58 protein-coding genes (2 of these 58 only partly in view) are annotated in these 55,641 nt (G+C 61.6%); 29 read left to right on the forward strand and 29 right to left on the reverse strand.

Features of this window, described 5'->3' with window-relative positions; genetic code table 11:
- Together ttcA and A462_RS15960 are read left to right on the forward strand one after the other, a co-directional pair.
- Positions 1–406: the final stretch of a tRNA 2-thiocytidine(32) synthetase TtcA gene (ttcA, locus tag A462_RS15965; protein WP_008435321.1), read on the forward strand. 419 nt of this gene lie to the left of the window's left edge; 406 of the gene's 825 nt are visible here — the last part of the coding sequence; its start codon lies off the left edge, out of view; its stop codon occupies positions 404–406.
- A gap of 67 nt (positions 407–473) precedes the next feature.
- Complete coding sequence (locus A462_RS15960) at positions 474–1,145, forward strand: DNA-3-methyladenine glycosylase I (protein WP_004371396.1); 672 nt, start codon at positions 474–476, stop codon at positions 1,143–1,145.
- Between the two features lie 107 nt (positions 1,146–1,252).
- Here A462_RS15960 and A462_RS15955 read toward each other — a convergent pair whose 3' ends face one another.
- From A462_RS15955 to arsC, 3 genes are read right to left on the reverse strand one after another with little or no spacing between them, the layout of a single operon-like run.
- Positions 1,253–1,672 (reverse strand): DUF2069 domain-containing protein, encoded by a 420-nt coding sequence (locus A462_RS15955; RefSeq protein ID WP_004371393.1) that lies wholly within the window; start codon positions 1,670–1,672, stop codon positions 1,253–1,255.
- Entirely contained in the window at positions 1,656–2,270 is a 615-nt protein-coding gene (wrbA, locus tag A462_RS15950; RefSeq protein ID WP_004371390.1) for an NAD(P)H:quinone oxidoreductase, read from the reverse strand. Before wrbA ends, A462_RS15955 begins: the two co-directional genes overlap by 17 nt.
- Positions 2,267–2,620, reverse strand: coding sequence for an arsenate reductase (glutaredoxin) (gene arsC / locus A462_RS15945; protein ID WP_008435325.1), 354 nt, complete (start codon positions 2,618–2,620; stop codon positions 2,267–2,269). The genes wrbA and arsC overlap by 4 nt, the downstream gene beginning before the upstream one ends.
- Before the next feature lie 115 nt (positions 2,621–2,735).
- Between arsC and A462_RS15940 the strand changes: the two genes are divergently transcribed.
- The 3 genes from A462_RS15940 (at position 2,736) to A462_RS15930 (ending at position 6,351) form a co-directional block, all read left to right on the forward strand.
- The gene (locus tag A462_RS15940) at positions 2,736–3,197 is read left to right on the forward strand and encodes a TlpA disulfide reductase family protein (protein ID WP_008435326.1); all 462 of its coding nucleotides are present in this window, start codon (positions 2,736–2,738) and stop codon (positions 3,195–3,197) included.
- Positions 3,198–3,472: 275 nt separating this feature from the next.
- Positions 3,473–4,720, forward strand: a complete 1,248-nt coding sequence (locus A462_RS15935) for an OprD family porin (RefSeq protein WP_008435327.1) — start codon at positions 3,473–3,475, stop codon at positions 4,718–4,720.
- A 20-nt stretch (positions 4,721–4,740) separates the two neighbouring features.
- A complete protein-coding gene (locus A462_RS15930; protein ID WP_003207353.1) occupies positions 4,741–6,351 on the forward strand; it encodes an argininosuccinate lyase in 1,611 nt (536 codons plus the stop codon).
- A 138-nt stretch (positions 6,352–6,489) separates the two neighbouring features.
- On the opposite strand, the gene A462_RS15925 is transcribed toward A462_RS15930, so the two are convergent.
- Positions 6,490–7,722 (reverse strand): cation:dicarboxylate symporter family transporter, encoded by a 1,233-nt coding sequence (locus tag A462_RS15925; RefSeq protein ID WP_008435328.1) that lies wholly within the window; start codon positions 7,720–7,722, stop codon positions 6,490–6,492.
- Positions 7,723–7,840: 118 nt separating this feature from the next.
- Between A462_RS15925 and A462_RS15920 the strand changes: the two genes are divergently transcribed.
- Positions 7,841–8,755 carry a LysR family transcriptional regulator gene (locus A462_RS15920; RefSeq protein WP_008435330.1) on the forward strand — a complete coding sequence of 305 codons (915 nt, stop codon included), beginning with the start codon at positions 7,841–7,843 and terminating at the stop codon, positions 8,753–8,755.
- Here the strand turns inward: A462_RS15920 and A462_RS0132480 are convergent.
- A complete protein-coding gene (locus A462_RS0132480; protein WP_032899387.1) occupies positions 8,740–9,615 on the reverse strand; it encodes a LysR family transcriptional regulator in 876 nt (291 codons plus the stop codon). The genes A462_RS15920 and A462_RS0132480 overlap by 16 nt on opposite strands.
- A gap of 93 nt (positions 9,616–9,708) precedes the next feature.
- Here A462_RS0132480 and A462_RS15915 point away from each other — a divergent pair, with 93 nt between their 5' ends.
- Positions 9,709–10,734, forward strand: coding sequence for an NADP-dependent oxidoreductase (locus A462_RS15915; protein ID WP_008435332.1), 1,026 nt, complete (start codon positions 9,709–9,711; stop codon positions 10,732–10,734).
- Between the two features lie 4 nt (positions 10,735–10,738).
- Here A462_RS15915 and A462_RS15910 read toward each other — a convergent pair whose 3' ends face one another.
- A complete protein-coding gene (locus A462_RS15910) occupies positions 10,739–11,068 on the reverse strand; it encodes a DHCW motif cupin fold protein (protein WP_003207343.1) in 330 nt (109 codons plus the stop codon).
- Between the two features lie 141 nt (positions 11,069–11,209).
- Between A462_RS15910 and A462_RS15905 the strand changes: the two genes are divergently transcribed.
- Entirely contained in the window at positions 11,210–11,698 is a 489-nt protein-coding gene (locus A462_RS15905; protein WP_008435333.1) for an HIT family protein, read from the forward strand.
- A gap of 165 nt (positions 11,699–11,863) precedes the next feature.
- Here A462_RS15905 and A462_RS15900 read toward each other — a convergent pair whose 3' ends face one another.
- The 6 genes from A462_RS15900 to A462_RS15875 form a co-directional block, all read right to left on the reverse strand.
- Positions 11,864–12,340, reverse strand: a complete 477-nt coding sequence (locus A462_RS15900) for a GNAT family N-acetyltransferase (RefSeq protein ID WP_008435334.1) — start codon at positions 12,338–12,340, stop codon at positions 11,864–11,866.
- A 17-nt stretch (positions 12,341–12,357) separates the two neighbouring features.
- Positions 12,358–12,855 carry a GNAT family N-acetyltransferase gene (locus tag A462_RS15895; protein WP_274517800.1) on the reverse strand — a complete coding sequence of 166 codons (498 nt, stop codon included), beginning with the start codon at positions 12,853–12,855 and terminating at the stop codon, positions 12,358–12,360.
- Between the two features lie 27 nt (positions 12,856–12,882).
- A complete protein-coding gene (locus A462_RS15890; RefSeq protein ID WP_008435338.1) occupies positions 12,883–14,373 on the reverse strand; it encodes an aldehyde dehydrogenase in 1,491 nt (496 codons plus the stop codon).
- 39 nt (positions 14,374–14,412) lie between these two features.
- Positions 14,413–15,792 carry an APC family permease gene (locus A462_RS15885; RefSeq protein WP_023658770.1) on the reverse strand — a complete coding sequence of 460 codons (1,380 nt, stop codon included), beginning with the start codon at positions 15,790–15,792 and terminating at the stop codon, positions 14,413–14,415.
- 119 nt (positions 15,793–15,911) lie between these two features.
- Positions 15,912–17,294 (reverse strand): aspartate aminotransferase family protein, encoded by a 1,383-nt coding sequence (locus A462_RS15880; protein ID WP_008435341.1) that lies wholly within the window; start codon positions 17,292–17,294, stop codon positions 15,912–15,914.
- Between the two features lie 46 nt (positions 17,295–17,340).
- Complete coding sequence (locus A462_RS15875) at positions 17,341–18,138, reverse strand: helix-turn-helix domain-containing protein (protein WP_050550310.1); 798 nt, start codon at positions 18,136–18,138, stop codon at positions 17,341–17,343.
- Positions 18,139–18,333: 195 nt separating this feature from the next.
- Between A462_RS15875 and A462_RS15870 the strand changes: the two genes are divergently transcribed.
- Genes A462_RS15870 through argE form a run of 4 tightly spaced genes read left to right on the forward strand, consistent with a single transcriptional unit; the run spans position 18,334 to position 21,936 of the window.
- Positions 18,334–19,665 carry a flavin-containing monooxygenase gene (locus A462_RS15870; protein ID WP_371857018.1) on the forward strand — a complete coding sequence of 444 codons (1,332 nt, stop codon included), beginning with the start codon at positions 18,334–18,336 and terminating at the stop codon, positions 19,663–19,665.
- A 24-nt stretch (positions 19,666–19,689) separates the two neighbouring features.
- The gene (locus tag A462_RS15865) at positions 19,690–20,100 is read left to right on the forward strand and encodes a RidA family protein (RefSeq protein ID WP_003207327.1); all 411 of its coding nucleotides are present in this window, start codon (positions 19,690–19,692) and stop codon (positions 20,098–20,100) included.
- Between the two features lie 16 nt (positions 20,101–20,116).
- Complete coding sequence (locus A462_RS15860; RefSeq protein ID WP_003207324.1) at positions 20,117–20,794, forward strand: DUF1028 domain-containing protein; 678 nt, start codon at positions 20,117–20,119, stop codon at positions 20,792–20,794.
- Positions 20,791–21,936, forward strand: coding sequence for an acetylornithine deacetylase (gene argE, locus A462_RS15855; RefSeq protein WP_008435357.1), 1,146 nt, complete (start codon positions 20,791–20,793; stop codon positions 21,934–21,936). Before A462_RS15860 ends, argE begins: the two co-directional genes overlap by 4 nt.
- Before the next feature lie 117 nt (positions 21,937–22,053).
- Here the strand turns inward: argE and A462_RS15850 are convergent, their stop codons facing one another.
- Positions 22,054–22,965 carry a LysR substrate-binding domain-containing protein gene (locus A462_RS15850; protein WP_003210159.1) on the reverse strand — a complete coding sequence of 304 codons (912 nt, stop codon included), beginning with the start codon at positions 22,963–22,965 and terminating at the stop codon, positions 22,054–22,056.
- Positions 22,966–23,216: 251 nt separating this feature from the next.
- On the opposite strand from A462_RS15850, the gene A462_RS15845 reads away from it, so the two are divergent.
- Positions 23,217–24,632 (forward strand): purine-cytosine permease family protein, encoded by a 1,416-nt coding sequence (locus A462_RS15845; RefSeq protein WP_008435358.1) that lies wholly within the window; start codon positions 23,217–23,219, stop codon positions 24,630–24,632.
- Between the two features lie 221 nt (positions 24,633–24,853).
- A complete protein-coding gene (locus tag A462_RS15840) occupies positions 24,854–25,345 on the forward strand; it encodes a GNAT family N-acetyltransferase (protein WP_008435359.1) in 492 nt (163 codons plus the stop codon).
- A 165-nt stretch (positions 25,346–25,510) separates the two neighbouring features.
- Here the strand turns inward: A462_RS15840 and A462_RS15835 are convergent, their stop codons facing one another.
- The gene (locus A462_RS15835) at positions 25,511–26,950 is read right to left on the reverse strand and encodes an amidase (RefSeq protein WP_008435360.1); all 1,440 of its coding nucleotides are present in this window, start codon (positions 26,948–26,950) and stop codon (positions 25,511–25,513) included.
- Between the two features lie 101 nt (positions 26,951–27,051).
- Between A462_RS15835 and A462_RS15830 the strand changes: the two genes are divergently transcribed.
- Together A462_RS15830 and A462_RS15825 are read left to right on the forward strand one after the other, a co-directional pair.
- The gene (locus A462_RS15830) at positions 27,052–27,618 is read left to right on the forward strand and encodes a TetR/AcrR family transcriptional regulator (RefSeq protein ID WP_032899391.1); all 567 of its coding nucleotides are present in this window, start codon (positions 27,052–27,054) and stop codon (positions 27,616–27,618) included.
- A gap of 16 nt (positions 27,619–27,634) precedes the next feature.
- Positions 27,635–28,060, forward strand: coding sequence for a GNAT family N-acetyltransferase (locus A462_RS15825; protein WP_008435362.1), 426 nt, complete (start codon positions 27,635–27,637; stop codon positions 28,058–28,060).
- A 3-nt stretch (positions 28,061–28,063) separates the two neighbouring features.
- Here A462_RS15825 and A462_RS15820 read toward each other — a convergent pair whose 3' ends face one another.
- Positions 28,064–28,579 carry a GNAT family N-acetyltransferase gene (locus A462_RS15820; RefSeq protein ID WP_080673229.1) on the reverse strand — a complete coding sequence of 172 codons (516 nt, stop codon included), beginning with the start codon at positions 28,577–28,579 and terminating at the stop codon, positions 28,064–28,066.
- Positions 28,580–28,711: 132 nt separating this feature from the next.
- Here A462_RS15820 and A462_RS15815 point away from each other — a divergent pair, with 132 nt between their 5' ends.
- Positions 28,712–29,392, forward strand: coding sequence for a class I SAM-dependent methyltransferase (locus A462_RS15815; RefSeq protein ID WP_008435364.1), 681 nt, complete (start codon positions 28,712–28,714; stop codon positions 29,390–29,392).
- A gap of 14 nt (positions 29,393–29,406) precedes the next feature.
- Here A462_RS15815 and A462_RS15810 read toward each other — a convergent pair whose 3' ends face one another.
- Positions 29,407–30,612 (reverse strand): TPM domain-containing protein, encoded by a 1,206-nt coding sequence (locus A462_RS15810; RefSeq protein WP_008435368.1) that lies wholly within the window; start codon positions 30,610–30,612, stop codon positions 29,407–29,409.
- Between the two features lie 127 nt (positions 30,613–30,739).
- Here A462_RS15810 and A462_RS15805 point away from each other — a divergent pair, with 127 nt between their 5' ends.
- On the forward strand, positions 30,740–31,558 hold the full coding sequence (locus tag A462_RS15805; RefSeq protein WP_008435369.1) for an alpha/beta fold hydrolase: 819 nt from the start codon (positions 30,740–30,742) through the stop codon (positions 31,556–31,558).
- Entirely contained in the window at positions 31,545–32,720 is a 1,176-nt protein-coding gene (locus A462_RS15800; protein WP_008435370.1) for a PAS domain-containing sensor histidine kinase, read from the forward strand. Before A462_RS15805 ends, A462_RS15800 begins: the two co-directional genes overlap by 14 nt.
- On the opposite strand, the gene dapF is transcribed toward A462_RS15800, so the two are convergent.
- A complete protein-coding gene (gene dapF / locus A462_RS15795) occupies positions 32,689–33,522 on the reverse strand; it encodes a diaminopimelate epimerase (protein ID WP_008435375.1) in 834 nt (277 codons plus the stop codon). The two genes, A462_RS15800 and dapF, sit on opposite strands and share 32 nt — an antisense overlap.
- A gap of 130 nt (positions 33,523–33,652) precedes the next feature.
- Between dapF and A462_RS15790 the strand changes: the two genes are divergently transcribed.
- Complete coding sequence (locus A462_RS15790; RefSeq protein WP_008435376.1) at positions 33,653–34,711, forward strand: alginate lyase family protein; 1,059 nt, start codon at positions 33,653–33,655, stop codon at positions 34,709–34,711.
- A 45-nt stretch (positions 34,712–34,756) separates the two neighbouring features.
- On the forward strand, positions 34,757–35,257 hold the full coding sequence (locus A462_RS15785) for an AAA family ATPase (protein ID WP_008435378.1): 501 nt from the start codon (positions 34,757–34,759) through the stop codon (positions 35,255–35,257).
- Here the strand turns inward: A462_RS15785 and A462_RS15780 are convergent.
- Entirely contained in the window at positions 35,254–36,816 is a 1,563-nt protein-coding gene (locus A462_RS15780) for a L,D-transpeptidase family protein (protein ID WP_008435380.1), read from the reverse strand. The two genes, A462_RS15785 and A462_RS15780, sit on opposite strands and share 4 nt — an antisense overlap.
- 37 nt (positions 36,817–36,853) lie before the next feature.
- On the opposite strand from A462_RS15780, the gene A462_RS0132485 reads away from it, so the two are divergent.
- On the forward strand, positions 36,854–37,567 hold the full coding sequence (locus A462_RS0132485) for a murein L,D-transpeptidase catalytic domain family protein (protein WP_023658766.1): 714 nt from the start codon (positions 36,854–36,856) through the stop codon (positions 37,565–37,567).
- A gap of 86 nt (positions 37,568–37,653) precedes the next feature.
- Positions 37,654–38,403 (forward strand): creatininase family protein, encoded by a 750-nt coding sequence (locus tag A462_RS15775; RefSeq protein WP_008435386.1) that lies wholly within the window; start codon positions 37,654–37,656, stop codon positions 38,401–38,403.
- 152 nt (positions 38,404–38,555) lie between these two features.
- On the opposite strand, the gene A462_RS15770 is transcribed toward A462_RS15775, so the two are convergent.
- Positions 38,556–38,897: a hypothetical protein gene (locus A462_RS15770; protein ID WP_003210199.1), complete on the reverse strand. Its 342-nt coding sequence runs from the start codon at positions 38,895–38,897 to the stop codon at positions 38,556–38,558.
- A 29-nt stretch (positions 38,898–38,926) separates the two neighbouring features.
- Positions 38,927–39,565: a hypothetical protein gene (locus A462_RS15765; protein WP_032899392.1), complete on the reverse strand. Its 639-nt coding sequence runs from the start codon at positions 39,563–39,565 to the stop codon at positions 38,927–38,929.
- A 143-nt stretch (positions 39,566–39,708) separates the two neighbouring features.
- Here A462_RS15765 and A462_RS15760 point away from each other — a divergent pair, with 143 nt between their 5' ends.
- Positions 39,709–39,972, forward strand: coding sequence for a hypothetical protein (locus A462_RS15760; RefSeq protein WP_008435390.1), 264 nt, complete (start codon positions 39,709–39,711; stop codon positions 39,970–39,972).
- Positions 39,973–39,987: 15 nt separating this feature from the next.
- Here A462_RS15760 and A462_RS15755 read toward each other — a convergent pair whose 3' ends face one another.
- Positions 39,988–40,719, reverse strand: a complete 732-nt coding sequence (locus A462_RS15755; RefSeq protein ID WP_003210205.1) for a GntR family transcriptional regulator — start codon at positions 40,717–40,719, stop codon at positions 39,988–39,990.
- 34 nt (positions 40,720–40,753) lie between these two features.
- A complete protein-coding gene (gene yfcF / locus A462_RS15750) occupies positions 40,754–41,386 on the reverse strand; it encodes a glutathione transferase (RefSeq protein ID WP_008435393.1) in 633 nt (210 codons plus the stop codon).
- Between the two features lie 171 nt (positions 41,387–41,557).
- Between yfcF and A462_RS15745 the strand changes: the two genes are divergently transcribed.
- Positions 41,558–42,988 (forward strand): hypothetical protein, encoded by a 1,431-nt coding sequence (locus tag A462_RS15745; protein WP_008435395.1) that lies wholly within the window; start codon positions 41,558–41,560, stop codon positions 42,986–42,988.
- Here the strand turns inward: A462_RS15745 and A462_RS15740 are convergent.
- Positions 42,985–43,509: a DUF924 family protein gene (locus A462_RS15740; RefSeq protein WP_008435398.1), complete on the reverse strand. Its 525-nt coding sequence runs from the start codon at positions 43,507–43,509 to the stop codon at positions 42,985–42,987. The two genes, A462_RS15745 and A462_RS15740, sit on opposite strands and share 4 nt — an antisense overlap.
- 127 nt (positions 43,510–43,636) lie before the next feature.
- Here A462_RS15740 and A462_RS15735 point away from each other — a divergent pair, with 127 nt between their 5' ends.
- Positions 43,637–44,695, forward strand: a complete 1,059-nt coding sequence (locus A462_RS15735; RefSeq protein WP_003210212.1) for a HoxN/HupN/NixA family nickel/cobalt transporter — start codon at positions 43,637–43,639, stop codon at positions 44,693–44,695.
- Between the two features lie 187 nt (positions 44,696–44,882).
- Here A462_RS15735 and A462_RS15730 read toward each other — a convergent pair whose 3' ends face one another.
- The 5 genes from A462_RS15730 to A462_RS15710 form a co-directional block, all read right to left on the reverse strand.
- On the reverse strand, positions 44,883–47,324 hold the full coding sequence (locus A462_RS15730) for a TonB-dependent receptor (protein ID WP_008435399.1): 2,442 nt from the start codon (positions 47,322–47,324) through the stop codon (positions 44,883–44,885).
- An 88-nt stretch (positions 47,325–47,412) separates the two neighbouring features.
- Positions 47,413–48,360, reverse strand: coding sequence for a FecR domain-containing protein (locus A462_RS15725; protein ID WP_008435401.1), 948 nt, complete (start codon positions 48,358–48,360; stop codon positions 47,413–47,415).
- The gene (locus A462_RS15720) at positions 48,357–48,854 is read right to left on the reverse strand and encodes a sigma-70 family RNA polymerase sigma factor (RefSeq protein ID WP_032899414.1); all 498 of its coding nucleotides are present in this window, start codon (positions 48,852–48,854) and stop codon (positions 48,357–48,359) included. The genes A462_RS15725 and A462_RS15720 overlap by 4 nt, the downstream gene beginning before the upstream one ends.
- 246 nt (positions 48,855–49,100) lie before the next feature.
- On the reverse strand, positions 49,101–51,389 hold the full coding sequence (metE, locus tag A462_RS15715) for a 5-methyltetrahydropteroyltriglutamate--homocysteine S-methyltransferase (protein WP_008435405.1): 2,289 nt from the start codon (positions 51,387–51,389) through the stop codon (positions 49,101–49,103).
- Between the two features lie 388 nt (positions 51,390–51,777).
- Entirely contained in the window at positions 51,778–52,623 is an 846-nt protein-coding gene (locus tag A462_RS15710; protein WP_003210222.1) for a LysR family transcriptional regulator, read from the reverse strand.
- A 207-nt stretch (positions 52,624–52,830) separates the two neighbouring features.
- Between A462_RS15710 and A462_RS15705 the strand changes: the two genes are divergently transcribed.
- A complete protein-coding gene (locus A462_RS15705) occupies positions 52,831–53,304 on the forward strand; it encodes a GNAT family N-acetyltransferase (RefSeq protein WP_008435409.1) in 474 nt (157 codons plus the stop codon).
- 220 nt (positions 53,305–53,524) lie between these two features.
- On the opposite strand, the gene A462_RS15700 is transcribed toward A462_RS15705, so the two are convergent.
- Positions 53,525–54,187, reverse strand: a complete 663-nt coding sequence (locus A462_RS15700; protein ID WP_008435410.1) for a DUF2268 domain-containing putative Zn-dependent protease — start codon at positions 54,185–54,187, stop codon at positions 53,525–53,527.
- A gap of 184 nt (positions 54,188–54,371) precedes the next feature.
- Between A462_RS15700 and A462_RS15695 the strand changes: the two genes are divergently transcribed.
- Both A462_RS15695 and A462_RS15690 read left to right on the forward strand, forming a co-directional pair.
- Complete coding sequence (locus A462_RS15695; RefSeq protein ID WP_003211413.1) at positions 54,372–55,469, forward strand: carboxynorspermidine decarboxylase; 1,098 nt, start codon at positions 54,372–54,374, stop codon at positions 55,467–55,469.
- Between the two features lie 29 nt (positions 55,470–55,498).
- Positions 55,499–55,641, forward strand: the start of a protein-coding gene (locus tag A462_RS15690) for a saccharopine dehydrogenase family protein (protein ID WP_003211412.1). The gene runs 1,102 nt beyond the window's last position; 143 of the gene's 1,245 nt are visible here — the first part of the coding sequence; its start codon is at positions 55,499–55,501; its stop codon lies off the right edge, out of view.

The raw sequence follows: 55,641 nt of genomic DNA on the forward strand, positions 1-55,641 counted from the left end.
GGGTCATCACCGCGATGACATCGTCGAAACCTTCTTCCTCAACATGTTCTTCAACGGCAGCCTCAAGGCCATGCCGCCCAAGCTGCGGGCCGATGACGGGCGCAACGTGGTGATCCGCCCACTGGCGTACTGCCATGAGAAGGACATCCAGGCCTACTCCGACCTCAAGCAATTCCCGATCATCCCGTGCAACCTCTGCGGCTCCCAGGAAAACCTGCAGCGCCAGGTGGTCAAGGACATGCTCCAGGATTGGGACCGCAAGACCCCGGGCCGCGTCGACAGCATCTTCCGCAGCTTGCAGAACGTGCAGCCGTCGCAGTTGGCTGACCGTAACCTGTTCGACTTCACCAGCCTGCGTATCGACGAAAGTGCGGCGTCGCGCTTCGTCAACGTAGTGAACCTCTGAGTGTTTTCACCGCTCTGACAGACGGCGCTCCTGGGCGCCGTTTTCATTTCAATCCTTAGGAGAGGGCATGCGCGATTACAAGTGGCTGCACGAATATTGTCTGAACCGGTTTGGTTCGGCGGCCGAGCTGGAAGCCCACCTGCCTGTGCCCCTGACCCCGGCGAAACTGCGCAAGATCAGCGATGACCGCTACCTGTCGACCCTGTCGCTGCGGGTGTTTCGTGCCGGCCTGAAGCACAGCGTGGTGGACGCCAAGTGGCCGGCCTTCGAGCAGGTGTTCTTTGGGTTTGACCCGGAAAAAGTCGTGCTCATGGGCGCCGAGCACCTGGAGCGGCTGATGCAGGATACGCGCATCATCCGTCACCTGGGCAAGCTCAAGAGCGTGCCGCGCAATGCGCAGATGATTCTGGATATCGAGAAGGAAAAAGGCAGCTTTGGCGGGTTTATTGCCGACTGGCCGGTGACCGATATCGTCGGCCTGTGGAAGTACCTGAGCAAGCACGGCCACCAGTTGGGCGGGCTGTCGGCGCCACGCTTTTTGCGGATGGTGGGCAAGGACACGTTCGTGCCGAGCTATGACGTGGTGGCGGCGCTGAATGCGCAGAAGATCGTCGACAAGGTGCCCACCAGCCTGCGGGACCTGGCCACGGTGCAGGGCGCATTCAACCAGTGGCATGCCGAGAGCGGGCGGCCGATGTGCCAGTTGTCGATGATGCTGGCTTACACCGTGAATCATTGATACCGGGTTGATGCCATCGCAGGCAAGCCAGCTCCCACACTTGGAATGCATTCCTCTGTGGGAGCTGGCTTGCCTGCGATAGCGGCAGGTCAGGCACTACAAAAGCATCAGGCAGGCAATCCTTCCCCCGCCAACCGCCGATTCAGCTGATGCCGGTACCGCACATACATCAACGCCGTGCAGAACACCGCCAGGCTCGCCAGCATTTCCAGCACACCAAACCACTGCCGGTTCGGGTCATACGCCGCCAGCGCACCCTTGATGAAGTACAAGTTCACCACAAAGCACATCCATGAATGCCCGCGCGCGCTGCCCAGGATCATCCCCGGCGCCAGCAACAGCAGCGGCACCAATTCGATCAGCAGAATCACCCACGGCCGCGCGCCATGCAGATCGGCGAACACCAGGTAGTAGGCACACAGCAGCCCCACCAATCCCAGGAACGCCAGCAGGCTCAACGCCCGCATCGCCTTGACCCGTGGCTCCAGCCAGGCCTGGGGCGGCAGTACCTTAGGCTTCCTGGCCACGGCCGTTCTCCAGTAGCGCAGCGGTCTTCGCCAGGCGCAGGCCGAGAGCGCGGCACAGGGCGATCTCGTGTTGATCCAGCGCACGCTTGCCGTCGGCCCCGGAATGGTGGCTGGCGCCATAAGGCGTACCGCCGCCCTTGGTGTCGAGCAGCGCCTGTTCACTGTAGGGCAGTCCGGTGATCAGCATGCCGTGGTGCAGCAGCGGCAGCAGCATCGACATCAGCGTGGTCTCCTGGCCGCCGTGCAGGCTGGCGGTGGAGGTGAACACACCTGCCGGCTTGCCGACCAGGGCGCCGGTCAGCCACAGGTTGCTGGTGCCGTCGAGAAAGTACTTGAGCGGCGCGGCCATGTTGCCGAAACGGGTCGGGCTGCCCAGCGCCAGGCCTGCGCAGTTCTTCAGGTCGTCGAGGCTGCAGTACAGCGGGCCGTCGACCGGAATGTCCGGCGCCACGGCCTCGCATTCACTGGAGATGGCCGGCACGGTGCGCAGCCGCGCCTCAAGCCCGGCTTGCTCGATGCCCCGGGCAATCTGCCGGGCCATTTCGCTGACTGAACCGTTGCGGCTGTAATACAACACCAGCACATACGGCGCACTCACGAAACCAGCTCCAGGATGTTCTCCGGTGGGCGGCCGATCACGGCCTTGTCGGCGGTGGCGAGGATCGGGCGCTCCATCAGTTTCGGATGAGCGGCGATGGCAGCGATCAACTGTGCTTCGCTGAGGCTGGTGTCACCCAGGTTGAGGGTTTTATATTCGTCCTCGCCGGTACGCAGCAGTTGCCGCGCGCTGATGTTCAGCTTGCCCAGCAGGGCCTGCAATTGCGCGGCGTCGAGCGGGGTTTCCAGGTAGCGCACCACCGTCGGTGTGAGGCCACGGGCTTCCAGCAGTTCGAGCGCACCGCGGGATTTCGAGCAGCGCGGGTTGTGATAAAGCGTCAGATCGGTCATGTGCGGGTCGCATCTTGCGTAAGGTGGCGGGTATTCTACCCGCGCTGCGCCGCGTCCTTAAACCATGAGAGGCGATAGGCCGCAGCCAACGTTCATTTTTACGAAGGATTACCCCATGACGAGGCGACTGTTAGGCGCATTGGCAATCATCGGCACACTGCTGCTCAGCGGCTGTGGCAATGATTATGGCGTTGACCAATATGGTCAGAAAGTGGCCGCCGAGCGCCTGGACAAGCAATGGCTGGTGGTTAACTACTGGGCCGAATGGTGTGGCCCGTGCCGTACCGAAATCCCGGAACTCAACGCCTTGGCCGAACAGCTCAAGGGCCAGTCGGTGGGGGTGTTCGGGGTGAATTTCGACAACGTCCAGGGTGAAGAGCTCAAGAGCGCCAGCGAGAAGCTGGGCATCAAGTTCACCGTACTGGCGCAGAACCCGGACGGGATCTTCGACATTCCCCGCAGTGAAGCCCTGCCGGTGACCTACATCATTGATGACAAGGGCAAGGTGCGCGAGCAACTGATGGGTGAGCAGACGGCGGAAGGGGTGTTGGCCAAGCTCAGGGCGTTGCGCGGATAAAAAATGTGGGAGCGGGCTTGCTCGCGAATGCGGTGTGACAGTCACCGGATRYATCGACTGATCCACCGCTTTCGCGAGCAAGCCCGCTCCCACATTGGCCCTTCAGTGTCTGAAAAATCGGGCGTCCGCTTCATACTTTTTTCGTCTCGCATCAACACTTTCTATATATTTTCAATCTGCAATACAACTCGTTAGCCTGCGCAAGCCGGACGCGTCTCCCTGTCGCCGTCCGGCCAGATAATTCTAAAAATAAGCAGCAGACAACGGGAATAACAATGAACAAATCCCCCATTACCCTGGGCTTGACTTCGGCCACCCTCGGTTTGACCCTCGCCTTCCCAACCTTTGCCGAAGCTGACTTTTTCAAAGACAGCAAGGCCGACCTCGAATTTCGCAACTTCTACTTCAACAGCGATTACCGCCAGCCCAACGCGAGCCAGTCCAAACGCGATGAGTGGGCCCAAGGGCTGATCCTCAATTACCAGTCGGGTTACACCGAAGGCCTGGTGGGCTTTGGCCTCGATGCCATTGGCCTGCAGGGTTTGAAACTGGACTCAAGCCCCGACCGCCAAAACACCGGCCTGCTTCCCGTGGGCGAGGATGGCGCACCGGACAGCTACAGTCGAATGGGCGCCACCGCCAAGGCGCGGATCTCCAAAAGCGTGCTCAAATTCGGCACGCTGATCCCCAAGCTGCCGACCGTACTGCCCAACGATGGCCGGCTGCTGCCCCAGACCTTTCGCGGCACTCAATTGACCAGCCAGGACATCGCCGGCCTGACCTTCGATGCCGGGCGCCTGACCAGCAACACCCTGCGTAACGACAGCGGCCATGCAGACATCGAAGTCGACGGCAAAGGCATCAAGGGTGCCGTGCCCAGCGATAAATTCGACTTCGCCAGTGCCAGCTACAGCTGGACCAAAACCCTGGTCACCGGCTACCACTACGCCAACCTCGAGAACAACTACAAGCAACACATCTTCAACCTGGTCCATACCCTGCCACTGGGTGACGCGCAGTCGTTCAAGACCGACCTGCGTTACGCCGACTCCAGCAAGGAAGGCAACAGCAACATCGACAACCAGGCCTTCGGTGCCAAGTTCACCTACAGCCTCCACGGCCACTCGTTCGGCGCCGCCTACCAGCGCATGAAAGGCACCACCGGCTTCCCCCACCTGGACGGTACCGACTCCTACCTCGTCAACTACGTGATGATCTCGCCGGACTTCGCCAACCCCGAGGAAAAGTCCTGGCAGGCCCGCTACGACTATGACTTCGCCGCCCTCGGCATCCCCGGCCTGACCTTCATGACCCGCTACCTCAAGGGTGACAACTTCGTGCGTACCCGAACCCTGGAAGGTACCGAGTGGGAGCGCAACACCGATATCGGCTACGTGTTCCAGAGCGGTGCCCTGAAGAACCTTGAAGTGAAATGGCGCAATGGCACGTATCGCAGCAATGGCAGCGGCAGCGATATCGACCAGAACCGCTTTATCGTCAGCTACACCCTGCCCTTGCTGTGATTTTTCCCGGAGCGTTGCACATGAATAGCAGAAAAAGCCTGATCCACCTGGCCGTCGCCTTTGCCCTGTTCAGCAGTTACGGCGCCTACGCCGCCGACACCGGCGCGTTGCCCTGCAAAACCACCGAAGAATGCGCCGCCCAGGCGGCCAAAGTCGGCGCCACGCCGGGCTCCTCGCAAAGCGCCCACAAGGCCAAGGGCGACCCGACCCAAACCCAGTTCGCCTGGTTGAACCGCATCAACAAAGCCTCGATCGTGATGCTCACCGAAGAAGGCATCGTCAAGCCGGACATGGGCCACAAGATCGCCGGCGGCGTGCGCTTTGCCATCGACCAGGCCGACCAGCCCGATGGCAAGCGCCCGGAAGACGTGTTGCAACTGGAAAAAATCATGACCGACAAGATCGGTCCGGAAGCGTCGCTGATCCACTCCGGCCGCAGCCGCCAGGACATGCTCGCCACCTACCGCCTGGCCAAACTGCGCTCCCAGGTGCTGGCCTACAGCGAGGCACTGAACGCCACCCGCCAACGTATCCTGAACATCGCCGACAAGAACATCGACACCCTGGTGCCCGCCTACACCAACGGCGTGCAGGCCATGCCCATCAGCTATGCGCACTACCTGCTGGCGTTCGAAGCCGCATTTGATCGCGACGGCCAACGCATCCGTGAACTCTACACTCGCCTCAACCTGAGCCCGATGGGCACCGCGGTACTGGCGAACTCCGCTTACCCGCTGAACCGCGAACGCCTGGCCGAGTTGCTGGGGTTTGACGGCGTGCGGGAAAACTCCCTGGATTCGAGCCAGGTGTCGACCTACGACATCCCGATCGAGGCGGCCAACCTCGCGGCGTCTTCGGCGATCCGCATCGGCGCGATGATTGGCGATATCCATACCCAGTACCATCAGATCCGCCCCTGGTTGCTGCTGGACGAAGAGTCCACCTACACCAGCAGTGCGATGCCGCAAAAACGCAACCCGGGGTTGTTGATGCGCACTCGGGAATCGGCCTCCGACGTGGTGGGCCTGGCGCAAACCGTGACCTTGCGCGCGCATAACGTCACCACCGGCATGACCGACTACAAGTTTGCGTTCGATTCATTGGGGCTGTTCCAGTCCACCGATGACATGTTCAAAAGCATGGATGCCGTGCTGGATGCGCTGCAGATCAACCCGCAGCGAGCGCTGGATGAGCTGGAGTCGGAATGGACCACGTCCATGGAGTTGGCCGACACCCTGGAGCGTCAGTTCAAGGTGCCGTTCCGCATTGGCCACAGCTTCGCCTCGTTGATCGTCACCGAGGCGCGCAGCAATGGCACCACGCCGAAGACCTTCGCGTATGCGGACGCGCAGAAGCTGTACACCCAGGCCGCGGACAAATACAAATGGACGCCGAATACGTTGCCGCTGGATGAGGCCGGTTTCCGTGCTGCACTGTCGCCGACCACGATGGTCAAGACTCGCAAGGGTACGGGTGGGCCGCAGCCGGAAGAGGTCAAGCGGATGCTGGTGGAAGCGCGCAAGAATCTCGACGCGGACCAAAGTTGGTTGAAGGAGCGTCGTGAGAAGCTGAAAGGTGCTGAAGGCAACCTGGACAAGGCCTTCGACAAGTTGCTCAACGCCAAGGGCTGAAATGCGATCTGAATGTGGGAGCGGGCTTGCTCGCGAAGGCGGTGTATCAGTTAGCAGATTTATTGGCTGACCCACCGCATTCGCGAGCAAGCCCGCTCCCACATTTGACCGCGTTTGGGTCTGGAAAGCATGTTCGGCTCAGTGACTCAGTTCCCGCTTCAACACCTCATGGTCAATCGACTTCTGCCACCCGCATATCGCCAGGCACGCCACGCAATTGCCCAGCACATTGGTCAACGACCGACACTTCATCAGCCGCTCCACTCCCAACAACAAACCCACCCCTTCCAGTGGCACCAGTTGCAGGATGTTCAAGGTAGCAATCAGGGTAAACAGCGCCGAGCCCGCCACACTGGTAGACCCCAGCGAGGTAAACAGGCAGATCACCAGCACCGCCAGCAACTCGGGTACGGCAATCTCCACTCCGGCGAGGTGCGCCAGGAACATAATGGCAGTAGTCAGATAAAGATTGGTACCGGCCAAGTTGAACGTATACCCGGTGGTCAACACCAGGCGCACTAATTGGCGATCACAGCCCAGCGCCTCAAGTTTGCTGACGCAACCTGGAAGTGCGGCCACTGAAGAGCCGGTGAACGTCACCAACAACAACTCTTCTTTCAAGTAAACAATTAGCCGGCTCAATTTAACGCCGAGCAGGCGGGTAATCGTGGCGAACACTAGAATGACGAACACCGCGCAAACCAGGTAAATAACAACAATGAACTTCAAGAGCGGTAGCACCGAACTTAAACCGTACTTTCCCACCACAAATGCCATCGCCCCAAACGCCGCCAGCGGTGCGAACTTCAGGATAAACCGCAGCAACCAGAACAACCCGGCGACCGCCGCTTCCAGCCAACCGAGGCAGCGGTTTGCGACCTGGCCGCCACGCCCCAGCAGCAGGCCGCACAGCACCGCCACCAGCATCACCTGGAGCACCAGGCTTTGGGTGAAAACCTTGTAAAGGCTGGACGAAATCGAGGTCATCGACAGCTCGTGCAACAGCGTTTCGGGCGCAGCAGGCGGTGTCAGATGATCAAAATCCAGGTTAGCCACTGCCGTATGATCCAGGCTGAACAACCACCCCGTCGACATTCCCAACACCAATGCAGCAAGGGACATCAGCTGGAAATACACCACGATCCGCCCCACTACATGCCGATGGTGGGGCTCGCGCTTGATACCTGCGACACCGGTCGACACCAGCACAAACAACAGAAATGGCATCAGTAACCCGACCACTTTTATAAAGGCGTCACTGAGCAGCTTCATCTCGATTGCCACGCCCGGATAAAACAGCCCTACAACCATGCCGAGTGCAATGGCAATCAAAATAGGCAAGGTGGCGTTATTCGAAAATCGGGTCGACATCAATGCTCCATGGTCTTTTTATTTATTGTTATTGTCGGATCAGGCCAGTTTCGGCATATTGGTCGCCAAGGCGCACTCAGGCCACAAATAATAAAGTCTTGTCACGGGATATACCACCATGGAACTTCGCCATTTACGTTATTTCATCATGGTGGCCGAAGAGCGACATTTCACCCGCGCCGCCGCTCGCCTGAACATGCAGCAGCCGCCCCTCAGCCAACAGATACGTGCCCTCGAACACGAGCTGGGATTCGACCTGTTCAAGCGCCACCCCAAGGGCGTCGACCTGACTGTCGGCGGGCTGGTGTTTCTCGATGAAGCCCGAGTGATCCTCGCCCGCGTCGAGCAAGGTTCCCTCAAGGCGGCTCGCGCTGCCCAGGGTATCGAAGGCACGTTGGTCATTGCCTTCACCAGTTCCGCCGCCGCCCACCCGCTGATCCCGCGAATCATCCGCGCCTACCGCGAGCAATACCCGGGCGTGGAGCTCTCGATCAACGAAGGTAGCGCCCGGGAAGTCACCGAAGACACCATCGAAAAACGCATCGACATCGGCATCCTCCGCGCACCGGTGGGCGACCACCAGAGCCTCACGTTCCACCGATTGCTCAACGAAGAAATGCTGCTGACCCTGCCCGTCGGGCATGCGCTGCTCAAGGGCGCCGAGCCAAAAATCACCATGGCCGACCTCAAGGACGAACGCTTCATCCTGGTCCGCCGCCCCGGCGCGCCGGGGATGTACGCCAACCTGATCAAGGCCTGCCAGAACGCCGGTTTCGAGCCGAAGATTGCCTTTGAAGTGGAGCGCATGCTGACCAACGTCAGCCTGGTGGCCGCCGGCGAAGGCATCTCGGTGGTGCCGGCGTCGATGCGCGACGTGCATCGCGAAAGCGTGGTGTACTGCCGGATCAGCGATGCACGGCCAAGGTTGCTGGCACCGATCACCCTGGTGCGGCGCGCGTTCAATCCGTCGACGCCGTTGCAGAATTTCATTGGGCTGGCGCGGGAGTTGGCGGGGGTTTATCGCAAGGGTTGAGTCATCGCGTGAAAACTCTCGGTGAGCAGTTCCACTGCCGCGCGGATGCTGTCGCTTTGCCGTGGAACGGCGTACAGGCCGTAGTTGACACTCAAAATAGGCCCATCGCTTTCAGCCAAGGAAATGATGCGCATGGTCTCCGGCCGAATATTCTCCGCCGGCAGCAAGGCCACACCCAATCCGCCCTCCACCGCTGCGGTGATTACGCCAATGTTCGGGCTGGTCACCGTGACCCGAAAATCCCGCCCGGCGTTCAGCAAGGCATCAAACATCAAGCGCCGCCAGGCACAGGGTTCGGCATACACGATGACATCCAGCGGCAGCGCCGCATCGATTTCTTCATCAATCGCGCACACCCAGTACAGCTCGACGTTCCAGGCGTGCACAGGGTCGGCGTTGAACGATGAGCTGACGCCAATGGCCACGTCCAGCTCGCCGTCACTCCAACGTTCGGCGAGTGCGTCGCCGTGATCAACAACGACCTCCAGGTGTACATGCGGGCAGGCGCGCCGCAGCCGGCCGAGCGCTGCCGGCAACGCCGATACCGCCACGTCTTCCGAGAGCCCGACGCGCACATTGCCCATCACCGTGCGCTCTTTCAGGCGCGCTGCTACCGTCTCGCCCAAGGCCAGAATGCGCGTCGCGTAGGTGAGCAGCAGTTCGCCTTCGGTAGTGGGCACCACGCCCCGACCTGTTCTGCGCAACAGCCGCTGGCCTAGCAACTCCTCAAGCCGGCGGATTTGTGCGCTTAGGGCCGATTGCGCCCTGCCCGCCTGCTGGGCTGCGCCACTCAGGCTGCCGTGCTGGCATACCGAGATAAAGGTTCGTAGCAGATAGGGTTCAAACGCGTCAGATATCATGTTTGGGTTAACTCTGAATCAACAGCTATCACCCTACCTCGATAGCTTGAGCATGACTACCCTGCTGGAACGTTATCAACCAGGAAGAGCCTCATGACCCAGCTCCAGAACCAACGCATCGTACTGGCCGCCCGCCCCGACGGGCGCCCGCAACCCAGCGATTTTCGCGTGGAGTACAGCGCGATTCCCGAGCCTGCCGAAGGCGAAGTGTTGCTGGAAAACCTCTATCTGTCCCTCGACCCCTACATGCGCTGGCGCATGAGTGCGGCCAAATCCTATGCCGAGCCAGTGGGCATCGGCGAGGTGATGGTGGGCGGCACGGTCGCGCGGATCAAACATTCACGAAACCCGTTGTGGCAAGAGGGCGACATCGTGCTTGCCTATGCCGGCTGGCAGCGATTTGCGCTCTCGGACGGCCTCGACCTGCGGCTTCTGGATCCGGGCATCGCCCACCCCAGCACAGCGCTGGGAGTTCTTGGAATGCCGGGGTTCACCGCGTACTCGGGGTTGCTCACTATCGGCCAACCCAAGCCCGGTGACACCGTGGTAGTGGCGGCGGCGAGTGGCGCAGTGGGCTCGGTGGTCGGCCAGATCGCCCGCATCAAGGGCGCACGCGCGGTGGGTATCGCGGGTGGGCCGGAGAAATGCGCATTCGTGAAAAATGAACTCGGGTTTGATGCCGTCATCGACCATCGCGCAGCGGATTTTGCCCAGCAGTTGGCCGAAGCCTGCCCCAATGGAATTGACGTTTACTTCGAAAATGTCTCGGGGGCGGTTTGGGATGCCGTGAGGCCGCTGCTCAATGACTTTGCGCGGATACCCGTATGTGGGCTGATCGCCCATTACAACGACCGCTCGGTGCCCGGGCAACAGGTCGACCGACTGCCGGCGACTATGCACGACATCCTCGCCAAGAGCCTCACAGTGCGCGGCTTTATCCAGACCGAGTTTGTTGACGAGCAGCAGGACGACTTCTTGCAGGAAGCCGCGCAGTGGATTGATCAGGGCAAGCTGAAGTGGCGCGAAGACATTGTCGAGGGCCTGGAGCAAGCGCAGGAGGCGTTTATCGGGCTGCTGGAGGGGCGCAACTTCGGCAAGTTGATTGTGCGACTGGCTTGACGCCTCAATCCACCACGAACAACTTCGCCCCGACGGTAGTCGATGACCGATGCCCCTCCATGTCATTGCCCACCTGATAACTCATCCCGGCAGTCAGCGTGAACTGCCGGCCATCCTCCAGCTCGGTGTGCAGCTCACCTTCCAGGCACAGCAGGATATGCCCGCGCCAACACCAGTGATCCGCCAGGTAACCGGCGCTGTATTCGACCATGCGCACGCGGGTTGAACCGAACTGGCAAGTGCGCCAATACGCACTGCCGGTTTCGCCGGGATGCATCACCGGCTCGAGGGTCGACCAGTCGGTGGTGCCAAAGGGGATTGCGGTCAGGTCCATGGTTTTCTCGGCATTGAATAGGTATGGATGAACCGTATCTATAAGGTGAATGCCGCGATAGAGACAGATCCGCTGCATTTGCGGGATACAGGGCGATGACCCTTGGTATCCTGCCAAGCCTCTTCGCATGGAAGCCCGTCGATGAAGATCGATCCATCCTTTGTTGTGCATGAGACCGAGCACTGGCTGCTCAATCATCACCTGTCATCCGCACTGCCGGGCTACCTGATGCTGGGTGCCAAGGCGCCGGTTGACTCACTGGCCGAGATGCCCGATGCGGCGCTCGCGGAGCTGGGTGGGTTGCTGGCCAAAACCCAGCGGGTCATGGAGGCTCAGTTGAAGCCCAAGTGGCTTTACATCAGCCGGTTCGGGCATATGCCGGGCTTCCCGCTGCACTTTCATTTCATACCGGTGTATGGATGGGTTAAAGCGCTGTTCTGGCAGGATGAGCGCTATCGGGTGCTGCAGGATTTCGGGACGCAGCAGAAGGCTACCGACGGTGCGGAGCTGACGCTTTTTATCTGGCGGGAGTTTGGTGAGAGCCCTACGCCGCCGGTGGTTCAAGGAGCTTCGGTGAGCGAGGTGATCAGGTGTTTGCGTACGGAGTTCAATACCCAAGACGACACATGACCTGTGGCGAGGGAGCTTGCTCCCGCTGGGCTGCGCAGCAGCCCCAAGAAGGTCAGCGAGTTCTTTCAGTCAGATTGCGATAGCTTTATTGGGGCCGCCTCGCGACCCAGCGGGAGCAAGCTCCCTCGCCACAGCAAGCCCCCTCGCCACAAGGTTTTGGGTGGGTCAGCGAACATTGTGGAGGTGTTTACGCATAGGAATACAGGCCAACTGCAACCCCGATGGCGAGTGGTAGATCGCCTGCTCATCGCCCACATACCCACACCGTCGATAAAAATCCGCCGCGTTCAACGTCGCGTCCAGGATCACTTCCTCGATCCCCAATTCCTGCGCCAACGCTTCCAGATACGCCAGTATCTGCTTGCCAATCCCGCGTCCGGTAAACCCGGGCAGCACAAACAGCGCACCGATTTCGTTGTTCGCCAGATCCAGCATGCCGGTAGCGACCGGCTCACCGTCGACACATCCCAGGTAAAAATGCTTGTCCATCAGCGCTGCATAACCATTTTCAGCCGAGCCTTGCGTCCACAACATCATCTGCTCGGACGTATAGGCGCCGATGCATTGGCTGCGTATGGCCAACAGGCGAATGTCGAAGGCTGCCTGTGCATCTTCCAGCGTGGCGCGTCGTATCTCGAGCATCTGTCCCTCCATGGACGTCAGGCGTTCTCGTCACCCGGTCGGGTAAACGAATAGCGATCAATATCGGTCCTCAGCTGCCAGCCCTGGCCCTGCCAATAACGGGCAGCGCTGTCGTTGGTCTTGAACACATCCAGGTGACATTTGCGGATGCCCAATTGCGCCAGGCTGGTGAGGCAGCGCCCAACCAACGCGTTCGCAATACCCTGGCGCCGATACGCGGGCAGCACCAGCAGGTGCTGCAAATACCCGCGCCGGCCATCGTGCCCGCACATCACGCACCCAACCAGCCCCCCGTCGACCTCGGCGACGAAACTCATGCCTGGATTGCGCTCCAGGTAACGCTCAGTGGCCTCGCGGGAGTCGGCATCGCGCAGGGAGATGCCAGGCGTTTTCTGCATCAGTTCGAGCACGGCGTCGTAGTCGGCAGTGCTCATTACGCGAATAGTGACCATGGTGTTCAAAGCCCTCTGAGTTCGCACTGATTTTGCCTGTAGTTGTGCCGGTCGCGCACGCATAAATACACGACCGGATAACCGCTTGAGTCAACGCAGCTGAAACCAGGTGGTTTTCAGCTGCGTGTACTTGTCAAAAGCGTGCAGCGACAAATCACGCCCGAACCCGGATTGCTTGCCACCACCGAACGGCACCGCCACATCCAGGGCGTCGATGGTGTTGACCGACACCGTCCCGGCATTCAGGGCACGGGCCACACGGTGCGCACGGTTGAGGTCATCACTCCATACCGAGGCCGCCAGGCCGTAGAGGCTGTCGTTGGCCTGCTGTATCGCCTGCTCTTCCGTGTCGAAAGCGCTGACGGCAAGCACCGGGCCGAACACTTCATCACGGGACAGGGCCATGTCGCGGCTCACGTCGGCAAAAATGGTTGGCTGGATGAAGTTGGAGGAGCCATTGATGGCCAACTGTTCGCCACCGCACAACAGCCTGGCGCCCTCCCCCTGGGCCTGGCTGATGGCGTGCATGATGCGTGCGGTTTGCTGACTGTCGACGATGGCCCCGGCCGCACTGCCGGGGTCCAGCGGATCACCCGGCATCCAGGCGCGCGACTTGGCGATCAGGCGCTCGACGAATTCGTCATGGATGGAGCGTTGCACGTAGAGACGGGAGTTGGCCGAACACACTTCGCCCTGGTTGAAAAAGATGCCGAAGGCGGCCTTCTGCGCCGCAAGGTTTAGGTCCTGGCAGTCCTCAAACACCAGGTTCGGGCTCTTGCCGCCACACTCCAGCCACACCTGTTTCAGGTTGGACTGGGCGGAATACTGCATGAAGTACTTGCCCACCTGAGTGGAGCCGGTGAACACCAGGCAATCCACGTCGGGGTGCAGCCCCAGGGCCTTGCCGGCACTGTCGCCGAGGCCGGGCACTACATTCAACACACCTTCCGGGACACCGGCTTCCAGGGCAAGCTGGGCCAGGCGCAGGGCAGAAAACGGCGACTGCTCGGCAGGTTTCAAGACCACGCTGTTACCGGCCGCCAACGCCGGCGCGAGTTTCCAGGCGGCCATGTCGAGCGGGAAGTTCCACGGCACCACCGCCGCGATCACCCCCAGTGCTTCACGCGTGATGGTTGCCAACGCGTTGTGAGCGGTGGGCGCGACTTGATCGTAGAGTTTGTCGAGGGCTTCGCCGTACCAGGCAAACACATTGGCGGCGCCAGGCACGTCAACGTTGTAGGCGTCCATCACCGGCTTGCCCATGTTCAGCGAATCGAGCAGCGCCAGTTCCTCGCGGTGGGTCATCAGTAATTCGGAGAGCCTGATCAAAATTTTCTTGCGCTCCACCGGCGGCATCCGTCGCCAGGGGCCGGTCTCGAAGGCCTGGCGAGCGCTGCGCACGGCCAGGTCGACTTCTGCGTCACCGCAGGCTGCAACCCGCGACAGCAACTGCTGGGTCGCAGGGTTAATGGCATCGAAGGTCGCCCCGGATGCCGCATTCACTGAGCGGCCACCGATCAGGGCGGTGTTGATGAACGTCTGGCGGGCAACACGCTGTTGCCAGTAGTTAAGGTCGAACACGTTGTACTCCCAATGAATGGCGATGGATAAAAGAGGGGTTCACTCGGCGATCTGCAGTTCCGGCATCTTCACGCGCAGCCCCCGCGTGATGCCCAGCAGGCACAGGAGCCCAAGCCCCATCCAGCACAGGCCGATGGTGAACGACAGGCTGGAAAGGCTGCTCCATAGCCAGATCGTGCTGAGGAACCCAAGCGCCGGCACAACGGCGTACAGCAAGTAGTTCCTGGTGCCGCGCAACTTCTGATCGACCAGGTAGTGCTTGATCACCGCCAGGTTCACCGCCGAGAACGCAAACAGCGCACCGAAGCTGATCATGTTGGCGACGGTATCCAGCGTGATGAACAAGGCAATCAGCGAGAACAGGCTGACCAGCACGATGGCCGTGGCGGGCACGCGCTTTTTCGTCACCAGCTTGCCGAGCACGCGGGGCAGCGCGCCGTCACGGCCCATGGCGAACAGCACCCGCGACACACTGGCCTGGGAGACCATCGCCGAGGCGAAGCAACCGGCGACATAGGTTGCGGTAAAGGCGGTCACCAGCAGTTCGCCGCCCACCCGGCGCATCACATCCACCGAGGCGGCATCCGGGTCGACGAAGCTGTTCCATTGCGGGAACACCATTTGCGCGAAATACGAAACCAGCAGGAACAGCAGGCCGCCGAACAGCGACACCACCATGATCGCCAACGGGATGGTGCGGCGTGGGTTGGGGGTTTCCTCGGCCATGGTCGACACCGCATCGAAGCCAAGAAACGACAGGCACAGCACCGCGGCGCCCGCCATGATCAGCGGCGCGCTGAAGCCTTCATGGTGGAATGGCGCCAGCAGCGACACGGGTGCGGACTGCTCGCTCAGGGTGTGTACCGACAACGCCACGAACACCACGATGAACACCAACTGAGCGACGATGAGTATCCAGTTGACCCGGGTGATGGACTCGATGCCCACCAGGTTCAGCGTGGTCACCAGGGCAATCGAGCCGAGCACCCACACGGCGGTCGGCACCCCGGGAAAATACTCGGACATGTAGATGCCGATCAGCAAATAGCTGAGCAACGGCAGGAAGATGTAGTCCAGCAACAGGGTCCACCCGGCGATGAAGCCGAAGTAGGCGCCAAACGCCTTGCGGGTGTAGGAGTAGACCGAGCCCGAATAGGGATGCGCCTGGACCATGCGCCCATAGCTGTAGGCCGTCAGCAGCATGGCGGCGAGAGTCAGCATGTAGGCGGTCGGCAAGTGGCCCTTGGTCATTTGGGTCACCAGCCCGTAGGTGGTAAACACCGCCAGCGGCACCATGTACGCCAGGCCGAACAACACCAGCCCGATAAGACCCAGCGGCTGACGGAAGCGGCGGGACGAGGCGGCTTTGGGTGAGGATTGATGAGCGGGTGTATCGGTCACGTTTGTTATTGTATTCATGGGTGACTCCTGGAAATGGGGGTGCAGGGCGTCGCGGCATTCGATGGCATCGATGCCGTTCAGCGTTGCCTGATGGAGGTTGCGCACCACCCCTCGCCTGGGGTGGCGCGCTGGTCACTTCAGAGTTTTCCCGCGATCCGTGCGGTGCGATCCACGGCGATGCGGGTCTTTTCAACCAGCTCGTCCAGCTCAGTGCGCGTGGCCACCAGTGCCGGTGCCATGATCATGCGGCCCAGCGTCGAGCGAATGATTACGCCCTCTTCGAAACCAAACGTGCGGCACTGCCAGGCCAGGTCGTTTTCGTTCTCGAAGCGCTTGCGGGTGCTCTTGTCTTCAGCGAACTGCAAGGCCGCGAGCAAGCCCGTGCCCTGGATCTCGCCGATCATCGGGTGATTGCCAAACACTTCATGGAGGATTTTTTGCAGGTACGGTCCGGTGTCGTTCTTCACCTGGCGCACGATGCCTTCGTCCCGCAGCGCCTTGAGGTTGGCCAGCGCCACCGCCGCCGCGACCGGGTGCCCGGAATAGGTCAGCCCGTGGGCAAACACGCCGCCGCGCTCCACCAGCGCATCGGCCACGCGCTTGCTCAGCACCAGGCCACCCATCGGCAGGTAACCGGAGGTCAGGCCCTTGGCGATGGACAGGGTGTCGGGCTCGAAACCGAAGTGTTGATGGGCGAACCATTCGCCGGTACGGCCAAAGCCACCAATCACCTCATCGGCACACAGCAGCACATCGTATTGCCGGCAAATGCGCTGGATCTCGGGCCAGTAGCTTTCCGGCGGGAAGATCATGCCGCCCGCGCCCTGGAACGGCTCGGCGATAAACCCGGCGACGTTTTCAGCGCCCAGCTCGAGGATTTTCTCTTCCAGCTGCAAGGCGCAGCGGCGGCCGAACTCGGCAGGCGTCAGCTCGCCGCCATGGGCGTACCAGTAGGGTTCGTCAATGTGTGCCACGTCGGGAATCAGGCCGCCCATCTCGTGCATGAACTTCATGCCGCCCAGGGCAGACGCCGCCAGCGTGGAGCCGTGATAACCATTCCAGCGCCCGATCATGATTTTTTTCTGCGGCTGGCCGACCACTTGCCAGTAACGGCGCACGGTACGGATCAGTACTTCGTTGGCCTCGGAGCCGGAGTTGGTGTAGATCACGTGGCTGTAGTGGCCCGGCAACAGGCTGAAGAGCAACTCCGACAGCTCGATCACCGCCGGGTGGGTGGTGTGGAAGAACATGTTGTAGTACGCCAACTGGTCCATCTGGGCGGCAGCGGCAGCGGTCAAGTCCCTGCGACCGTAACCCAGCTGGGTGCACCACAGGCCCGACATGCCGTCCAGGTAACGCTTGCCTTCGCTGTCCCACAGGTAAAGGCCCTCACCGCGCACCATCACCCGCGGGCCTTCGGCATTCAGCGCTTTTTGATCGACAAATGCATGGATGTGGTGGGCCGCATCCGACTTCTGGTAGTCCTCGGTCAGGCGGTTCAGTTGGGCGGGTACGTTCATGGTATTTCTCTCTTATTAGTAATGACGCAAGGGCGAGCAACGCCGCTCAGCGGTGCTTGCTCATGTAGCTTTCGAGGGGATCTTTGCTCAGCACTCCCTGGGCTTCGGCCAGCGAATCGATAAACAGGGCAAACAGTTCCGATTGCGCGCCGATATCGAGCTTGGTGTAGATGTGCTTGCGGTGGGACTTGATGGTGTCTTCCGAGACGTCGAGGCGTTCGGCCAGCGAACGGGTGGAATGCCCCCGCAGGATCAGTTGGGCGATCCGGCATTCCCGCTCGGTCAATATCGACGAGCCGAAGTTGTTCAGCGCCGAGTGAATGCGCTGCTCCAGCAGGTTTTCAAAACGCGCCCCCTGGGCATCCAGGCCAACGAAATGCTTGCCCAGCACCGCCAGCACCCACGCCGCGATGCGTTTGAATTGCCCGGTGGTGGTGGCGTCGAGCTTTTGCGTAAAGGCCAGCGACACCGCCAGGCTCGAGCCGTTGCTCGACTGCAGGATGTAGTTCAGCTCATCCTCCAGATGGGAGTGCCGGTAAAACGACTGGAAGTATTCGCTGAGCTCGAAGTGATCGGGGGCGACCTCGGCCAGCTCGTAACACCCGGAGCTGACGCCCTCCACACAGGCCCCGTAAAACGGGTCGAGCAGATAAAACCCCGACAGGTACTGGCGCACATTGCCTTGTGGCAACCATGGCCCGTCCAGCTCGAACAGCGCACTGGGCATGCCGCCGCGCGGGTAGAAATACAGCGTGGTGGCCTGGATCGGCTGGAGATAACCGAGAGCCTCGAACAAGGTCGCGGCGAACCCCGGCTGCCCGATGCTGTCGGTCACCCGGGCCATCTGTTCGAACCATTGCGCAGAAGAAAGCCGGTCGTTTTCCACTTCAAACACTCGCTGAAAGAACTGCAAGGATGGTTGCACACCCGCTCCATCCTCGAAATCACCCGATAGGGTGAGCCTGCATCCGATATTTATGCTCACTTCCCAGCTTAATAATATTTTATTAAAAACCGCCCTCCCCCTAGCCTTGAAGCCATGCCCAAGCTGAATCCAACTGCATTACGCAAGGACAGACACATGACTCAAGCAATAACAAAAACAGACACGCTGGTGGTGGGAGCCGGTCAGGCTGGCGTCGCCATGAGCGAGCACCTGAGCAAGCAAGGCGTGCCGCACCTGGTGCTGGAGCGCAGCCGTATCGCCGAGCGCTGGCGCACCGGCCGCTGGGACTCGCTGGTCGCCAACGGCCCGGCCTGGCATGACCGTTTTCCGGGCCTGGCCTTCGATAACGTCGCCCCCGATGGCTTTGCGCCGAAAGAGCGCGTGGCGGACTACTTCGAAGCCTATGCACGCAAGTTCAATGCACCGATTCGCACCGGCGTCGACGTGACCTCGGTGGTGCGCAATGTCGGTCGTCCTGGCTTTACCATCCACACCAGCGAAGGCGTGATCGAAGCCAACCGCGTGGTGGCGGCCACCGGGCCGTTCCAGAAGCCGGTGATTCCGGCGATTGCCCCTCAAGACAGCGCGCTGCACCAGATCCACTCCGCCGACTACCGCAACCCCGCGCAACTGCCGGCCGGCGCGGTGCTGGTGGTGGGGGCGGGTTCCTCCGGGGTGCAGATCGCCGACGAACTGCAACGCTCCGGGCGCCAGGTGTACCTGTCGGTGGGTGCTCACGACCGCCCACCGCGTGCCTATCGCAACCGCGATTTCTGCTGGTGGCTGGGCGTGTTGGGTGAGTGGGACCAGGCCGCGATGAAACCCGGCCGCGAGCACGTGACCATTGCGGTGAGCGGCGCCCACGGCGGCAAGACCATTGACTTCCGCGAGTTGGCCCAGCAAGGCATGACCCTGGTCGGCCTGACCCAATCCTTCAACGGCAGCGTTGCGAGCTTCCAGCCCAACCTGGTGGAAAACCTGGCCCGCGGCGATGAGAACTACCTGGCCCTGCTGGATGCGGCGGATGCCTATATCGAGCGCAACGGCCTCGACCTGCCGCCAGAGCCCGAAGCGCGTCGTGCGTTTCCCGATGCCGAGTGCATCAAGCACCCGATCCTGGAACTGGACCTGGCCAAGGCCGGTATCACTTCAATCATCTGGGCCACCGGCTTTGCCGTGGATTACAGCTGGCTGAAGGTCGATGCATTTGACGCCGCCGGCAAGCCGCAGCACCAGCGCGGCGTGGCCAGCGAGTCGGGCATCTACTTCCTCGGTTTGCCATGGCAGTCGCGCCGGGGCTCGTCGTTTATCTGGGGGGTGTGGCATGACGCCAAGTACGTGGCCGACCATATCGCCATCCAGCGCCAATACCTTGAGTACCGCGAACCGGCACCGGTTGTTCACACCTCACCTGTCAGCGCCTGATCACTTTTTTCTGGAGTTTTTTTGATGCCTACTCACACTCGCATCCGCATGTTCAACACCAAGGAAACCTACCCTAACCAGAGCCTGGACAATGACCTGTGCCAGGCCGTACGCGCCGGCAACACGGTGTATGTACGGGGCCAGGTGGGCACCGATTTCGACGGCAACCTGATCGGCCTTGGCGACCCGCGCGCGCAAGCCGAACAGGCAATGAAAAACGTCAAGCAACTGCTGGAAGAGGCCGGCAGCGACCTGAGCCACATCGTCAAGACCACCACCTACCTGATCGACCCGCGCTACCGCGAGCCGGTGTACCAGGAAGTCGGCAAGTGGCTCAAGGGCGTGTTCCCGATCTCCACCGGGTTGGTGGTTTCGGCCCTGGGCCAGCCACAGTGGCTGATGGAAATCGACGTGATTGCAGTTATCCCCGAGTAACCCAAGGAGGCACGACATGACCTTTTCAATCGTCGCCCGCTGCGCGGAAACCGGCCAGATGGGCATTGCCATCAGCTCATCGAGCATCGCCGTAGGCGCCCGCTGCCCATGGCTGCGGCCCGGCGTGGGTGCGGTCTCGACCCAGAACATCACCCTGCCCGCCCTCGGCCCGGACGTACTCGATCTATTGGAGCAAGGCCTTGCCCCTGCCGATGCCGTAGACAAGGCCCTGACCCGCAACGGCTACAGCCAATACCGGCAACTGACGGCGATTGATCACCTCGGGCGCACGGTGCATTTCAGCGGCAACGAAACCCTTGGCACCCACAATGCGGTGTCGGGCGAACAGTGCGTGGCCGCCGGCAATATGCTCGCCGACCGCGCGGTGATCGAGGCGATGGTCAAGGCCTTCGAGCAAGGCGAAGGCCAACTGGCAGACCGCCTGCTGGCCGCGATGCATGCGGCCATTGCCGCCGGGGGCGAAGCCGGGCCGGTGCATTCCGCCGCGCTGGTGGTGGTGGGCGAGCTGACCTGGCCGATCATCAACCTGCGGGTGGATTGGGCCGACGAGCAGCCGATCGCCGAGCTGCAAAAGCTCTGGGACGCCTACCGTCCACAGGTGCAGGACTACATCGACCGCGCCCTCGCCCCGGACCGCTCCCCTGGCTACGGCGTGGCCGGAGACGACCGATGAGCACCAGCCGGGAACTGCTGCAGGCGCTGGTGGGGTTTGATACCACCAGCCGCGAATCCAACCTGAAGCTGATCGAGTTCGTGCGCGATTACCTGGCAGGGTTCGGCGTGCCTTGCGAGTTGATCTACAACGATGAGCGCAGCAAGGCCAATCTGTTCGCCACCCTCGGCCCGGCGAATGTGCCCGGGATTGTGCTGTCGGGGCACACCGATGTGGTGCCGGTGGATGGCCAGCCGTGGACGTTGCCGCCGTTTGAGTTGACCGAACGCGACGGCAAGCTGTTTGGCCGGGGCACGGCGGACATGAAGGGCTACATCGCCTGTGTACTGGCGCTGGTGCCGGCCTTGGCAAGCGCAGACTTGCGCATGCCGGTGCACATCGCCCTGTCCTACGACGAGGAAGTCGGCTGCCTTGGGGTGCGTTCGTTGCTCAAGGTGCTGGAACAATGGCCGGTGAAACCGCTGCTGTGCATTATCGGCGAGCCCACCGAGTTGAAGCCGGTGCTGGGCCATAAAGGCAAGCTCGCCATGCGCTGTGAAGTGCATGGCGAGGCCTGCCATTCGGCGTATGCGCCCCAGGGCGTGAATGCGATCGAGTATGCGGCGGAGTTGATTGGTGAGCTGGGGCGAATCGGCCAGCGCCTCAAGGTGCATCAGGACGAGCGCTTTGACCCGCCGTTCAGCACCGTGCAAACCGGGGTGATCTCCGGGGGCAAGGCGTTGAATATCGTGCCTGCCGATTGCCGTTTTGACTTTGAAGTGCGCGCCCTGCCCTCGATGGACCCGGGTGAAGTGGCCGAGGAGCTGCAAGCCTATGCGATGCAGCAGGTGTTGCCGCGGATGCAGGCGGTGAGCCGGCAGAGTGCGATTCGCTTCAGTGAGTTGTCGGCGTACCCGGGGCTGGCCACCGACCAGCGCAGCCAGGCGGCGGAGCTGATTGCGGCGTTTTGCGGCTCGCGGGAATTTGGCACCGTGGCGTTCGGGACCGAGGGTGGGTTGTTTGATGCGGCGGGCATTCCGACGGTGGTGTGCGGGCCTGGGAGCATGGACCAGGGGCATAAGCCGGATGAGTTTGTGAGTGTTGCGCAACTGAAAGGTTGCGATGCCATGTTGTTGCGCATGCTCGACTCGATTCGCGCCTGAAACGCGGGCCAAATGTGGGAGCGGGCTTGCTCGCGAATGCGGTGCGACAGTCACCCGATGTATTGACTGATCCACCGCATTCGCGAGCAAGCCCGCTCCCACATTTTAGTTCTGTGTCTAACCTAACAACCGCGCCAGCTCTTCCCGGCAATACTCCACAAACAACTGCACCGGCTTGGTCAACGGCGCCCGCCGCAACCACACCGCCGACAACCCCGACCCCGTCACCGTCTCCGCCAACGGCACGCACACCAGCTTCTGCCCGTCATAGGAATACGGCGAAAACGGCTTGGTCACCAGGATCGAAAACCCGAACCCGCGCCCCACCATCCCCCGCACCATCTCGATCGACGGCGAACTGAAGACAATATTCGGCGTCAGTCCACGCTCTTCAAAGATGCTCACGAAGTACGTCCGGCTCGGCAGCACATCCAGCAAAATCATCGGTTCCAGCACCAAGTCCGCCAACGACACCTTGGCCTGCTGCGCAAACCGGTGATCCGCCGGCAGCAACGCATAGGGTTGCTGCGGCGGCATCAGCGGCGTGGTCTCGATGGCGCTGCCCAGGTCATGCTCAAACAGCATCGCCACATCGATACTGCCGGCCGTCAGCGCCTGTACTAGTTCCTGTTGTTCGCCATCGCGCAGACGGATTTCCACCCCCGGCCAACGCTCCCGGAAACCGGCAATCAAGCGCGGCAAATACAGCGGTGCCACGGTTTCGAAGCAACCGATATCGATCTGCCCCGCCACCACGTCATTGTCTGCCAGGGCGTTCTGCTCAAATTCGTGGGCCACCCGCAGCAGCTCCAGGGCCTTGCGATAGAACCGCGCACCGCTTGGCGTCAGCGACACCCCTTGGGCGTGATGGCGGATAAACAGCTGCACACCGAAGCTGTCTTCCAGCTGTTTGATGGCCGTCGACACCGACGGTTGCGCGATATAGAGCTTGCGCGAGGCCTCTGCCACGCTGCCGCACTCGGCCGTGGTTACAAAATATCTGAGCTGGCGCAGGTTATAGGCAGCCATCGGGACCTCCATAAACGTGGGATTTCGCCCCAAACAAGTGCGTGAAAATCGGCTTTTTCACACTGATTCAAGTGCATGCAACATACCGGAGCAAAAAACCCCGCGAGATATTATTTTTAAGGTCTATAGCAACAAACTTACTAATTTACCTCCCTGTGACCATTGCACATGATCACTCCAACAACAAAAGCGACGCACACGCGCCGCCCAGCGAAGTACGTCAACGTACTCACCTTGCCTTGGAGCTCGTCATGGTTACCACTGCAACATCCTCCGCCCCGCTTATCGAAAAACACACGATTGGATACGTGCCCCCGGAAGATCGCCACGGAAAGGTAAGAGACCTGTTCACCCTGTGGTTCGGCGGCAACATCGCGCCGTTGCCCATCGTCACCGGCGCGCTGGCCGTGCAACTGTTCGGCCTGAACCTGGTGTGGGGCATCATCGCCATCCTCGTCGGCCACCTCGTCGGCGGCGTGCTGATGGCGCTGCACTCGGCCCAGGGCCCGCAGATGGGCATCCCGCAAATGATCCAGAGCCGCGCCCAGTTCGGCTCCCTCGGCGCACTGCTGGTGGTGGTGATCGCCGGCGTGATGTACATCGGCTTCTTCGCCTCCAACATCGTATTGGCGGGCAAATCCCTGCACGGCGTCGTCGACGTGATCCCGGTACCGGTAGGCATCGTCATCGGCGCCATCGGCTCGGGGATCATCGGCATCATCGGCTACCGCTTCATCCACGTCCTCAACCGCATCGGCACCTGGGTGCTGGGCGCGGGCATCGTGCTGGGGTTCGGCTACATCTTCACCCATGTGCAGACGGCCGACTTCCTGACACGCGGTAACTTCAACATCTCCGGCTGGCTGGCCACCGTGTCGCTGGCCGCGCTGTGGCAGATCGCGTTTGCGCCGTATGTGTCTGACTACTCCCGCTACCTGCCGGCGGATGTGCCGGTGGCGTCGACCTTCTGGACCACCTATCTGGGCACCGTGCTCGGTTCCAGCCTGTCGTTCATCTTTGGTGCGGTTGCGGTACTGGCTACGCCGGTGGGCATGGACACCATGGACGCGGTCAAACTGGCGACCGGCTCCATTGGACCGCTGATGCTGTTGCTGTTCCTGCTTAGTGTGATCAGCCACAACGCGCTTAACCTGTACGGTGCGGTGCTGTCATTGATCACCCTGGTACAGACCTTTGCCTACCGCTGGATCCCGACCGCCAAGGCGCGTGCCGTGATCTCGGTGCTGGTGCTGGCGGCGTGCTCGATTGCGGCGGTGTTTGCGTCAAAGGATTTTATCGGGCACTTCGTGGACATGGTGCTGGTGTTGTTGGTGGTACTGGTGCCGTGGACGGCGATCAACCTGATCGACTTCTATGCGATTCATAAGGGCAAGTACGACATTGGTTCGATCTTTCGGGTGGATGGCGGGATTTACGGGCGGTACAACCCTCAGGCGCTGGTGGCCTATGCGGTGGGGATTGTGGTGCAGATTCCGTTTATGAATACGCCGCTGTATGTCGGGCCGATTTCGGCGCATATCAACGGGGCGGATTTGTCCTGGTTGGTGGGGTTGGTGGTGACGTCGCCGTTGTATTTCTGGTTGGCGAGTCGGGACAGTGCGTATAAGCGTCGGTTGGAGGGGGGGAAGTTGGTGGGTGGGGTTTAATAGAGCCTGGCTCAGTTACGAGAAAACCCGCATTTGCGGGTTTTCCAGTTATCCGGCTTGGCGAATATTGATGGTGCCAGGAAGGCCGCCATCGCGGCCTCGCTAAAGCTCGACGGCTCCCATAGGGGGTCGGTGGTGTGAGTGGGTTTTGTGTTCGGCGGTGCTGTCGGGGTGTTCTTTCTTTATCATGGGGGCTGTCGTTCAATTTCTCTGGTAACCCAATGCACGCCCTCACCTTCCGTAACGCCAACCCCGCAGACGCCAACCGTTGCTACGAGATCGAAATCTCGGCCTACGAAGGCGATGAAGCCGCGACCCTGGAAAAGATCGCCACGCGCATTGCGCTGTACCCGCAAGGCTTTCTGATCCTGGAGGCGGATGGTGTTGTGGTCGGTTTCATCAACTGCGGTTGCGCCGATGAAGTGGTGATGTCGGATGAGGCCTTCAAGGAGTTGGTCGGGCATTCAGCCGATGCGCCGAATGTGGTGATCATGTCGGTGGTGGTGGATCCCGCCCAGCAAGGCAAGGGCTACTCCACGCGCTTGATGACGGAGTTCGTGCAGCGCATGCAGGCGATGGGCAAGAAGACCATTCACCTGATGTGCAAGGACCGCCATGTGGAGCTGTATAAGCGCATGGGCTATCGCTATGTGCAGCCGTCGGCGTCGGACCATGGCGGGATGGCGTGGCATGAGATGGTGATGGATATCTAGCCATCACACTTCCCCCTGTGGCGAGGGAGCTTGCTCCCGTTGGGGTGCGAAGCGCCCCTGATTCAGTGGATGCGGTTTTTCAGAGACCTGGTGACCGGTTTTGGGGCTGCTGCACAGCCCAACGGGAGCAAGCTCCCTCGCCACAGGGAAAGCATTTGCCTTGGGTTACAGGTTTCCCCCGGCCCACACGTGCGGGCGACGTGCAGCCCAAGGCGTTGCCCGTTCCAGTTGCGTCGCCAGGCCAAGCAACATGCCCTCCTGACCAAACGCGCCCATGAACTGCATGCCGATCGGCAGCCCGCTCCGGGAATCATGACCCAGCGGCACCGACATCGCCGGCGCGCCAATGACGTTGGCCAGCGCGGTAAACGGCGAATGCGCAAACACTCGATTCATCCACCCTCGCCCGTCCAGTTGCGCCTGCCCCTGGATGTAGTCGCCGATCATCGGCGCCAGCCCGGGCAGTGTGGGCGACAGCAGCACGTCATATCGCTGGAACAGGTCACCCATGTGGCGCGCGACGATGTTGCGTTCCCACAGGGCCCCCAACAGGTCTATCGCTTGCAGTGACTTGCCCAGGCGATACAACGCCAGTGTCGCCGGTTCCAGGTATTCAGCACTGATCGAACGACCCGTCGCGCCGGCAACTGCATCTATCCAGGCTGCCGTATTCGACGACCAGAAGCGCGCATTGAGTTCGACAAACGCCTCCCAACTGACGCCAATGTCCGGCTGGATTTCTTCAACCTGATGACCCAGTGCTTCCAGTTGTTTGGCGGTATTGAACAGCGCCTGTTCCACCGCCGGATGCAGCTTCTGCCCGTTTAAAGGCAGGCTCTGGAGGGCAATGCGCAACGAACCGGGCGCCCGTTGGGCAAGCGCCGAAAAGCTGTTTTCTGGCGGTGCTATGCGAAACGGATCTCCAGGCGCGCCGCCATGGATCGCGTCGAGCATGCCAGCGCTGTCGCGTACCGAACGGGTCAATACCCCGTGCACTGCCAAACCACTCCAGACTTCGTCGACGTCCGGCCCCATGGGCACGCGACCACGGCTGGGCTTGAGCCCGAACAGGCCGCACATGGACGCGGGTACGCGGATTGAGCCGCCGCCATCGGTCGCATGCGCCACCGGTACCAACCCCGCCGCCACCGCCGCTGCCGAGCCGCCGCTGGAACCACCGGCGCTGCGCTGCACGTCCCACGGGTTGCGGGTGGGGCCTGAAAAGCGGCTTTCGGTGGTGGTGCTGGCGGCGAATTCGGGGGTGGTGGTGCGGCCCAACGGCATGAGGCCGGCGCGGCGCAGGCGGGTCATCAGTTCCGAGTCGGCATCGGCGGTGCAGCCCTGCGCGAGCGCGCTGCCGAGTTCATTGCGGCGGCCTGCGGCGCTGACGCCCAGGTCTTTGAGCAGCAGCGGCACGCCATGGAACGGGCCTTGGGCCGCAACCGGTTCATCGTCCCAGGCTTCCACTAAGGCGTTGATCTGCGGGTTGACGGCTAAGATGGCTTGCAGGGCCACCGCGCGCACCTCGTCGACACTGACAGCGTGGGTGTGGATCAGGCGTGCCAGGCCGGTAGCATCCTGATCGGCATATTCAGACAGGTACATGAAACCCTCCAAACGGGTATGATGAATACTCTTCGGTATCGGACGATACCGATAAGTATCATGCGATACTCAATGGTATCGCTGTCAAGTGGAGAATGTGCATGCGTGCGCAACGGACACCTCAAATGCCGCCCCGCGAGCGGATCGTCGATGCGGCGCAAACGCTGTTTGTCGAACAGGGCATCACCCGTGTCAGCGTGGATGCCATTGCGGCACTGGCCGCCTCGACCAAGATGACCGTGTACCGGCATTTCGAGAATAAGGATGCGCTGGTGCTGGAGTGGCTGGAGCGCCTGACGGAAAGCTACAGCGATGTGCTGGATGGCCTGGCGCAGCAACACCCCGACTCCCCCAGGGAACAGCTGCTGGGCTTGGCGGTTTTTATCGTCGAAGACCTGGAACGGGCGGGCTATCGCGGTTGCCCGTTTACCAACACCCTCGCGGAAATTCCGGAGGCCGATCACCCTGCGCGAGCGCTGATCCAGGCGCATAAAAAACGCCAGTTTGAGCGGGTGAAGCTGCTGTGTACGCAGCTCAAGGCGAGCAAGCCCGGGGAGCTGGCTGAAGAGCTGACGTTGTTGATGGAAGGTGCCCAGGTGGTTGCGCAAAACAAAGGCGTGGATCAGGTGGGTGAACGGCTGATGCGGATGGTGCGGGAACGGCTTTGACAGGGAGCAGAACCTGATGAAACAGCATTTGATTGAGATAGGTGACCAACCAGACGCCGAAGCCGAGCAGCTTCTCGGCAAGGGACTCGCCGCCTTCAACGAACACATCACCGGCTCCAATGACCGACGTCCGTTGACGGTGCTGATCAAGGATCCCGACACCGGTGAAACCCTCGGCGGCATCACCGGCAAAACCAGCCTCGGGATGGCGTTCCTCGACCTGTTCCATTTGCCCGATGCGCTGCGTGGTTCAGGCCTGGGTACATCGCTGCTGAAGGCGTTCGAAGACGAAGCCCGTCACCGAGGGTGCCGCTCGGCGGTGCTGTACACCATCAGTTTCCAGGCCCCGGAATTTTACGAGAAGAATGGCTGGGTACGTTTTGGTGAAATACCATGCGACCCGCAAGGCAGCAGCCGGGTTTTCCTCAGCAAAACGCTCTGACGGCTAGACGCCAAGCCTTTTGCCAAACAACCGATTTTCATGGGTTTCATTCTGGAACGTATACGTAGGCGCCCCCAATAGCTCATAACCACGACGCGGATAAAAACCCAGCGCCCGCTCGTTGCCGACCCACACCGTCGCCCACAACAAAGAAGCGCCACCCTGCCCTGCGCGCTGTTCAGCCGCTTGCAGCAAACGGTAGCCGAGTCCGAGCCCGGTAAACCGTTCCTGGATGTAGAGCCGCTGCAACTCCGCCGCCTTCGGGGTTGAGATCAGCGCATGGCCGGTGTCCATCGCCACCTGGGCAAACCCCACCAGATGCCCGTTGGCTTCAGCGACGATGATGGCCGTAGCCGGCTGGACGATCAGCGCGGAAATCGTCTGGGGCGAAAACGCTTGCAGCGCCTCGGCGGCGATTGAGTCGCGAATGCCTTCGGTGGCGTAAGTATCGAGAAAAACCTGCATGCCCAGCACACCAACGCATAACGCGTCTTCAGGCCGTGCATCGCGGATAAGCATGTCGGGAAGCATTCGAGGGGTACTCTCAAAATCAGCAAAGGCAACGTTTTAACACAACTGCACATCTCTTCAATTGCCAGCCTGAATTTGCCCCAGTAGGGTTGTCGCTTCCCCCGCCAACAGGAGCCAGCAATGACCTGGTTTTCAGATCCCGACGCTGTCGCCCGCTACGCCGAAGGCCCGGTGAGGCTGGTGCCGGGTTTCGAGTCCTTGCAGCGCATGAGCACGCTGCTGCTGCGCGAAAGCGTCCCAGCCACCGGCAAGGTATTGGTACTCGGTGCAGGCGGCGGCCTGGAGTTGAAGAAGTTTGCCGACAGCCAGCCCGAGTGGCAGTTTGTGGGGGTGGACCCGTCTGCCGAGATGCTGAAGCTGGCCGAGGCCACCTTGGGTCCGCTGATGGCCCGGGTGCAGTTGCATGAAGGCTATATCGATACCGCGCCCGAGGGGCCGTTCGATGCCGCCACGTCCTTGCTGACCTTGCATTTCATCCCGGCCGAAGAGCGTCTGCAAACCCTGAAAGAGCTGTGGCGGCGCTTGTCGCCGGGCGCGCCTTTGATTGCGGCGCATCACAGCTTCCCCCAATCCTCGCCAGAGGAAAAAGCGCGCTGGCTGAAGCGTTATGCAGCCTATGCCGTGGATTCCGGCGTACCGGCTGAAGATGCCCAGCGGGCGATTGCCGCCATCAGCAGCCACTTGCCGGTGTTGTCACCCAACGACGATGAAGCGCTGCTACGGGAGGCAGGCTTCGAAGGTGTGGAACTGTTCTACGCGGGCTTCAGCTTCAAGGGCTGGATTGCCTACAAGCCCGCCTAGCTTCCGGGGGAGGCTTACCAACTCCCCGACGCCCCACCCCCACCACTGGAACCACCACCACCCGATGAGCTGCTGCTGGAACTGGAACTCGAACCGGAGGAGCTGGAGCCCCCACCCGACCCCGACCCCGACCCGCCGCTGATACCGTGGGCAAAGATGAACAGCGCCGCGAACGAAGCGAAGGGAAACGCCAGCAGCCATCCCGTGGCGCCCTTGTCAATCAATGCCCCCACGATCCCGTACACCACCAGCACCGCCACCAGCCGCGCGATAAAGCCACCCTGGCTCTCTTTCCACATGCTCTTCATCACCAGGAACAGGCCGAGATACAGGCCCAGGACCAGCAACCCTGCGAATGGATAAGCCAGCCTGTGAATAAGGGATATCTCGCGCACGAAGTTATCGGTCAGCAGCACGCCGGCGATGTAGCCCAACAGCACCAGCACGGTGTAAAACGCCGCCCTCGCCTGCCACAACGCACCGAAAGTAGCGCCACCGATCAGCATGCACAGGGGCAGCAACAGCAAATAGACCGGCCAGTCCTTGCCGCCCGCAACCGCGACCAGCACCACGGTGACAACGACCACCGCCATCAGGGCCCGGCGCCAAGGGAGTTTTTCGGCGCCCATCAATACCCCGACCACCCCGCCGAAAATGAACGCCAGGAGCACCGCATACGCTTCAGGCGGGAAACCGGCCTTGGCCACCTCGGGCAAATTGCCCCCGTCCACCAACAGTGTCAGGTCGTCCACCGCTTGCTGCACGCCGCCTGCGTAATCGCCCTGGCGAAACGCCGGGGTGATGTGTTCCTCGATGATGCGGTGGGCCAGCAGGTCGGTGACCACGCCCTCCAGGCCGTAACCGACTTCGATCCGAACCTTGCGATCGTCTTTCGCCACCAGCAGCAGGATGCCGTCGTTGACGTCCTTGCGCCCCAGTTTCCAGGCACGGAACAGTTGGTTGGCGAAGTCCTCGATGCCAACGCCCTGGGTGCTCGGCAGCAGCATCACCGCCACCTGTGCGCCCTTGCGTTGTTCCAGACCGGCGAGTTGCGTGGTCATACGCGATTGAGTGGCAGCGTCGAGGGTTTGGGTCAGGTCGATCACGCGCTGGTCCAGCGCAACCGTGACCGGCGCCGGGGGAGCGGTATCGGCCCACACCTGCGAGCCGGAAACGATCAGTAGCAAGCCCAAGACACATCGCCGTAGGAACACCATCATGTTTTGTTACCTGAAGTTTCATCCTGAATCGGCCGACTTTACCCTATCGACGCTATAAACAGGTGACCCGACGCCACCGACTATCTAGACTTACGCCACCCCCACACACGCCCTACACGAGAACGCCATGGACCTTCAGCAGCGCAACAACGTCAGGGTGTATGGCAGCGGTCCCTCGACCCTGGTTTTCTCCCATGGCTTCGGGTGTGATCAAACCATGTGGAATTATCTGTTTCCTCACTTCACCGGCCGTTTCCGCGTGGTGCTGTATGACCTGGTGGGGGCTGGCCAATCTGACCTGAGCGCGTACGACAGCGAAAAATACAGCTCACTGACCGGCTACGCCCATGATCTGGGTGAGGTCATTGATGAATACGCCGCGGGCCCGGTGGTGCTGGTGGGGCACTCCGTCAGCGCCATGATCGGCGCCCTGGCCGATCGCCAGGCGCCCGGAACAATCGCCGCCCATGTGATGATCGGTCCTTCGCCCTGCTATATCGATTCCGGCGACTACACGGGCGGGTTCACCCTCGACGATATCCATTCGTTGCTCGATACCCTCGACAGCAATTACCTCGGCTGGTCCAGCACCATGGCCCCGGTAATCATGGGCGCACCCGGGCAACCGGCCCTCGGCGAAGAACTGACCAACAGTTTCTGCCGCACCGAGCCGGACATCGCCAAGCGCTTCGCACGGGTAACCTTCCTGTCGGACAACCGCCAGGACATCGCAGGCCTGATGACCCCCACCCTGATTCTGCAATCCACCGACGACTTGATCGCACCGGTCTGCGTGGGTGAATACCTGCACGCGGCGTTGCCCGCCAGCACGTATTGCCTGGTCGATAACGTGGGGCATTGCCCGCACATGAGTGCACCTGGGGCCTGCTCAGCGGCCATGGACAGTTTCCTGTTGCCATGGGTGGGTGCCGATGCCAGCCGATAACCTGTCGTTGCCGGACTCTCAACGTTTGTTCGACGGCGCGCCCTGCGCCTTGGTGGTTACCCGGGAAGACGGCACCATCGTGCAGGCCAACCAGTGCTTCAGCGACTGGACCGGCTTCAGCCTCGATGAGTTGAAAGAACGGCGGTTTCAGGACCTGCTGACGACGGGCGGGCGGATCTTCCATCAGACGCACCTGGCGCCGCTGATGAAAATGCAAGGCTCCATCGCCGAAGTGAAACTCGACCTGCTGCACCGTGACCGGCGCACCGTCACGGTATTGCTCAACGGCGTCAGGCACGAACATGCCGGTATTGCCTACAACGAACTGGCCCTTTTCGGCACCACCGACCGCGACAAGTACGAGCGCGAATTGCTCAACGCCCGCAAACTGGCTGAAGCCTTGCTGCAGGAAAAGACCGCCGCTGAAGTCGCGCTGCAGCAGGCCCAGGCCGAACTGAGCAGCGCCTATGAAATCGCCCAGCGCCGGGCGCTGTTTGCCGAGCAGATGGTCGCGATTGTCAGCCATGACCTGAAGAACCCGCTTACCGCGATCAAGATGGCCTCGGAGTTCCTCGCCCGTGGCGAGCGCAGCCCCAAGGAGCGCCAACTCCTGGGGCATATCGGCCTGTCCACCGAACGGGCGCAGCGGATGATCGCCGACTTGCTGGACTTCACCCAGGCCAGAGTCGGCCAGGGCATCAGCATCAATCCCGTAGCACTCGACCTGCACGCCGTCACCCGTGACAGTCTCGACGAGTTGCAAGTGGCGTTCCCCACGGCGACCCTCGAACATCACGCCACGGGCAGCGCCCGCACGTTCCTAGATGCCGACCGCATACAACAAATCATCGGCAACCTGGTGGCCAACAGCGTGGCGTACGGCGACCTGCAACAGCCGATTACCGTCACCTCGCACCAGGACGCACAAGAGAGCCGGCTCTCGGTGCATAACCAGGGGCCGGCGATTCCCGAAGCGTTGATGGCTGGCTTGTTTGAGCCCATGACCCGAGGCACGGAGCAGGACAGTGAGGTGCGTAGCGTTGGCCTGGGGCTGTTTATCGTGCGGGAAATTGCCAAGGCCCATGATGGAGGTGTTTCGGTGAGCTCAAGCCCGGACCGGGGCACCACCTTCAGTGTGCACTTTCCATTGCGCCACCCATGAGCGCGGCCGCCACCGTGCCGTGAACAACGGTTTGGACAGCCCCCGTCAACACCACGCCGCCGCGCCCATCCCAATGCACCGTCACGGTACCGCCATCGCATTGCACGTCGACGGTGTCATCCAGCAGCCCACGACGAATCCCGTTGACCACCGCGCCACAACAGCACGAACCCGAGCCTTGCGGGACACCGCCGCCCCGTTCCCAGATGCGCAGGCGGATATGACCCCGGTCGAGTACCTGCACGAAATGCACATTGGTCTTGTTGGGGAACAACGGGTGGGTTTCCAGTGACGGGCCAACCGCCGCAATATCGACCGTCGCCAGATCATCGACAAAGAAGGTGCAATGCGGGTTGCCCATGCTGCACGCCGCCGGGTCACCCTCCAGCGGCAAGCGTTCGGTGTCCATCGCTTGCGCCAGCGGAATAGCTTCCCAGCCCAATGACGGCGGCCCCATGTCCACCGACACCCGCTGCGCCGATTCGCGCACGCAGGTCAGCAGCCCCCGGTTGGTTCGCAGCACGAGGGTGGCGGTGCCGGCTTCGCGCATCAGCATGTCCGCCACTCCACGGGTGGCGCTGCCGCAGGTGTCGAGCGGGGTGCCGTTGGGGTTCCAGAATGTGATGCGGGCCGCGGCGTCAGCGCAATCGAGCACCACGGCCAATTGATTGAAGCCGATGCCGCGATGACGGTCACCCAGGCGGCGGGCGATTTCAGCGGTGATCGGGTCATCCTGGCCACGCCGGTCGATCACGATGAAATCATCACCGTGGGCGTGCATCTTCACGAACTGCAAAGTCATGGGGCGTCCTGTTCTCGACCGGGCAAGGCCTGCAAGGATAGAGGGCTGGCGGGTATTTCATCAAATTCCCATCACGGGCATGGTAGCGTGGCTGCGCCCCGATCGGGTCAATCCATCCCTGAGGAACAGCATGCTCCAACGCCCTCTGCACACCGTGGCCCTCGCCGCGCTGCTCGCCGCGTTCGCCAACGCCGCCTTTGCCGCGCCCCAGGTCCTGAGTGCCTGCCAGCCCGCCACCTCGAATCCGACCTCCAAATCGCTGCTGGCTGCCGCCCAGCGCCACCTCGGCGACCAGCCCGACGCCCTGCCCCATCTGCACACCGAAGGTACCTTGCCGAACCACGGCATCCGCGAGCAAAGCATCGCCGCCGAGAAGGATTGGCCAGTCATGCGCCAAGCGGCCCTGGCCTGGCGCCTGAGCCGTGACACGCGCTACCTCAAGCAAGTGGATGACTACCTGAGCGCGTGGGCCAGCACCTACCAGCCGGACTTCAACCCGATCGACGAAACCAACCTCGACATGCTGATCAGCGCCTACGCCCTCACCGCCAGCGACCTTCGCCCCCAGACCCGCGACGCCACCCGCGCGCTGCTGACCAACCTGGGCAATGGCTATATCGAGCGCATCAAGCAGTTCCACGGAGAAAAGAAAGCCACCAACACCAATAACTGGCAGAGCCACCGCGTAAAACTGGTCACGGTGGCCGCCGCTGCACTGGGCGACCGCGAGATGCTCGAACAGGCCTTCCAGCTGTTCCGGCAACAGATCAACGACAACGTACTGCCCGACGGCTCGGTGAGCGACTTCCAGGACCGTGACGCCCTGCACTATGTGGTCTACGACCTGGAGCCGCTGGTGCAGGCGGCGCTGGCGGCCAAGCCCTACGGCATTGGCGGCAACTGGCTGGACGTCACCGCGCCCCACGGTGGCTCGCTGAGCGAAGCACTGGACTGGCTGGCGCCGTATGCCAAAGGCCAGCGCAGCCACGAAGAGTTCGTGCATACCCACGTGCAGTTCGACCGGGACCGGGCCCGCGTAGGTGAGCCTGGCTACAGCGGCGAATGGAACCCGAAAAGCAGCAATACGCTGTACTGGCTGGCGGCGCAGTTGGACGCCCGGTATTTGCCGGTCGCCGAACAACTCGCGCCCAAGCCTTCGGACTGGATCAGCGCCTGTTATTTGAAGTGAGTCGCCCGGTAGACTGAGCCGACTCACCCCTTCGAAGGATCGACCATGCTTATTGTGTTCAGCGGCCTGCCCGGCACCGGGAAGACCACAATTGCCAAGGCCCTTGCCGGCCAATCCGGCGCCGTGTATCTGCGCATCGACACCATCGAGCAGGCCATCCGCGATGCAGGGGTCCTGGAGCAAGGTGTGGGCAGCAGCGGTTACCAGGTGGCCAATGCGTTGGCGTTGAGCAACCTGTTGCTGGGTCACACGGTTGTCGTCGATTGCGTTAACCCGGTGGCTGAAAGTCGTCACGCGTGGCGCGACACTGCGCTAAGCGCCGGTATGCAGCTGGTGAATATCCAGGTGGTGTGCTCCGACCCACACGAACACCAACGCCGCGTGGAATCACGCACCAGCGATATTCCGGGGCTCACGCCGCCCACCTGGCAGTCCGTCCTGGCCCATGAATATGAGCCATGGGCCGAGTCGCCATTGACCGTCGATACGGCGCGCTTGCCTCCCCATGAGGCGCTGACGATGATCAACGCTCAGCTAAGCGCCTAGAGCGCACTCTCCAACGCTTTCATCAACACCGGGTCGCGCCCGTAAATGTCCGGCGCGTAGAGCAACGCGCCCTTGCCATCGACCTGCACCGTCCAATACCCCAGCAGCACCGGTACCGGCGTCGCGAGCCGGAACTCGTGGGTGGTTTCCGTCGCCAGCAATTCTTCGGTGCGGATCTTCTCCGCCGGGCTCACCAGGAAGTCGCGCAACAGCAGCGGCTGCTCAACCCTCACACATCCCGAACTGAAGGCCCGCGGGCCTTTGGAGAACAGCGGCTGGCTCGGCGTGTCGTGCAAGTACACCGAATACGGGTTGGGAAAGCGCAGCACGATCCGGCCCAGCGGGTTGCGCGGGCCGGCGCCCTGGCGCAGCAGGATGTTGCCGGGGTGCGACCAGTCGACCTGTTCCGGTGCCAGCGGGTTGCCCTGGCTGTCGAGCACTTGCAGGTTCTGCTGGCGCAGGTATTCGGGGTTCAGGCGGATCGCCGGCAGCTTGTCCTCGCGCATGATGGTGGGCGGGATGGTCCAGGTGGGGTTCAGGGTCAGCCGGGTGATGCGCGACTTCAGCAGCGGCGTCTGGCGGTCGGCGCGGCCGACTTGCAGGCGGGTTTGCCACACGGGCACGCCGCCCTGGTAGAAGCTCAGTTGCGCCGCGGCCACGTTCACCAGCACGCCCTCGGGTTCCAGGTCCCGGGACAGCCAGCGAAACCGTTCAAGGTTGATGCGCAATTGTTCGCGGCGAATCGCCGGGCTGATGTTCAGCTCGGTGACCGTGCCGGGGCCGATCACGCCGTCGGCTTGCAGGGAATGGCTCTGCTGGAAGGTCTTGACTGCGTTGACCAACTCGCCACGGTATTGCGTCCCCGCGGAGGTGGCGCTCAGGTAGCCGCCATTGACCATTCGCCGCGCCAGTTGCGGCACCCGCGAATCGTCCATGCCCGGGCGCAGCAACGGGCCGCTGGCCACGGCTTCCCAATGCTGCAACGGTTGCTGGCGCAAGGCGGCGTAGGCACTGCGCAGGCCAAGGTATAGCGGCGCGCTCGGGCGGGCCTGGTCGAAGGCTTGGGCGACGCTCTGCATGCCGGCCTCGGCCATGGCCAGCAATTGGGTGTCGGGGTCCGGGGCCGGTTGCGAATGCCAGACGGGCTCGAAGCGCGACTGCTGCAAGCGGCCGAAATGCAGGTCCTGCAGGGCTTGCAGGTACTGCTGGCTGGTACCGATGTCGATGCACAGCACGTTCCCCGTGGCATCCGCCGGGGGCAGTCTATAGTGAGTCGGGTCCAGGCCATCGTCGGCCAGCAACTGCAGTTGGGCTAGCAATGCGGCGCGGCGATCCCCCTCGGACCACAGCACCACGTCGCCCTGCTGCTGATAAAACGCCTGCAAACGCGCCAGGGAAGGCGCATCGACCTGCCCGTCCGGGCCTGGGCAAACGGTCGACAATTGCGAGAGCGCCAATTGCACCGGGGCCGGCGACACCACCAACAGGTCTTCGGCTGTCGCGACCAGCGGTGCAACGAGCAGGCAAATGCTCAAGTAACATGCGTGTTTTTTGAACAATCGCTTAGCTCCCATCCACGGCGGAGATGCTTTATACATGCTGACCTTTTGCTGCCGACTCGGCCTGATCATCTCGACCTTTGCCTCGCTGAGCACCGTTGCGCTCGCAGACACGGGTAAACCTCTTACTCTGTATAGCAGCCTCGCCCACGCCGCTCCAGAACTCAACCCCGATGTACTGAAAAGAGCCTTGAGCGCCATGCAATGCGCGGTGGGCAATGGCATCGAACAGTCCGACCGGCTGGCGGTGATCGACTATTCCCAACCTTCGACCGCTCGTCGCCTATGGATCTTCGACCTGCGCAAGAAGACATTAGTGCTGCGGGATTTGGTGGCCCACGGACAAAAATCCGGGGAAAACTTCGCCACCCAGTTCTCCAACCGTGAAGGCAGTTACCAGTCCAGCATTGGCTTGTTCCGCACCCAAGAGAGCTACGAAGGCGCCCACGGCTACTCGCTGCGCATGGACGGCCTGGAGCCGGGTTTCAATGACCGTGCACGGGACCGCGCCATCGTGATCCATGCCGCCGACTATGTAAGCCCGTTGTGGAGCAAGCGCGAAGGCCGTATCGGCCGCAGCCAGGGTTGCCCCGCCGTACGCCCGCAGGTAGCGCGCCAGGTGGTGGACAAGCTCAAGGACGGCCAGTTCATGTTTTCCTGGTACCCCGACCAGCGCTGGCTGAAGTCCTCGGCTTACCTCAACTGCAAGCCGCGCCAGATGGCGAGTGCCGGTACGGTCAAAGGCGGTTGATGCTCTCGCTGTTGCCGTGCACCATGCGGCTCACGCCACCAGGAACTCCACCGTGTTCCTGGGCTTGATGAGAGAGAGAACCTGAGATGCTTTTACATCAATCCACCTGGATCGAGATTGGCCAGTTTCTGGAACGCAGCCGCAGCATCGTGATTCCCATCGGCTCCAACGAACAACACGGCCCCACCGGCCTGTTGGGCACCGACTGGATGTGCCCGGAAATCATTGCCCATGAAGCGCAGAAGAACGCCGACATCCTGATCGGCCCGACCTTCAACATCGGCATGGCCCAGCACCACCTGGGCTTCCCGGGCACCATTTCCCTGCGCCCTTCGACCTTTATCGCGGCGATTGGCGATTGGGTACGTTCGTTGGCAGGCCATGGTTTCGAGAAGATCCTGTTTCTCAATGGCCACGGCGGCAATATTGCCTCGATCGAAGCGGCGTTCTCCGAGCTGTATGCCGAGGCCAGCTTCAGCGGGCGCCCGTCGGGTTATGCGCTGAAACTGTGCAACTGGTGGGACCTGGAAGGCGTGAACGAACTGGCGCACCAGCAGTTCCCGGTGGGCCATGGCAGCCATGCCACGCCGTCGGAGATTGCCGTGACCCAATGGGCCTACCCGGACGCGATCAAGTCGGCTGACTACTCGCCGCAAATCGCCAACACCGGCCCGATCCGCGAAGCCCGCGACTTCCGCGCGCGATTCCCGGATGGGCGCATGGGTTCGGACCCGGCGCTGGCCACCCCGCAAAAAGGCGGTGAGTTGGTGGCGTTGGCGGCCAAGGGGTTGGTGAAAGCGGTCGAGACGTTCAGCAGCGAGCCAAAGCCGAGCTGAATCATTCGCTCAAGACAATGAAGATCAACTGTGGGAGCTGTCGAGCTTTAGCGAGGCTGCGATGGGATCACCTCGGTGTCACTGTCAGACCGCAGTGATGCTATCGCAGCCTCGCCGGGGCTCGACAGCTCCCACAGACCGGCCCCAGTCGATTACAGGCAATCCTGCGCCGCATGCTCGAACCGCGACGGCTTGAACGTCGATGCCAACGGCTTGCGCTCGTACAGGAACACCTTGCCGCCGTCCTGGGACTTGTAGACTTCGAGGATGTTGTCCGCGGCGATCTTGCTGCTCACCACGATCCGGGCATGCCGCGAATTCTGCGTGACCGTGGAGGTCATGCCGTTTTTCTCGAACTTGGGCACCACGCACTGCACGTAGGCTTCAGGATCCTTGGCGGTTTGCAGGGTAAGGGTTGGGGCATTGGGGGCGGATGCACAGCCCGTCATCAATAAAGAAGCAGAAGCCATCGCTGGCACTAACAACACGCGCATAAAAATTCCTGAAAAATAAACGAAGTGGGCTAACCGGCAGCGACCAACGCCTTGAGCGAGGCATCGAACTGCTTTAATGCGTTCAACTGAACGTCGCGCTGCTGCCCAATCTGTGCAGCGATCTGGGGCGCCGTTTTGTCATGTACCCACACATTAGGCAAGTGCATTTGCATCGAACTCTCGGCTTTGGCGATGTATTGCAGGTCAAGGTCATAGAACTTGGCAACAAATCGCGCTTCCACCAGGTCGTTACGCTGGGTCAGCAATTGGTTGTAGGTATCGAGCATCACCACCACATCCGGGTGCGCCTGCAACAGCGCATCAAGGTTGTCGTAACGGGTGACCGAGGCAAAGGTGTGCCGCAACGAAGCCATCAGCCAGTCAATCGCCAGGTCCGGGTCGGAACTGTCGACGAAGGCCTGGCGAATCTGCTCGTCCAGCTGGCCCTTGGCACCATTGACCGCCATGGCGTGGTAGCGCGCGAGGTACTCAAGGTTGTCAAGGGTGTTGTCGCTGTAGAGCACGCCGACCGATTGCGAATGCTGCAACCCGACCGGGCTGGCGACGATTGGCGCCAGGTGGCTGGCTTGAAGCCCCCCGGCCGACGCAGAGCCAACCATTGTGCTCATCAGCAGCGCCACCAGGGCCAAACCGGTAAAAGTCCTCATCGCAGGGTCCTTGCACATCATGTTCAATGATGGCAATTGTCCTCCTTTTTCAGAAAAACAGAACTCGCAATACTTGATGGTGACTATTATCTAGAGCAATAGTGTCGTGCAGGCCGCCTCACACAAAATGATAAGGAACGCCTATGAAGCCCCACCAGAAAACCTTCGATCGCATCCGTGAAGCTGTGCTTCCGGAGTTTCGCGAGCGGGTTGCCGATTACCTGGTCGACTATGAGGAAGTGCTGCTGGACAACGCCGCCGAACCGGAAGTGGTCTACGCGATTGCCCAGCAATTGCGTGGCTACTTGCGCGGTTTGAACACCACCCGGGTGCTGGGCATGGCCGACTGGGAAGACCTTGACCGCCGGGTGGTGCAAAGCTGGCTGGTGCTGCTCAAAGCCGAATAGCACCGCGCCTCAAGCTCAGCGTATATCCACGCGATAACGGAAATGTTCGGCGTGGCCACGGCCGCGTCGCAACTCCAGGGGTTGGCCGGCGTAATCCCGGGCCAGCCGCTCGATCACCATCACCGGGCTGCCCACCGGCACCTGCAACCAGCGGGCCCACACGTCATCGATGGACTCGGCAGTGAGGGCTTCCTCGGCAGAAGCGACTACTTGCCCGCAGACTTCTTCGTAAGTGGGGTACAACAGCAATCCCTGCCGGGTCAGATCCACGTCCAGCAGCGCCTGGAACCGCTCGCGCGGCAGCCAGATTTCCTCGGCCAGCACTGGCCCGGTGTCCAGCACGTGTACCCGCACGATGCAGATTACCGGCGCATCCGCTGCCAGCCCCAGCACCTCGCTCACCGACAACGGCGCCTTCACCGGCTTGACCGACAGGATCCGGCTCTGCGGCAGCTGACATTCACCGCCCGGGCCCTGGAAGCGGAAACACCGGAACAACGACGACTGAAACTTCGGGCGGCGCACAAACGTACCACGGCCCTGCTGGCGCTCCAGAATGCCCTCGCCCACCAATGCCTCGATCGCTTTACGCACAGTGCCGGTAGACAGCTGGTACTGGGTGGACAACACCGCTTCAGGGGGAATAGCCGCACCGGCGCGCCAGTGATTATTGGCAATCTGCTCAATCAGATGATCCCGAAAACGCTGGTACAGCGGCAGGCGGGAGTCACTCGACAGTATATTCATGGACCAGGATTCACTTTGTAATTGAGGAGTGTGACTACAGCGACGGTCGTGCCTGCTTGACCCATTCCTGGACCGAAGGCCGTTGCCATTGGTGCTGGGCATACGCCACCAGGTTGGCGGGCACGCTGTCACCGTTGAGGATCAGCCGGTTGAGCATCACGGCCAGGTCCATGTCGGCAATCGACCACGCGCCGAACAGGTAGTCGCGACCGTCGGCCAACAGCGCCTGCGCCGCGTTGATCAGCGTGTGGGCCGCTGCTTCAGCAACCGGCGACAGCGGTTCGCCCTTGAGCCCGTAAAACACCACCAGGGTCGAGCGTTCCTGCCGAATCGGCATCAAGTCACTGCGCAACCACGCCTGCACCTGCCGCGCCCTCGCCCGCTGGCGGGGTTCGGCCGGGTACACCGGCACCTGCGGGAACACATCCTCCAGGTACTCGGTTATCGCCGACGACTCGGACAGCGCAAACTCACCCTGCACCAGGGTCGGTACGCGCCCCGTCAGCGACAAGTGCGTGTACGCGTCAGTCTGGTTCTCGGCCGTGTCGAGGTTCAAGGTGAGCAGTTCAAATTCAAGGCCCTTTTCCCGCAGGGTCACAAACACCGACATCGCGTAGGGACTGGTGAAATGGGCGTCAACGTACAGGCTCAGCGGGCGATGGTTCACGGCGACATCTCCTTGGTGGGAGCACCACACTACGAGATCGCGTCGCGCAAATGAAATGCGCGGTTTTTATGGGGGCATTCCTGGCTGGAATACCATCGATAATGGCAATACTATGGCCCCTTGAACCCCACCCGTAACGCCCCGAAAAGCGGATCAAGGAACGATCACTAGATGAAACAAGCGGTTGTCGTCATCCACGGAATCGGCGAGCAGCGCCCGATGGATACCCTGCGTGGCTTCGTCGAAGCGGCGATCCCGGCGGACACCCCCGAGGCGACGCCTTTCTACTGGAGCAAACCCGACCGGTTTTCGCGCAACTTTGATTTGCGCGTGTTGAAGTCGGCGGGTCGCAACACCACCGATTTCTACGAGTACTACTGGGCCCACAAGATGCAGGGCACCAAGGTCGGGCACCTGCTCAGTTGGCTATGGGACATTTTCAAGCGTCCGCGCCGGGATATCCCGACGGCCATCGTGCCGATCTGGCGCGCCACGCGCTGGGCCTTGCTGGCCCTGCTCGTGCTGCTGGTCAGCGGAACCCTGGCGACGCTGTATGGCCGATTCCCCCACAGCGACAACCCCTTCGCCCTGATCCCGGTGCTGCTGGCGGTGATCGGCCTGGCCCTGAAGTACTCGGCACTGTCATACCTTGGCGATGCCGCCCGCTACCTGAGCCCCAACCCGCAGAACGTGGTGGTGCGCGAACAGATCCGCGCCGATGGCGTCGACCTGCTGCGCGCCCTGCATGACAAGGGTGATTACGACCGCATCATCGTCGTCGGCCACAGTTTGGGCAGCGTGATTGCCTACGAGATCGTCGGCTACCTGTGGCACGAGCATCACGATCAGTTACGCCCCGGCGGCCCGGAACTCGCCGCCCGCTACGCCAACCACGAGCGACTGCAACCGGTGGTCCAGGACACGCTGCCAAAGGCTGGAAACGCCCTCGACGGCCGCCTGCAAAGCCTCCTCAGGTTCCGCGAACAGCAAGCCGAAGCCTTTATCGAACAACGCAACCTCGGCAACCCGTGGCGTATCACCGACCTCGTCACCCTCGGCAGCCCGATGGCCCACGCCAGCCTGTTGCTGGGCCGCAGCGTGAGCGACTTCCAGCGCCGCATCGAACGCCGCGAAGCCCCCGCCTGCCCGCCGACGCTCGACGATAAGGGCTACGGCTACAGCGGCCGGCTGCCCGTCACCGTGGGCGGTCGCCCATTTTCACCCCTGTATTTGCACCATGCCGCGGCCTTCGCCGTGACCCGTTGGACCAACCTCTACTTCCCCGCGCCCCTGGGCCTGTTTGGCGACATCGTCGGCGGCCCGGTCAGCCCGGTGATGGGCCCCGGCGTACTGGACCTGCCGGTCAGCGTGGGCAAATGGAAAGGCTGGCTCGCCAGCTCCTGGCTCAGCCACACCCATTACTGGAGCGAACGCGGCGGCGCCAAGGGCTACCTGAATAAACTGACCACCGATGACGCGGCGATTACCCAAGGCGAACGTCCGTCGGCGACTGAAGCGTTGCGTTGGGCGATTGATCTCAAGGGTGTGCGGCGTTTTCGCCAGGCGGGCGTCAGAGACTTAGTGGCTGAACCCGAGGCCTAGCCCGAAAAGCCACCGTCCTCCAGGAACGCCCGCTCCTCCTCTGTCGTGACCCTGGCCAACACCTCATTACGATGAGGAAAGCGCCCGAACCGCTCGATGATGCGGGCGTGCTCCTTGGCCCAGCGGTAGGTATTGGCATCAAGGTCCTTGTTCAGGGCCACCGACAGCTGTTGATCCCCGGGATCTTCAGAATGCTCGAAGGGCAAATAACAAAACGCCCGCAACGGGGTTTCGATCGACTTGTCCATCCCCGCCTCGACCATCTGCCGCGCGTACAAACGCGCCAGCGGGTCGGTGGCGAACATATGCGCCGTGCCACGGAAGGTATTGCGCGGGAACTGGTCCAGCAGCAACAGCAACGCCAGCGCGCCCTCCGGCGTTTGCATCCAGCTCTCCAGTTCGCGCCGGGCCGCCTGCAAATGCGTGGTGTAGAAAGCCTCGCGAAAACGCCGGTCAAACCCTTCATCCTTGGCAAACCAGAGCTTGGGCCCCGCCTGTTTCCAGAACTCAATAACCGCCATTGCTGCATTTTCCATCGTCGTCACAATCCTCTCCTCACTCACTCCACAAATTTCATCATCACTCTAAACAAAATCTATAAAGTTTCGGAACGTGTCTGAATGTTTCCAACGCACACAGGTAGTGTTGATGATCCTACGCCTTGCCCAGATTTTCAGTGACTCCAGCACCCGGGTTCGCGCCAAGCTGTTTGGCATCTACGGGTTGTTGATCGGCATTAACGTGGTCGCCTGGATCTGGGCGCTGGTGGCGTTCCATGAGCACCCGGTGTTGCTCGGCACCGCGCTCCTGGCCTACGGTTTCGGGCTGCGGCATGCGGTGGATGCCGACCATATCGCCGCCATCGACAACGTGACCCGCAAGCTGATGCAGGAAAAGAAACGTCCGGTGGCGGTGGGCTTCTTTTTCTCCCTGGGACATTCTTCGGTGGTGGTCCTGGCATCCATTGGCGTCGCGTTTGCGGCCTCGGTGATGCAGGCGCGGTTTGAAGGGTTCAAGGCCATCGGCGGGGTGATCGGCACGTCGGTCTCGGCCTCGTTCCTGTTGGTCATCGCCTTGATGAACCTGGTGATCCTGCACGCGATCTACAAGGCCTGGCGCCATGTGCGCCAGGGCGGTGCGTATGTGGAGGACGACTTCGACCTGCTGCTGGCGGACCGGGGTTTCATGGCGCGGATTTTTCGCCCGGTGTTTCGCCTGATCAGCCGCAGCTGGCACATGTACCCGTTGGGTTTCCTGTTCGGCCTGGGCTTTGATACGGCCACCGAGATCGGCCTGTTGGGGATTTCTGCGACCCAGGCCTCTCAAGGGCTGTCGCCGTGGGCGATCATGGTGTTCCCGCTGCTGTTCAGCGCCGGCATGTCCCTGGTGGACACCCTCGACGGTCATCTGATGCTGGGGGCATACGGCTGGGCGTACATGAAACCGATCCGCAAGATCTACTACAACATGACCATCACCCTGGTATCGGTGGTGGTTGCGGTGGTGATCGGCAGTATCGAGGCGTTGGGGTTGATGGGTGACCAGTTGGACCTGAAGGGATCGTTCTGGAGTTTTATCGGCTCGCTGAACGACAGTTTCGGGATGCTGGGCTACATGATCATCGGGATCTTCGTGGCCAGTTGGGCGATCTCGGTGATGCTGTATCGCCTCAAGGGCTTTGACCGGATTGAAGTGAACGCGGGTTGACCGAGGGACATTCAGCCTTGTTGTGGCGAGGGAGCTTGCTCCCGCTGGGCTGCGAAGCGGCCCCAATAAGGCAATCGAGAGCCACCTGAAAGAACACCGTGTCCTTTTTTTGGGGCAGCTTCGCAGCCCAGCGGGAGCAAGCTCCCTCGCCACGGGTTGTTCATTCACCCGATAGGGTTTTCCAGGCTCAGAAATCCACCGTCGCCGACAATTTCACTGTCCGCGGCTCACCCTGGGTCAGGTAGTTATTGGCCGTCGACGCCGACGACCAGTACGCCTTGTTCGCTACGTTTTCGACGTTGGCGCGCAGGGTGATGTATTTGTCATCCGCTTTGAAACCATAACGCGCCCCCAGGTCGACGCGGGTCCAGGCCGGGATGCTCAGGCTGTTGGCGGCGTTGACGTATTCACCCCCGGTGCGCAGCATCCGTGCGCTGATCGCCGCACCCTGGATGCCCGGCACATCCCAATCCGCACCGACGTTGTACTGGAAGCGCGGCACACCCGCGGCGCGGTTGCCGTCGGTGGCACCGTTGGAAGTGCTCTTCTGTTCGGTGTCCATCCACGTGGCGCCGGCCAGCAGGCGCAGGCCGTCGATGGGCTCGCCGAACACGTTGAGTTCCACGCCTTTGTTGATCTGTTCACCGTCGACAGTGAAGGTGTCGAACTTCTGGCCCGGGAACCGGGTGGTCGCGTTGTTCGGCTGTTCGATGCGGTACACACCCAGCGTGGCGCCATAGTTTTCCCAGTCCAGCTTCACCCCGGCTTCCGTCTGCTTGCTGCGCTTGGGCGGGAAGACTTCGCCGGGGTTGGTCACGTTCGTGAGTGGCGCCGTCGGGCCCTGGGCCAGGCCTTCGATACGGTTGGCGTAGAACGACACGTGCTCCCATGGCTTGATCACCAGGCCATAGACCGGTGTGGTGATGGACTCGGAGTACGGTGTACCCCGTGCCCCCGTGGCCGTGTTCCAACTGTCCACCTCGATGGTCTGGCGCCGCACGCCCAGGGTCAACAACACGCGATCATCCAAAAAGCCCAGGGTGTCGGACACCGCCGCACTCTTGATGCGGTTCTTGCCGACAACCCGCGGGTCGTGAATATCACTGCCGAAATAGGTGTTGGTAGGTCGCGGCGTTTGCGTCGGGTCGTACAGGTTGCCGGGCTGGCGGTTGGCTTGCAGGATCGCCTCGTAGGACGAGCGCTGCTCGCCCCAGATCCCCGACAGCCCGAAGTTCATCTGATGGGTCACCGGCCCCGTCGCAAAGTGCCCGTCCAAGCCGGCCATGGCGCTTTTGTTGTCTTCGTCATGGGGTGAATAGAGGAAGCCCACCTTGGCGCTGCCATCGTTGGCGACATACAGCGACGAATACTGGCCGTTCTCCCGAGTGTGCTTGGCGCCACCTGCCGCGTAGGCCGTCCAGTTATCGTTCAAGTCATATTCGGCGTTGACCATGCCGTAGGTGTCTTCCAGCTGCGACCAGCTCCAGTCCTGGGCGTAGTTGTTCTTGGCCGACGGCGGGCTGGGCACTTTGGTGCCGGTCAGGTAGACCACCGAGCGGCCGTTATTGATGCGTTCTTTCTGGTAGCCAAAGTCGGTGGAGACCCGCAAGCGCTCGCCGCGATAATCCAGGGCAACGGCGATCAACTGCGAGCTTTTGTTTTCGTCATCCACAGCGGTTTCGCCGCCGTGCCGCGCCAGGTTGACCCGGGCGCCAAAGCGGTTGTCTTCGCCAAAGCGTTGGCCGAGGTCGATGTGGCCGCCGGCCTGGCTGTCGCTGGCGTAATCGAGGGTGACGCTGCGGGTGGGCGTGTCTTCAGCGCGCTTGGGCACCAGGTTGACGCTGCCGCCGATCCCGCTGCCCGAGGGCGACACGCCGTTGACGAAGGCATTCGGGCCCTTGAACAACTCCACCCGTTCCAGGGCTTCGGTAGTGATGATCTGCCGGGGCAGCACACCGTACAGGCCATTGAATGCGATGTCATCGGTGCTCAGCGGCAGCCCGCGAATGGTGAACACCTGGGAGAAGTTGCCAAACCCGGACGACTGGCGCACCGACGCGTCGTTGAGCAAAACGTCGCCGACGGTTCGCGCTTGTTGGTCGGCGATGGTTTTCGAGGTGTAGCTGACCACGCTGAATGGCACGTCGTTGATGGACCGATTGCCCAACACGCCCAGGCGTGCAGAACGTGCCACCTGGCCACCGGCATACGTGTCTGCCTGCGCCCCGCTCGCTTCACCGCTGATGGTGGTGGCGCCCAACTCCAACGCACCGCCTCTGGCCTGGGGCACCACGGTATAACCGTTGGTGCCGGTGCCTTGCAGGGTGTAGCCGCTGCCTTGCAGCAACTGGGCAAAACCCGATTGTGCGCTGTAGCTGCCTTGCAGCCCCGGGCTTTGTTGATCGTTGAGCAACGTGGAATCGAACGACAACGGCACCCCGGACAACGCCGCAAACTGCGCCAGCACATTCCCCAGCGGCCCCGCCGCGATGTTATAGCTGCGCGCCGCACTGCTTGGCGCAGCGTCTTCTGCCTGGGCGTTCTGCAACGGTGCGACGGCGGCAAGGGCGACCGCCAGGCTCAGTGCCTTCAACGGACGGGGGCAATACGGGAGCGGTCTGGCGGTCATGGGCATTCCTGTCGGCGCGGAGCAATGTTGAGGGTTCTCCCCTACACCGGGCGACAACGAAAAAGGTATCAGCGAAAGTTGAAAAAGATCAGCGCGGCTCGACCGTCACCCAATACCCCGTCAGGCTGCTGACCTTGACCGGCAAGGTTTCCTGCAACAGGTGCAGGCTGGCATCGGTGTCGCGCAGGGGAAACGCACCCGACACCGTGAGGTCGGCAACCGAGGCATGGCAGCGCAATACGCCGGCGCGATAACGCCCCAGCTCATCCAGCAGGTCCGCCAGGCGCATATGCTGGGCCAGCAGCATGCCGTTCTCCCAGGTCAGGGTGCTGACGTCCAGCGGCTCGACGGCGGCTACCCGGTCAACACTGAAGGCGCCCTGCTCGCCCGCCTTGACGATCACCCCCTGGCCGGCATGCGCCGCCAGCAACTCCACCGCGCCTTCGGTCACGGCCACTCGGCTTGCCTGCTCACCCACCCGCACGCTGAATCGGGTGCCCAAGGCCCTGGCGGTACCGTGGCGGGTCTGGACGATGAACGGGCGATGGGCCGAATCCTTGGCGGTGGTGATCAGCACTTCGCCCTTGAGCAGCTCGATACGCCGCACCTGCTCGGAGAACGCGATATTCAGCGAGCTGCCGGTGTTGATCAGCAAGCGAGTGCCGTCGGGCAAAGTGAGGTTCCTTTGTTCGCCGATGGCCGTGTGCTGGTCGGCGGTCCACTGCTGCCAAGGCACCTGCCGATACGCCAGCCAGGCCGCCGGGCCGGCCGCCAGCAACAACCCGAGCGCCTGGCGTCGGCCGAGGGATTTTTTGCGCCCGATGCGCTTCAAGGTATCGCCGGCAATCGCCGCCGGCACGCTGTTGAAGTCCCCCAGAATCGCCTGCGCCCGTTGCCAGGCCTGGGCATGCTGGGCGCTGCGGCCCTGCCACTGGGTGATGGCGCGGCGGTCCTCATCGGTGGCGCTGCCGGACTGCAACTGCACCATCCAGTCGGCGGCTTCACCGAGGATCAACGGATCAATCGACTGGCTCATGCCACGCTCAGGCAGGCCAGGAAGGCATCGCGCATGTAGCGTTTGACCGAAATCAGCGACACACCCAGGGCATCGGCAATCTGCTGATAGCTCAGGCCGTCGATCTGCGACATCAGGAAGGCCTGGCGGGTTTTTTCCGGCAGATCCCGCAGCATCGCCTCAATGCGGTACAGCGCTTCGAGGATCAGCCAGCGGGTTTCCGGCGAAGGTACATGCTGTTCGGGCAGGTGGGCGATGGTTTCCAGGTAGGCGCGTTCCACTTCCTGGCGGCGCCAGCTGTCGATCATCAGGCCCTTGGCGATATGGGTCAGCAATGCCCGTGGCTCGGCGCCCAGGTTGCCGGTGGTTTGCCGGGTCAGCAGGCGCATGAACGTGTCATGGGCCAGGTCGGCGGCATCGCTGGCGTTGCCCAGCTTGCGGTCCAGCCAACGGTGCAACCATCCATGGTGTTCGCAGTACAGGTCCTGGATATGCAGATTGAGGGGAGACGACATGCCGATCACCGGGGCGCGCCGGGCGGTGGGGCCCAAGCGTAATTAAGAATTGATCGCATTCTAGTCTGCGCGGGGTAATGCTGGCAATTTCATGATTTTGATAACGCCGGTGACCCAATGTGGGAGCGGGCTTGCTCGCGAATGCGGTGGGTCAGTCGACATCTCCAGCGGCTGATACTCCGTATTCGCGAGCAAGCCCGCTCCCACATTTTGATCTTCACCCGGCGTGTAATTCCGGGTGTTGGATCAGGCCAGTTCGGCCCGCAGTTGACGCGCCGCTGTCACCATGTGAATCAGCGCCGCTTCAGTCTCCGGCCAGCCACGGGTTTTCAGGCCGCAATCCGGGTTGACCCACAGGCGTTCGGCCGGGATGCGTTTGGCTGCCTTGCGCAGCAGGTTGGCCATTTCCGAGGCATCCGGCACCCGTGGCGAGTGGATGTCATACACACCTGGGCCAATGTCGTTCGGGTAAGCGAAGGCTTCGAATGCCTCCAGCAGTTCCATGTCCGAGCGCGAGGTTTCGATGGTGATCACGTCGGCATCCATCGCCGCGATGGACTCGATCACATCGTTGAACTCGCTGTAGCACATGTGGGTGTGAATCTGGGTTTCGTCACGCACGCCGGAGGCGCACAGGCGGAACACTTCAGTGGCCCAATCCAGGTATTCCTTCCACTGCGCCTGGCGCAACGGCAAGCCTTCGCGGAACGCGGCTTCATCGATCTGCACGATCTTGATCCCGGCGGCTTCCAGGTCCACCACTTCGTCACGAATCGCCAGGGCGAGTTGCCGCGCCTGTTCTTCGCGGCTCACGTCTTCACGGGGGAACGACCACATCAGCATGGTCACCGGGCCGGTCAGCATGCCCTTCATCACCTTGTTGGTAAGGCCCTGGGCGTAGCGGATCCACTCCACGGTCATGGCTTTCGGACGACTCAGGTCACCGAAAATCACCGCCGGTTTCACACAACGGGAACCGTAGCTCTGCACCCAGCCGAAGCGGGTAAATACATAACCGTCCAACTGTTCGGCGAAGTATTCGACCATGTCGTTACGCTCGGCTTCACCATGCACCAGCACGTCCAGGCCAAGGTTTTCCTGCACTTCGACAGCGTGGCGGATCTCGCTGTGCATGGCTTCGACGTATTCGGCTTCGCTCAACTTGCCGGCCTTGTAGGACTGGCGAGCCAGGCGGATCGAAGCGGTTTGCGGGAACGAACCGATGGTGGTGGTCGGGAACAGCGGCAGGTTCAGGCCGGCACGCTGTTTCTCGATACGTTGGGCAAACAGCGAGTCACGCTGGCTGTCCTTGGCGGTGATCGCCGCCACACGGGCTTGCACCGCCGGCTTGTGGATACGCGGCGAAGCGGCACGGGCCGCCTGCACGGCACGGCTTTCGGCCAGGGCAGCGATCACGTTCGGCGCTTCAGGCTGGTTCACGGCCTGGGCCAGCACCGCCACTTCTTCGCACTTCTGTACGGCAAACGCCAGCCAGCTTTTCAGCTCGGCATCCAGCTTGTCTTCCCGGCCCAAGTCCACCGGGCTGTGCAGCAACGAGCAGGATGGCGCCACCCACAGGCGATCCCCCAGGCGCTCATGAGCATGCTGCAAGGTGGCCAGGGCTTTTTCCAGGTCGCAGCGCCATACGTTACGGCCGTTGACCACGCCCAGGGACAGCACCTTATAAGCCGGCAGACGATCGAGGATGGTCGGGTACTGATCCGGTGCACGCACCAGGTCGATGTGCAGGCCGTCCACCGGCAGGTTGGCTGCCAGGCCGAGGTTCTCTTCCAGGCCGCCAAAATAGGTGGCCACCAGCTTCTTCAGCGGGTCGCGCTGGATCAGGTTATAGGCACGCTCGAAGGCGTTTTTCCAATCCTGCGGCAGGTCCAGCACCAGGATCGGCTCGTCGATCTGCACCCACTCCACGCCCAGGTCCGCCAGGCGCTGGAAGATCTGGCCGTAAAGCGGCAGCAGGCGGTCCAGCAGGTCGAGTTTGTCGAAATCACCACCCTTGGCCTTGCCCAGCCACAGGTAGGTCAGCGGGCCGATGACCACCGGCTTGACGGTGTGGCCGAGGTCGCGGGCTTCCTTGACCTCTTCGAACAGTTGCTCCCAACCCAGCTGGAATTGCTGGTCGGCGCTGAATTCAGGGACCAGGTAGTGATAGTTGGTGTCGAACCACTTGGTCATTTCCTGGGCGTGGGCACCGCCGCAGCAGTTGTCACTGACGCCACGGGCCATGCCGAACAGGGTGTGCAGGGTGGCTTTGCCGTCGGCCGGGCGGAAACGCTCGGGGATCACACCGAACATCAGCGAGTGAGTCAGTACCTGGTCGTACCAGGCGAAGTCACCGGCGGGCAACAGTTCGATGCCGGCTTTCTTTTGCAGGTCCCAGTGCGTCTTGCGCAGTTCACGACCTACGGCGTGCAGGCCGGCTTCGTCGAGCTCGCCCTTCCAAAACGCTTCCTGCGCTTTTTTCAGTTCACGATCGCGACCAATGCGCGGGAATCCAAGGGAATGGGCAACAGCCATGACGTAAAGCTCCAATGTGTTTGTATGGGAGCCATTGTCGGGATCGAGTGATAGTGAGACAAACTCATTTTATTTGAGATGATCACAAGTTCCACTCATGATGAAATGCACCGCCCAGGCCTGAGTGATCGCGCGGCGCTCACGCTCCATGCGCGCGGGAGTGGGTGGGCCTTGGTTTTGCTTATCACTGAAATAGCTGGCAGCGTCTGTTTCGGTGCCCGGCCGCTCAGCATACTTTTGCTTCCCAAGCCCCAAGGAAGCCCTCACATGGAACAGCAGCAGCCACTGACCACCCTCCTCGTTCACTTCGTAGCCCTTGGGCTCACACTCCTCGGCATCGGCAGCCTGGCGCTGCTGATGGCCTGGGCCGGGCGTCTGATTTTCTAGTTCAATCGGCGGGAATATCGGCGCTCAACGTGCGGATCAACGCTTGCGCCTGAGAGTCCCGCTGCGCCGTATACAGCACCACTTCACGACTGGGCAGCGGCGGCAGGTCGAAACGCTGCTCCACGTCGACGCAGCCACTGGGCGCCATTCGCCCAACCATCGCGCCGATGCCAATCCCCGCCACCACAGCAGCGCCGATCGCCAGGATCCCGCTGCCCACGAACGCCTCTTCCCAGGCACGGTTCTGCTCGGCCAGCGCCGCCATCACCATGCTGCGCATGCCGCAGGGTTCCGGCTGGATCGCCAGGGGCAACGCCCCGCCCTGGCGCAATTCGAAGTCGTGGGAAGCCATCCAGCCAAAGCGTTCGATGCCCACCACTTCGCCGTCCTGGCGACGGTTGTCGTGCCGCAGGATCATCGCCACATCCAGCTTGCCCTGCTCGTAGTTCATCAACATATCCCGCGAGGTGCCGAGGCTGAACGCCACGATCACGTCCGGGTCGGTGGTCGCCAAACGTCGCAGCCACAGGCTGAGATCGGCGCCGACAATGTGGTGGCTGACGCCCACGCGCAAGGTGCGTTTCTGCGGGCCAAAACAATTCATCGCATCCTGGTAGTTGTCCAGCAAGCGGCGGGCGCTGGCCAAAAACATCTGGCCATGGGCCGACAGCGTGACCCGTCGCGGCGTGCGCTCCAGCAGCTTGCGGCCAAGGCTTTCTTCGAGGCGTTTTATCTTCAGGCTGATAGCCGCCTGGGTGCCGCCGATAGCATCGGCAGCGCGGGTAAAGCTCTTGAGTTCGGCGACCAGGACGAACGCCTGGATGGCGTCGATATCGGGCATTTTCATGGATGGGCTGGCGATAGAGAGTCAAGACGTGACGTTAGCATGCCGCGCCTGCTGACCAAACCACTGCATGATCAGCACGCAGCCTGGGTGTGACGCCGCCGGCGATTGCACGGTTGGCCACTCGGTGGTGGACCAAGTTGAAGACCAATACGTGATACCAGGAGAGCGTTATAGTCGCTGCATCGAATAGGGAATTGAGTCAATACAGTGGATAGGTCAACGGACGGTTTGTCGATACGCACCCTCTCGGCGTTGCCCGAAGAGATCCTGGTATTGGAAGCAGAAGCCGTCGCCGAAGGATTCAGGTTTCTCACGCGACTCGTTGCAGAGTGGTCCAGCGGCGCCAACCGTTTTGACCAGCCAGGCGAATGTCTTTTGGGTGTATTCAGCAACGGGCAGTTGATCGCCGTTGGCGGTTTGTCCCATGACCCTTACGCCGGTCCGGAGGTTGGCAGGCTGCGCCGGGTGTACGTCGCACAGGCATCAAGGGGACGCCAGGTGGGCAAAGCGTTGGTAGGCCAGCTTTTGGCACGCGCTGCGCAATCCTTCCATGTCGTGCGCCTGTCTACCGACACCCACGAGGGCGCAAGCTTTTATCTGCGCTGCGGGTTTGAGCCGGTACAGGACGAACATGCAACTCACGCTAAATCATTAATTGATCAGGAGGCTTCATGCAGGTGATCAACGACAACCGGCCTGAATACGTTCGGGGGGAGATGACGGTTTGATGTCAGTGTGGGTGCGTTTTTGTCATGTGGGAGCTGTCGAGCTTTAGCGAGGCTGCGATAGCGGTGTGTCAGGCAGCTTATTTTATCGGCTGTGCCGCCGCCTTCGCAGCCTCGCTGAGGCTCGACAGCTCCCACAGGGGATAGGGGTTGTTTGGTGGGCTTGTGTTTCAAAGTCAGGCCACCAACCCCGCTTTGGCGGCATTGGCGAGTATGTCTTGGGCGGGTACATTGACCCATGTGGCGGCGTCCACCTCGCCCTGTTTTGCCAGCCAGGCCTCCACCATCTGGTAGCCCAGCGTGTATCCCAGCCATCTTGGCCGCGCGCCGGTACCAAAGAACCATTCACTGTGATCGTAATACGTGGCGTCTAGAAGCTGGCGGTCTACCGGGGCACTCAGCAGTTCCTGGGGGGCAAGCGCCCGCTCCCACAACTCCGGCTCACTGCCCAGCACCTGCCGCACAAACTGCCCGGCCAGGCCCTCACTGACCATCGCCTCCCCCAGCGTCCAGCCATAACCGGGGCCCGCCATGCGCAGGCAATGGTGCACCTCATGCACCACGTGTCGACGCAATGCACCGCTTTGCAGGCTGGTGAGGAAATTCGGGTTATCGGGATCAAGGGTCATGCTGAACATCGTGCTGCGATAAGCACGGCCCACCAGGCCGAGTTCCGGAAGGGTCTCCCCCGGCAACCGCTGGATCAGAATGTCCAGCCGCGGCGGCGGCAGCAGTTGCGCGATTGCCTCGTAGGCAACCTCAAACTCTCGGATCAACTCCGGGCGAAACTGCGCCAGGCTCCCCGAAGCTTCCAGCCAATGCAGCGTCCATGCGTCCATTCTCACCTCTCGTCGCCCAAGCCGTGGTCCGTTATCAAAGCGGCTCATCATACCTACGGGCTGTCATATTCACAGGCCAGCTTATAACCGGGCCAGCAAATTCCGCTGACTAACCTTTCGATCTGTCCCAAGTGCGGGCACAATGCGTGTCCTTTTTTGGCAGGCACCGCCGCAGGCTCTGAAAATGATCAAAACGCCGTACTACCTCATCGACAAACAGAAGCTTCTGGTCAACATGCAGAAGATCGCCTACGTGCGCGAACAGTCCGGCGCCAAGGCTCTTCTGGCCCTCAAATGCTTCGCCACTTGGTCTGTGTTCGACCTGATGCAGGAATACATGGACGGCACCACCTCGTCGTCGCTGTACGAGCTCAAGCTGGGTCGCCAGAAGTTCGAAGGTGAAGCCCACGCCTACAGCGTGGCCTGGGCCGACGATGAAATCGAAGAGATGCTCGACAACTGCGACAAGATCATCTTCAACTCCATCAGCCAACTGCAGCGCTTTGCCGAGCGCAGCGAAGGCAAGACCCGTGGCCTGCGCGTCAACCCGCAAGTGAGCAGCTCCGACTACCTGCTGGCCGACCCGGCGCGCCCGTTCAGCCGTCTGGGCGAGTGGGACCCGGTGAAGATCGAAGGTGTGATCGAGCAAATCTCCGGTTTCATGTTCCACAACAACTGCGAGAACGGTGATTTCAACCTGTTCGACCAGATGCTCAACACCATCGAAGAACGCTTCGGCGCGCTGCTGCACAAGGTCAACTGGGTCAGCCTCGGCGGCGGCATCCACTTCACCGGTGAAGGCTATGCCATCGACGCCTTCTGCCAGCGCCTCAAGGCGTTCTCGCAGAAGTACGACGTGCAGGTGTACCTGGAACCCGGCGAAGCGGCGATCACCAACAGCGCCTCCCTGGAAGTGACCGTGCTCGACACCCTCTACAACGGCAAGAACCTCGCCGTGGTAGACAGCTCCATCGAAGCCCACCTGCTGGACCTGCTGATCTATCGCCTGAACGCCAAGCTGGCGCCAAGCAATGGCGAACACACCTACATGGTGTGCGGCAAGTCGTGCCTGGCCGGGGACATCTTCGGTGAGTACCAATTTGATCAGCCGCTGGCCATCGGCGATCGACTGTCGTTCATCGACACGGCAGGCTACACCATGGTCAAGAAAAACTGGTTCAACGGCCTGAAAATGCCGTCCATCGTAGTGAAACAACTCGACGGTACAGTCGAAGTGGTTCGTGAATTTGGTTACGACGACTACCTGTCCAGCCTTTCGTAAAGCGGACAGATAAAGGAGAGATAAAGCAATTGAAAAAGAACGTTCTTATCATTGGTGCAGGAGGTGTCGCCAAGGTGGTGGCCCACAAGTGCGCGCAGCACAACGACGAACTCGGTCGTATTGCTATCGCGTCGCGCAACATCTCCAAATGCCAGGCCATCATCGACAGCGT

It is taken from the genome of Pseudomonas sp. Ag1 (assembly GCF_000278565.1).
Taxonomy (GTDB): Bacteria; Pseudomonadota; Gammaproteobacteria; order Pseudomonadales; family Pseudomonadaceae; genus Aquipseudomonas.

Bases quoted from the DNA above. Each gene is read 5' to 3' on its own strand.
- A462_RS15960 (WP_004371396.1), top strand. From the start codon at position 474: ATGCGCGATTACAAGTGGCTGCACGAATATTGTCTGAACCGGTTTGGT.
- arsC (WP_008435325.1), bottom strand. From the start codon at position 2,620: ATGACCGATCTGACGCTTTATCACAACCCGCGCTGCTCGAAATCCCGC.
- A462_RS15940 (WP_008435326.1), top strand. From the start codon at position 2,736: ATGACGAGGCGACTGTTAGGCGCATTGGCAATCATCGGCACACTGCTG.
- A462_RS15935 (WP_008435327.1), top strand. From the start codon at position 3,473: ATGAACAAATCCCCCATTACCCTGGGCTTGACTTCGGCCACCCTCGGT.
- A462_RS15930 (WP_003207353.1), top strand. From the start codon at position 4,741: ATGAATAGCAGAAAAAGCCTGATCCACCTGGCCGTCGCCTTTGCCCTG.
- A462_RS15925 (WP_008435328.1), bottom strand. From the start codon at position 7,722: ATGTCGACCCGATTTTCGAATAACGCCACCTTGCCTATTTTGATTGCC.
- A462_RS15920 (WP_008435330.1), top strand. From the start codon at position 7,841: ATGGAACTTCGCCATTTACGTTATTTCATCATGGTGGCCGAAGAGCGA.
- A462_RS0132480 (WP_032899387.1), bottom strand. From the start codon at position 9,615: ATGATATCTGACGCGTTTGAACCCTATCTGCTACGAACCTTTATCTCG.
- A462_RS15915 (WP_008435332.1), top strand. From the start codon at position 9,709: ATGACCCAGCTCCAGAACCAACGCATCGTACTGGCCGCCCGCCCCGAC.
- A462_RS15910 (WP_003207343.1), bottom strand. From the start codon at position 11,068: ATGGACCTGACCGCAATCCCCTTTGGCACCACCGACTGGTCGACCCTC.
- A462_RS15905 (WP_008435333.1), top strand. From the start codon at position 11,210: ATGAAGATCGATCCATCCTTTGTTGTGCATGAGACCGAGCACTGGCTG.
- A462_RS15900 (WP_008435334.1), bottom strand. From the start codon at position 12,340: ATGCTCGAGATACGACGCGCCACGCTGGAAGATGCACAGGCAGCCTTC.
- A462_RS15895 (WP_274517800.1), bottom strand. From the start codon at position 12,855: ATGCGTGCGCGACCGGCACAACTACAGGCAAAATCAGTGCGAACTCAG.
- A462_RS15885 (WP_023658770.1), bottom strand. From the start codon at position 15,792: ATGAATACAATAACAAACGTGACCGATACACCCGCTCATCAATCCTCA.
- A462_RS15880 (WP_008435341.1), bottom strand. From the start codon at position 17,294: ATGAACGTACCCGCCCAACTGAACCGCCTGACCGAGGACTACCAGAAG.
- A462_RS15875 (WP_050550310.1), bottom strand. From the start codon at position 18,138: ATGGCCCGGGTGACCGACAGCATCGGGCAGCCGGGGTTCGCCGCGACC.
- A462_RS15870 (WP_371857018.1), top strand. From the start codon at position 18,334: ATGCCCAAGCTGAATCCAACTGCATTACGCAAGGACAGACACATGACT.
- A462_RS15865 (WP_003207327.1), top strand. From the start codon at position 19,690: ATGCCTACTCACACTCGCATCCGCATGTTCAACACCAAGGAAACCTAC.
- A462_RS15860 (WP_003207324.1), top strand. From the start codon at position 20,117: ATGACCTTTTCAATCGTCGCCCGCTGCGCGGAAACCGGCCAGATGGGC.
- argE (WP_008435357.1), top strand. From the start codon at position 20,791: ATGAGCACCAGCCGGGAACTGCTGCAGGCGCTGGTGGGGTTTGATACC.
- A462_RS15850 (WP_003210159.1), bottom strand. From the start codon at position 22,965: ATGGCTGCCTATAACCTGCGCCAGCTCAGATATTTTGTAACCACGGCC.
- A462_RS15845 (WP_008435358.1), top strand. From the start codon at position 23,217: ATGGTTACCACTGCAACATCCTCCGCCCCGCTTATCGAAAAACACACG.
- A462_RS15840 (WP_008435359.1), top strand. From the start codon at position 24,854: ATGCACGCCCTCACCTTCCGTAACGCCAACCCCGCAGACGCCAACCGT.
- A462_RS15835 (WP_008435360.1), bottom strand. From the start codon at position 26,950: ATGTACCTGTCTGAATATGCCGATCAGGATGCTACCGGCCTGGCACGC.
- A462_RS15830 (WP_032899391.1), top strand. From the start codon at position 27,052: ATGCGTGCGCAACGGACACCTCAAATGCCGCCCCGCGAGCGGATCGTC.
- A462_RS15825 (WP_008435362.1), top strand. From the start codon at position 27,635: ATGAAACAGCATTTGATTGAGATAGGTGACCAACCAGACGCCGAAGCC.
- A462_RS15820 (WP_080673229.1), bottom strand. From the start codon at position 28,579: ATGCTTATCCGCGATGCACGGCCTGAAGACGCGTTATGCGTTGGTGTG.
- A462_RS15815 (WP_008435364.1), top strand. From the start codon at position 28,712: ATGACCTGGTTTTCAGATCCCGACGCTGTCGCCCGCTACGCCGAAGGC.
- A462_RS15810 (WP_008435368.1), bottom strand. From the start codon at position 30,612: ATGATGGTGTTCCTACGGCGATGTGTCTTGGGCTTGCTACTGATCGTT.
- A462_RS15805 (WP_008435369.1), top strand. From the start codon at position 30,740: ATGGACCTTCAGCAGCGCAACAACGTCAGGGTGTATGGCAGCGGTCCC.
- A462_RS15800 (WP_008435370.1), top strand. From the start codon at position 31,545: ATGCCAGCCGATAACCTGTCGTTGCCGGACTCTCAACGTTTGTTCGAC.
- dapF (WP_008435375.1), bottom strand. From the start codon at position 33,522: ATGACTTTGCAGTTCGTGAAGATGCACGCCCACGGTGATGATTTCATC.
- A462_RS15790 (WP_008435376.1), top strand. From the start codon at position 33,653: ATGCTCCAACGCCCTCTGCACACCGTGGCCCTCGCCGCGCTGCTCGCC.
- A462_RS15785 (WP_008435378.1), top strand. From the start codon at position 34,757: ATGCTTATTGTGTTCAGCGGCCTGCCCGGCACCGGGAAGACCACAATT.
- A462_RS0132485 (WP_023658766.1), top strand. From the start codon at position 36,854: ATGCTGACCTTTTGCTGCCGACTCGGCCTGATCATCTCGACCTTTGCC.
- A462_RS15775 (WP_008435386.1), top strand. From the start codon at position 37,654: ATGCTTTTACATCAATCCACCTGGATCGAGATTGGCCAGTTTCTGGAA.
- A462_RS15770 (WP_003210199.1), bottom strand. From the start codon at position 38,897: ATGCGCGTGTTGTTAGTGCCAGCGATGGCTTCTGCTTCTTTATTGATG.
- A462_RS15765 (WP_032899392.1), bottom strand. From the start codon at position 39,565: ATGAGGACTTTTACCGGTTTGGCCCTGGTGGCGCTGCTGATGAGCACA.
- A462_RS15760 (WP_008435390.1), top strand. From the start codon at position 39,709: ATGAAGCCCCACCAGAAAACCTTCGATCGCATCCGTGAAGCTGTGCTT.
- A462_RS15755 (WP_003210205.1), bottom strand. From the start codon at position 40,719: ATGAATATACTGTCGAGTGACTCCCGCCTGCCGCTGTACCAGCGTTTT.
- A462_RS15745 (WP_008435395.1), top strand. From the start codon at position 41,558: ATGAAACAAGCGGTTGTCGTCATCCACGGAATCGGCGAGCAGCGCCCG.
- A462_RS15740 (WP_008435398.1), bottom strand. From the start codon at position 43,509: ATGGCGGTTATTGAGTTCTGGAAACAGGCGGGGCCCAAGCTCTGGTTT.
- A462_RS15735 (WP_003210212.1), top strand. From the start codon at position 43,637: ATGATCCTACGCCTTGCCCAGATTTTCAGTGACTCCAGCACCCGGGTT.
- A462_RS15730 (WP_008435399.1), bottom strand. From the start codon at position 47,324: ATGACCGCCAGACCGCTCCCGTATTGCCCCCGTCCGTTGAAGGCACTG.
- A462_RS15725 (WP_008435401.1), bottom strand. From the start codon at position 48,360: ATGAGCCAGTCGATTGATCCGTTGATCCTCGGTGAAGCCGCCGACTGG.
- A462_RS15720 (WP_032899414.1), bottom strand. From the start codon at position 48,854: ATGTCGTCTCCCCTCAATCTGCATATCCAGGACCTGTACTGCGAACAC.
- metE (WP_008435405.1), bottom strand. From the start codon at position 51,389: ATGGCTGTTGCCCATTCCCTTGGATTCCCGCGCATTGGTCGCGATCGT.
- A462_RS15710 (WP_003210222.1), bottom strand. From the start codon at position 52,623: ATGAAAATGCCCGATATCGACGCCATCCAGGCGTTCGTCCTGGTCGCC.
- A462_RS15700 (WP_008435410.1), bottom strand. From the start codon at position 54,187: ATGGACGCATGGACGCTGCATTGGCTGGAAGCTTCGGGGAGCCTGGCG.
- A462_RS15695 (WP_003211413.1), top strand. From the start codon at position 54,372: ATGATCAAAACGCCGTACTACCTCATCGACAAACAGAAGCTTCTGGTC.